A 51,707-nucleotide genomic window follows, 5' to 3' on the forward strand; every position below is an offset into this window, starting at 1 on the left:
CTGTCTGCCTGGGAGCAAGGTCGCAACTCGAGTCAAAAGGGAGTCGATTGGCAGTTTACTACCTCTGACGCCCGGATCAAATTAAAACGTCTTTATCCACAATTTAAAGACTGATGATGTACTAGTACTTCTAGGATGGTTCTTAGCAATTCAAGTTTCATAGTATAGGCAATCCATGAAATAGCCCAATATCCAAATAGCCAAAATACTATAGAAATAATTAAAAAGCGAATCAAATTCATTATGGATCACTCTCTTTGAAATATTGATTGTTACTGTTACATATCTCTAATCAGAAATAATAAATGACCTAAATTATAACAACCATATAGCACCAATTTGGTACATTATACCATCGAATTCAACGAAAAAACGCTTTAGTATCGAATTAAAATGAACTTGCCATCCCCTCCCATCAGTGTTAACATACACACACTCGAAGACAGGGAAGGGGAGAGGCGCTATGGAAGATTGGCCTGATTGGATTGTTAAGGGCTTGCGTCAGAGGTTTGATGATGTATCGCTCATCGTGGAGCAGCAGGAGGACATTGTTCCATTAATCGAAAAGTCATCGAAATTGCTAACGAATTTGAAAAGCCAAGTAGATGAATCTGCTTTAGTGATTGTACTGGAATGGGAGGAGGCTATTCTATATCAGCAATCGGCTGAAAAGGAATGGCTGTATGTGAGAGGGGTTAAGGACGGCATAGGGATTATGAAGGAAATAAATCTTTATCTGAGCAAGAATCGTTTGGAATTTTAACGAGCAAACAGCATGGAATCGACCCATGCCATCTGTCGCTGTTGGTTGCTTGAGACTTTAGGTTACTCGATGATTTCCTCAATCTCTAATCCACTTTTTAGGGTGAAAACAAAATGTGCTCACAAAAATCCTCCTAGTGTTATAAGGTTACACAGACTAAGAATTAAGCCCCATGTCGTATAGACTTATTCCACAAATCAACTGGTAATTCCTTTTTTTTACATGAATTTCCCGCTATTATACAATGCGAAAACTGATACAAATCCAATATTGTTTATTTGAGTGAAAAAGATGTAGCTATATCACGAAACCTTCTCACAGATACTGCGTCTAATAAACATACTGCTTTAAGGAGCGATTTATTTGAGAATTACTTGTGATTCAGCATCATCAATGGGGTATATCTCATTTAAACAAACGAGTAAGGAAAATACGAATATTACATCATTCAATGAGCTTTTTAAGTATGTTAGTGCTGATGAGGCTCAAATTCCTCGTAAGGTATATGATAACATTTCTTACAATTTAGTCCATATGGACTATCCCAAAATATGGAATTAATTGGTATGATATGAAAGTGATTTTATGGTTGTCGCTTTGGCAACTGTTGTAGGGTGTGCAATTAATGGCTTATCTTCCTTTGCAGCTAATTCAGATGCAAACCGCTAATATTCATCACAGTCTTTTGAGTCAGCACCAAACTATATTCAAAGTGAAAAAGTTCAAAGCGTGGATGAGGTTCTTTCTGATCCTAAATTCAGCGGTTTAACATTTGATAGTAATGCGGTAAGGTTATTCAAAAACGTGGAAAATTTCAAAAAAGAAAATCCTAACTTGAATACACAAGAACGTATCTCTCAATTTGACAAAAGATAGATACAGAGGGAAGATTCACTTTAACTAGTGATTCTTATAACTCCACATGGAAAAGCCTTAACCTCGCAGAAAAAGCGTTAGTAATTGCTTATCCTGCCAATGCTTTACTCGTGAATTATTGTAAAGATAAAGCCGTATCTTTTTCAGATAGCCATTATTTATACGGCACGTTGGATGGCAATGGAACAAAAAAAGATGCGTTTCGCCATGCCATTTGGAATGCATTGATGTGCAAATACATTAGCAAAACGGATGCAGTTACGTGGGCAACAGCTCACGAAGACCACGATGATGTGTGCTATCAAATTGTATTCGATGGTTTTACTGGAAGGCAACATACTGACATGGACTTGTTTAACAACAAGAAGTGGAGAGACTGCTGGAACATCTTGACTGATGGCATACTTTGGACATCGGATCAAACTTTGCAAGATCGAGTTACTGCAAAAATCCAAGCTGGCGAGATGGTCGTTTTAAGATAGAATATGGAAGAGGAAGGGAATTTCCTTTCCTCTTTTATGATTTAATATCAACGTAAGAGGGAGATTTATTGATGCGAATAAAACTACTAATCGCATTCATTGGATTGCTATTCACATTAAGCGCTTGTTCAAATGACAAGCCTATGCCTACTTCCACACCGTATGTTGAGGGGACAGATATTAAAATCCCAGTCGGGATACATGTTTCCACTTGGCAAAAAAAGCATGATTATGGGGAAGGTTCAGCGTATGAAATAAATGTCCATCCTGTCGTTATTCCACCTAATTCAAAAATCATACTTTCTTTTGATAGAGAACCCAATAAAATCGAAAAAATTTCTGAAGTATTAAGCCCGAACGATTCAACCCTGTTGGATAATTCCAAAAATGAAATAGTCGTACCTTACACCGAAGGAACACATACTTACGCTTATTTAGCTCGTTGGGATGAAGGGTACGTTCAATTTGTCACCAAAGTGGAGGTAAAAGGAAAATAAAAATCTTTAACTTTCACACTCGCTAAGTAATACACTCAGTTATCCTTAAAATGCACGAAGTTGAGTTTTTTTCTAACTTGACTTCGTGTTTATTCGTTTTCGTATTGAAAAATATAATTTCTTCGACGCCTAATGTTAACATTAGCATAAGGAGAAATCACGAGTGATGCTTAACTTCAAAAAAAGACACTATAAAATGTATGAACTGTGGTAAAACATACCGCCTTGTTTCATTGGTAATATAAACTAACGACAAATAGCCCTCTCACCAATCAAAAGGGCTAGACTCAATAGGATAGACTATGCTATTTTCACTTATCCCGATATATCCTTACCACGCACTCCACATGCGCCGTCTGCGGGAACATGTCGACGGGCTGCACCCACTCGAGGCGGTAGCCGCCCTCGAGGAGGGTCCTGCAATCCTTCGCCAGAGTCGAAGGATTGCAGGACACGTACACGAGCCGCGTCGGCTTCGCGGCTAGCAGCGCGCCGAGCAGCTGCGCATCGCAGCCGGTCCGGGGCGGGTCCACCACGACGACGTCGGGGTGGAGGCCTTCCCGGACCCACTGCGGCAGCAGCTGCTCGGCGCGCCCGGCGTAGAAGCGGGCGTTGCCGAGCCCGCTGGTTTGCGCGTTGCGGCGCGCGTCCCGGACGGCATCTTCGACGAGCTCGATGCCGCGCACTTCCGCCGCCTGCGGCGCCAGCCACAAGCCTATGGTGCCGGTGCCGCAATAGGCGTCTACGACCAGCTCGCGGCCGGTCAGGGCCGCAGCTTCCTTCACCGCGTCGTACAGCTTCACCGTCTGCGACGGGTTCAGCTGGAAAAACGCGCGCGGTGAGAGCGCAAAGCTCAGCTCGCCGAGGCCCTCGCCGAGATGCTCGTCGCCCCACAAAATGAACGTCTCCGCTCCGAAAATATGCGAGCTCCGGCCGGTGTTCACATTTTGGGCGATTGTAGATACTTCAGAAAGCCGCTCCCGGACACGGCGCACCAGTTGCTCCCGCTGCGGCAGCTCTTTGACTGCCGTTATGAGCGTCACCTGCACCGTCTGCGATTGCAGCCCGACCCGGGCGACAATCGTGCGCAGCACACCGGTGCGCTTTCTTTCATCGTAGACGGGGATGTGCAGCTCGGCGGCAATCCGGCTGACCGTCTCTACGACGCGATTGATAACCGGGTGCTGAATCGGGCAGCCGGTTATGTCCACGAGACGGTGCGAGCCCGCCGCGTACAGTCCGGTAACGAGCCGGCCGTTCTGGCGGCCGACCTGCAGCTGCGCTTTGTTGCGGTACCCCCAGGGCTCGTCCATGCCGAGAATGGGGCGCAGCGGAAGCGAGCCGATGCCGGTGTACCGCTCGAAAGCTTCGCGGATCATCTCCTCTTTGGCGCGCAGCTGGCCTTCATAGCTCAAATGCTGGAGCTGGCAGCCGCCGCATTCCTCATAGACCGGGCAGGGCGGGGCGATGCGCTCGGGCGAGCATTTTTCCAGCTCTTGCAGGGAAGCTTGAATAAACCCGGGCTCGACTCTCACGACCTTCGCTTTGACGACCTCATCCGGCAGCGCCCCCGGTACGAAAACCGCTTTGCGCTTAAAGTAGCCGACCCCTTCGCCATTGATCCCGATCCGCTTGATCGTCACGACGAGCAAGTCGCCGATCTGCACATCCTGTGCCGAGGTACGGCTGCTCACATCCACAGCCGTACTTTTACCGCTCCTGAGCGTGACATTTCCGTTTTTTTTGCCGTTAACGCGGCTTGCGTCCGGGCCTGAGTTTGACCCGCGACCCGGTTCCGGCCTTGCTCCCGTACGGCTATCCGGCTTGCCGGACTTGGGCCCGCGCGGTTCGTTTCCTTTATATGTCTTCACGATCTGTTCTCGCCTCGCGTTACAGTAAGTTTTCATTCAATATATCACGTTCGGACCGGGAAAAAAACATCCCGCCCCCGCGGATACTTGTCAAGCCCAAGTCCCGCAGGAAAATTGTTTACAAGCAGGGAGGGGAATGTTGCGCGTTGCGGAACTGCAAGGCGGTCGGTCAGCCCTCACGGGTACGAACCGGAGTGGCGAACATGTCAAAAAAGTATCGCTTTTGATCAAAATACCGTCATTGCGGGCGCTTTTTTTTTCTTATAATGAGAGCAACTCCTTAACTAGACGAGGTGAAAGAATAATGGAACAACAAGCTGCAACACTGCCTGTACAGTCTTCTTCTCGCAAACGGAGGCGCTCGCTGGCGAAAGGGGAAACGCTCGCCGGATTTTTATTCGTAAGTCCGATGCTTTTGGGTGTGACGGTACTGGTGCTGCTGCCCATCATTGCGACGCTGATTCTGAGCTTTGCCGATTGGAACTTTGTGGCCGGCTGGAACGGCATCAAATGGACGGGATTTGCCAATTTTGATAAGCTGTTTCACGACTCGATGTTTCTCAGGTCCGTGCGGAACAACGTCTTATTTTTGCTGTCCGTTCCCGCTTACTTGATCATTTCATTAATACTTGCGATTGTGATCGATCGTCACGTCTACCTGAAAAGCTACTTTAAAATAGCGTATTTCATGCCTTACGTTTCCAGTATCGTAGCGGTGGCTACCGTCTGGCAGGTGCTTTTTCAGCCTTCTTACGGGCCGATCAACGAGTTTCTGAAGGCGATGGGAATCAGCGAACCGCCCAAATGGATTGCGGACCCGAACTTTGCGCTTATTTCGATCATGATGATTTACGTTTGGGTTTCAATCGGGTTTAATATGATTATTTACATTGCAGGCTTGCAGTCGATTCCGAAAGATTTGTACGAGGCCGCCGATATCGACGGAGCGAGCGGGTGGACCCAATTTGTCAAAATTACGCTGCCGATGCTGTCTCCGACATCGTTTTTCCTGCTGGTGACGGGTATTATTTCGACCTTCAAGGTGTTCGATATCATTGCGGTTATGACGCAGGGCGGGCCTATCGGCTCCACATCCCTCATCGTCTGGTATTTGTACGATACGGCGTTCGTTAATCTGAAAATCGGGTATGCCTCATCCATGGCGACGATGCTGCTCGCGTTCGTTTTGCTGATTACGGTAGCGCAGTGGATCGGACAAAAGAAATGGGTCAACTACTAATGGATTCGCATTCGCTCTGGAAGGAGAACCGCCATGAATCAACTTGTGCTTTACCGCTTCCGCAAATCGCTGATTACGCTGATTATGTTCGCGGGGAGCGTCCTGTTCCTGCTGCCGTTTTTTTGGATGATCGTCACGTCGTTTAAACTGGAATCGGAAGTGTTTACATACCCGATCCAGTGGATTCCCCACGAGTGGCGCGCTATCGAAAATTATAAGGAAGTATGGCTCGGCAAAATTCCTTTTTACTTATACTACTGGAATTCGATCAAAGTCAGCGTGATAACGACGTTCATCTCCTGCGCCGTATCCGCTCTGGCCGCCTACGGGTTTTCCAAAGTGCAATTTAAAGCGGGCAAGTGGCTGTTCCTGATCGTGCTGATGACGTATATGATTCCGACGCAAGCGGTGCTGGTGCCGCAGTTTATTTTGTACCGTGCGATCGGCCTCTTTGACAGCCATGCCGGTTTGATCGCGCTGGGCAGTTTCAGCGTACTCGGCACGTTCATGCTGCGGCAGTTTTTTATGGGCTTGCATAACGACTATATTGAATCGGCGAAAATAGACGGAGCCGGACACTTTACCATTTTTTATGCGATCGCTTTGCCGCTTGTCAAGCCTGCTGTCGCGACTTACGCCATTTTGCGGTTCATATGGACGTGGAACGATTACCAAAATCCGCTCATTTTTTTGCGCAGCGACAAGCTGTTCACGCTTCAACTCGCCATGGCCAAGTTTACTTCGCTGAGCGGGGAGTTTTATTCCCTGATTATGGCGGGGACCGTTTCCGCGATATTTCCGCTCATTCTTATATTTATCATCGGCCAAAAGAGCGTGATCGAAGGCATTGCCGTCGGCGGGGTAAAAGGCTAAAGAAGTCAAAATATTTTGGAAAAAGTAAATTTACGATCATGAGAACCGGGTTGCGACCTTATATAATTTGGATTGTAAAAAGAGCAATCAACTTCGAGGAGGGTTTCTATGAAAAAGAATTTGTGGACCGGGCTTGTCGCATCGGGTCTCGTGTTAAGCCTTGTGGCCGGGTGCAGCAGCTCGAACGGTGGCGGCGGCACGGCTTCGCCGGGGGCGGGAACGGCGCAATCGACTGCGAAAGCGGGAGATTCGGTCAATCTGCGGATGTTCGTGTTCGGCACGGAAGCCGCTTACAACTGGAAAAAGACGCTGGCCGCTTACGAAGAGAAAAACCCGGGCACGAAAATAGAGCTTGTACCGCTGAGCGAAAAAGGCGACACCCAGGAATCGATGAAAAAACTCGATCTGGCCGCAGCCTCCGGAGAAACGATGGATATTCTCATGTTCAGCGACCCGGCGGGATATGCGCAGCGCGTAGCACTCGGCATGGCGGCGCCGCTTGACGATTACATCGCCAAGGACGGCTTCAAGGAAGAAGAGGAGTACAAAGTGGATACGCATCTGAACGGCAAAGTGTATGCGCTTCCGGGTAAGTTCAATCCATGGTATGTGCTGCTGAACAAAAATCACCTCGATGAGGCCGGCCTGAAGGTTCCGACGGATTGGACCTGGGACGATTTTGCCGACTATGCGAAAAAGCTGACCAAGGGCGAAGGAGCCACAAAACGTTACGGCACTTACTTCCACGGCCCTCAAAACGGCGGCTGGCTGGAATATCTCAAGCTTTATATGGAAAATCAGCCTAAAGATTCGGATATTTTGAAAGCGGACGGCACATCGAACCTGGACAGCCCGAACTTCAAGAAGACGCTGGAACTTCGCGTGAAGATGGAGAAGGAGGACAAATCGGCCGTTCCTTATGCGGACATGATTTCGCAGAAGTTGGCTTACCGGACACAGCTGTTTAACCAGAACGTCAGCATGCTCGTCATCGGAAGCTGGATGAATACGGAAATCGGCGGCACCGAGCAAGTTCCGCTTAATTTCAACATCGCCGTCGCCCCGTTCCCGAAAAATAGCACAGGCGATCCGAACGGCTACACGCCGGTTACGACGGATTTCGTGTCCGTAGCCGCAAGCTCCAAGCATAAGGAAGAAGCGTACAAGTTCGTGCGCTGGTACACGACGGAAGGTCAAATCGTGCAGGGCAAAAACGTTCCGGCCTGGAGCAAAGTGAAGTCGGAAGATCTCAGCAAGCTGATCGATACGATCGTAAGCGGCACGAAAAACCCGGAAAAAGTCGATAAGGCGTCTCTTATCGCCACACTGTCGGCGTCCAAAGCGTCGCAGCTCGTACCGGCGGCGTCCTACCAGGCGGAAGTGTTCAAAGCGCTGAACGAAGAGTTCGAGAAGCTCATTTTCAACAAGCAGGATATCGATACGACGGTGAAAAACTCCCAGGACCGCACCAATCAGATTATTGCCGCAAACAAAAAATAGTTTGATATAATGATAGTTATACGGGGCGGCCTGAAACTGCCCCTTTTTCTATTTGGCGAGGGGAGGCCTGCTTAGGCATGTGGAACCGCATCCGAGAGCTGTTCACGTTCCGTTCCATGCGTTATAAGCTGATGTTGGCGTCTATATTGTGCATTTTGCTTCCGGCAGCCTGTTCGCTGTATATTTACAATTACTGGACGCAGGACGCCGTGAAGAAGCAGGCGGTATCCAACTCCCAGGAGTCTTTGCAGTTAGTCAACGGATTAGTGACGAATTTGATCAGAAATATGATTTATATCGCCAATTACGTGCAATTGAACACGGAGTTTAACACTTATTTTAAGCTTTTTCCAAATGAAGGCGTTTCTAATACGAGTGAAGATACGTACCTTAGGTTTCGGGAGGCGAACCGCATTCTGGAACAGGTGCAAAATTTGTCGAATTGGACCGACCGTTTTTACGTGACGATTTTGCTTGCCGACGGGACTTATTTTACAAGCTATTCGCTTACGGAGTACAATCCTTTGAATTTCCGCAAAGAAAGCTGGTTTCCCGAGGTCGAGCATTTGCAGGGAATCCAGTCGTACTGGACGGGGCCGACGCCGACCGTCTTTCAGACGGAACAGAAAACAAGCCCGTACCAAATTTCCATGATCCGCACGCTGCGCAAGGATAACCAGCAAGTATTAGGATATGTTATCGTCACAGTGATGGAAAGCCAGCTTCATGACATTTTTAACCGTCTCGCGGGGGGCGAGGAGCTGATGATCGTAGACGGTGCGAATCATATCGTCTCGCATCCGGATTCGGGCCAAATCGGCCAACCGTTCGCATATTCCGGACTCGGCGAGAACGAGAAGAGCTCGAACATCGTGCCGATCCGGGGGGAGAACTATATCGTCACGGAACAGAAGCTTTCGCCGATGAACTGGCATCTGGTGTCCTTGCAGCCTTACCGGAAGGCGATTGTCAACATAAGCTCGATTTTCACGAAAGTGATGATCTTTCAATCGATATTTTTCTTTATTATATTAATGCTGCTGCTTTATTTGCTGAGCACATTTACGAAGCCGCTGGTGCGGCTGGGGCGCGTGGCCGCCAAAGTGCAGCGGGGCAATCTGACGATCCGCACCGGCATTCGCGGGCAGGATGAAGTCGGCCGGCTCGGCTACTCCTTCGATCAGATGCTGGATAAAATAGGCGAGATGATTGACGAAGTGTCCGAAACGCATTCCCGCAAACGCAAAGCGGAGCTGGCTATGCTGCAGGCGCAAATCAACCCGCACTTTCTGTTCAATGTGCTCAATTCCATTCGCATGAAGGTGATGAGGCGGGGAGACGAGGAAAGCGCGCAAATGATCGGCTCGCTGTCCAAGCTTTTGCGGATGACGGTCAGCCCGGATAAGGATGTCATTGCTTTGCATGAAGAGATTGACCTTATCGGCAGCTATGTTAGTCTTATGAATATGCGCCAAAAAGAGGAGGCGCGGCTGGAGCTGCATTTTGACCTGACGCCGCAAGCTTTTTTGATCGAGGTGCCGCGATTTTTCCTGCAGCCGGTTATCGAGAATGCTCTCATTCACGGGCTGAACCGAAGTGCGGGCACGATTGCGATCGAAGCCCGCGAGGAGCAAGCGGGGCTGATACTGGCCGTAAGAGACGACGGAACCGGGATGAGCCCGGGACAGCTTGCGGCGTTGCGATTAAAAATCGTGTCGGCGGCAGCCGCTTCGTCCGAAGAGAGAGCGGGCGGCGGCTTTTCGGGAATCGGACTGCCCAACGTCTACGAGCGGATGAAGATGACCTTTGGCGACGAATTCCGCCTGGAAGTCATCAGCGAGCTGGGGAAAGGCACGTGCATTGAGATGTTTATTCCATACAGGGAGGCGGCAGGGGATGTACAACGTGATGCTGGTTGACGACGATTACCCTGTGATCGAGCTTCTCTCCGAAGCTATTCATTGGGAAGCGCTCGGCCTTCGTCTGATCGGCGCGCACGATAACGGGCTTCACGCCTGGGAACAGGCGCAGCGGGAGATGCCGGACATCGTCATTACCGATATCGGCATGCCGAAGATGGACGGTCTGGAGCTGATCGGGCTATTGAAGCAGCGCAAAGCGAACGTGCGGGTCGCGATTCTTTCGTGCCACAGCGAGTTTCAGTTCGCCCAGCAGGCGATGCGTATGAACGTTCAGGAATATTTGCTGAAAGACGCCCTGAATCCGGCCGATCTGGAGCGGCTGCTTGCGCAGTTCAAAGACAGCCTCGATCTGGAGAACCGGCTGAGCGGCCAGCAGTCGAGACTGAAACATATCGTTGACGAAACGAAAGAATTGCGCAAGGAACAGTGGCTCAAAAATTTTATTCATCAACCGCTGCTGTCTCCGGGCGAATGGAGAAAAGAAGCGAACGCTTACGGACTCTTCGAAGAAGGGACTGCCTGCATCGCCGCAATCGGCTTTATCGAAGGCTACCGGCAGGCGAAGCAGCGGTTCCTGTCGGTTCAGACGCTGCGCTTTGCGGTCGGCAATGTGCTGGAGGAAGTGCTGTCGGGCCTGGAACTGCACAGTGTGCATGCCGGCTACGGCGCCAAAGAATCCATTCTGTTGTTCGCCTACCGTCCCGATTTGAAAGTCAGCATGTACGAGCAAATCACAACCGGCCTTAGAACGGTGCAGGCCGCGCTCAAAAGAGCGCTCAAGCTGCAGATGAGCTTCGTGCTCGGCGAGAGCTGCCTGCATCCCGCGGAGCTGAAGCAGAGCCTCCGGCTGCTGCTGGAAAGCGATGCCCAGCGGTTTTATTTGGAACCCGGCGCCATTGTCCGCAAGGGTCCCGGTCCGGCCGCCGATCTCAAGCAGGATCTTTTTGCCCATTATGACCGGGCGAATACGGAACTGCGGGAGCTGCTGATCGGCAAAAAATCCGGAGACGTGCAGAGCGCGGTCGAGGGCTGGATCACCGTTATGCGCCAGGGGGGCTACGCGCCCGAAACGGTGAAGGACTGGATGCTGAAGCTGATCCTCGATCTCAAGCTGAAGCTGCAGTCGCTTCAATTTACGCGCTCCTCTTTCTCCGCGGATACGCTTCATAAGGAAATCGTCGACATCGATTCCTTGTCCGAGCTGAAGCAGTGGCTGGTCGACCACCTGCAAGCCGTCGTCGCCCTGGCCGGAAAGGGTGCAGGGGGCGGGCTCCGCGCGGAAGTGATGGAAGCGTGCAAATATGTGTCGCTGCATCTGGACAAGCGGATCGGCCTGGAAGAGGTTGCCGAGCATCTGTTCCTGAACCCCAGCTATTTCAGCCGGTTGTTCAAAAAGGAAACGGGCGAGAACTTCATCGAATACATTACCCGGATGAAAATGGAGAGAGCCAAGGAACTGCTCGATCAGACGGCTCATCCGGTGGGCAAAATTTGCGAAATGCTCGGCTACGATAACCAGAGCTATTTTATTAAAATTTTTAAAACTCACGCAGGCGTAACGCCGCTGGAATACAGAGGATAAATTGGCGGCGGCGGGCCAAGAGGAGGAAACGATGCTTTTGCAATCGCAGCATATTCAGGACGGTTTGCGGGATCTGGCTCCCGCAGATTCCCGGATTTTGTACCCGGAGGGCGCGGAGTTTTGGCGTAAGGCTAACGCTTCGCCTTACTATGAAGCCCAGGTGGCGGAGATCAGGGACGAAGGGGCAAGGCTGCTCCGAGAGCCGCTCCGCGAGCCGTCCTACGCCGTATTCGCGCAGTTTGAGCGGAGCGGGAAGCGGCTGGAGTTCGAGCAGATTTATTTTGAGAAAAGAAGAAGGTTGACCACATTCGCCCTGCTCTCGCTTCTGGAGCCCGGGAATGAGGCGTACCGCGAAGCGCTGCACGACGTAATCTGGTCGGTCTGTGGCGAGTATACGTGGTGCCTGCCGGCCCACCTGAAGGGGACGCTGGAGACGGACGGCGAGCTTGCCTTTTCGCTGGATGAGGAGGCGTGGGGGCGCAAGCAGACGCACACGCAGATCGATTTGTTTGCCGCCGAGACGGGCTTCGCTTTGAGCGAGATTTTGAGCTTGGCGGGCGAGACGCTGCCGGCGCTGCTGCGCAGCCGCATGCGGGAGGAAATCGTGCATCGCCTGTTCAAGCCTTATTTGGCGCACGGGCCATACCATTGGGAAACGGCGGAGCACAACTGGGCGGCTGTCTGTGCAGGCTCGATCGGCGCTGCGGCGCTGCTTTTGCTGGAACGATCAGGCGACGTGAGCGATATTGTGACCAAAGCGATAGGCAGCATGGAGTGTTACCTGCGGGGCTTCGGGGAAGACGGGGCTTGCCAGGAAGGTCTGGGCTATTGGAATTATGGGTTCGGTTATTTCGTTTATTTTGCAGATCTCCTGAAGAAGCGAACGCAGGGCAAGCTGGACTTGTTCGAGCACGAAAAGGTGCATCGGATCGCGCTTTTTCAGCAAAAATGTTATCTCACGGACGATTTGACCGCGAATTTCTCGGATTCCCTTGAGCATGCCCGGGTACATATCGGGCTTACCCATTATTTGGCGCGCATATATCCCGATATGGCTGCGGCTCCCACAGCGCTTCGGGCCTCATATACCGAGGATCATTGCGCCCGTTTTGCGCCGGCGCTGCGCAATCTTCTGTGGGCAGACCCGAACACTGACGCCGCTATGTGGGAGGCCGCCGATTATTATTTGGACAACGCACAGTGGCTCGTATCCAGGCACGTTGCCGCAGACGGCCGCTTCGGATTTGCCGCCAAGGGCGGGCATAACGACGAGCCTCATAATCATAACGATATCGGGCAGTTCATCGTGGCCTGCGACGGCGAGTCGTTCGTTTCCGACTTGGGAAGCGGCGAATATACGGCGGACTATTTCGGGGCGGAGCGGTACAGCTATGCATGCAACGGGTCGCAGGGGCATTCCGTTCCGATTATAAACGGCCGCTTTCAGGCGGCGGGGAAACAGTTCGCCGCGCAGGTCGTTCGCGTATCCGCTGGGGAACACATCAGCGAGCTGGAGCTCGACATCGCGCAAGCGTACCCTGTTCCGCAGCTGCAGGAGCTCAAGAGGCGCTTCGCCTGGCACAAAAACGGGCGGCTTCCGCACCTCGTTGTCGAGGACGCCTACGTGTTTACCGAAGCGCCGGAGAGCATCGTGGAGCGCGTCGTGACGCGGACGCGGCCTCAGCCGTCGGACGACGGCAGCATCGTCATAGCGGGCGGCGGGGAGAGCCGCCGCAAGCTTTTGATCCGCTATGATCGAGCAGCGGTTGCGCCGAACATTGAGAGCCATGTGTACAGCAATCATTTTGGAGTCGAGACCCCTTGGTATACGGTGGATTTTGCCGTCAAGGACCCGGGGCTTGTCAATAAAGTTGTTTTGCATTTCGAATTTATTTAAGCGTTTCAACCGGGGTGGGGGCGCTTCAGAAGCGTCTTGCTCTGCCGGATTTTTTTCGAAAAAGGAGCAGGTGATGAAGTATGGTAAATTGGTTGGATGAAGCATGGGAGCAGACGATGGCAAAAACGCTGCGCACGAGCCGGCGGATCGGCGCCGGGTTCCCGCATGCCAGCAACGGCGGAAGCTACACGCTGGAGCCTGCGCATTGGTGGACGGCCGGATTTTGGCCGGGGATGCTGTGGCTGCTTTACGATAATGGCGGCGACGAATCGCTGCGCGCTTTGGCGGAGCAGTGCGAAGCAAGCCTGGATCAGGTGTTCCACGACTTTTACCGGCTTGACCACGATCTCGGCTTCATGTGGACGTTGACGAGCGTAGCGAGCTGCAAGCTGACGCAGTCCGCGGAGTCCAGGCGCAGAGCGTTTATCGCGGCCAATTTTTTGGCTGCGCGCTTCAATATCCGGGGCCGCTATATCCGGGCGTGGAATCCGTGGAGCGAAGGCGAGGACAATGCGGGACTGGCCATTATCGACTGCTGCATGAACATGCCGCTGCTGTTTTGGGCTTCGCGCGAAAGCGGCGATCCCCGCTACCGCCATATTGCCGAGGCACATATGGAGACGGTGCTGGAGCATTTTATCCGGCCTGACGGCTCGGTCTATCACATCGTGCGGTTCGATCCTGCGACGGGAGAGCGCATCGAGGGGCTGGGAGGCCAGGGCTTTGCGCCGGAATCGGCGTGGTCGCGCGGTACGGCATGGGCGATTTACGGCTTGACGCTGTGCTATCACCATACCGGCAAGGAAGCTTTTCTCGCGGCCGCCAAACGGGTGGCCCACTTCTTCATCGCCCAGCTGCCCGAAGACCGTGTGCCTTACTGGGATTTCAGGCTGCCGCCGGAGATCACGAAGTACCGCGATTCCTCCGCAGGTGCGTGCGCGGCAAGCGGTTTGCTGCTGCTCGCGGATAAGGTAACGGCTGCGGAATCGCAGACGTACCGGGAAGCGGGGACGCGCATCCTCGAATCGCTGTATACAAATTACGGGGCTTGGAACGACCCGAATGAAGAGGGCTTGATCCTGCACGGTACGAGCCATTATCCGGAAGGGAAGAACATCGATGTGCCCCTGATCTATGGCGACTACTATTTCGTGGAAGGCCTGGCGAGGTTGAAGGGCGCGAAGCACATTTTCTGGGAATAAAAACGCGAAGCTGGAAGCGTTTATTCGACGGTCTCAAAATCATTGCTGCAGCAGGTCGACCGATCCTGGGGACGTAGAGTTTTTGCGGGTTTTGAGACTGCCGAAAAACTCGCCAGCCCCGGCAGGAGCCAGCGCGCCATTGGCAAGGTTCGCAATGGTGCGTTGACTGGGCTGGTAATGTAGGTAGTGCTAGTAAGGTTGGCAAGGCTAGTAAAGTTGGCAATGCAGGTAAGGTTGGTAATACTGGTAATACTGGTAATGCTGGTAATGCAGGTAATGCAGGTAATGCAGGTAATGCAGGTAATGCAAGTAATGCAAGTAATGCAAGTAATGCTGATAATGCTGGCAAGACTGGTAACTCTGGTAAGGTTGGGGACGCTGGCAATCAAGGCAAGGTGTTGGCAATGCAGGCAATGCTGAAAATGCTAGAAATGCTGGCAATTCTGGCAACGCTGACAAGGCAGTAAGTGCTGACAACGCTCAAAAGCCTGCAAAAGTGCATCTTTTTTCTCCGTAAAACGCTTGCCCCGAAGAATTCCTGCAAATCTGCAGTTTTTTTGACTTAAATTTAAGCTCAGACCCACTTTAATCAATAATTCCTGCACAATCGCAGGCTTTTCCTCCAAACGAACCTTTATCAGAGAAAAAGCCTGCACTTTTGCAGGCTTTTGTGCTGGGAGCTGCAGTTTTACGGGCTATCCGGCCCCCATCCACACCACGAGCGGCTGATTGGTCCGATGCGCACCACGAACGGTTGCCCGGCCCCCATCCACACTACGAGCGGCTGATTGGTCCGATGCGCACCACGAACGGTTGCCTGGCCCCCATCCACACCACGAGCGGCTGATTGGTCCGATGCGCACCACGAACGGTTGCCCGGCCCCCATCCACACCACGAGCGGCTGATTGGTCCGATCCGCATCACGAACGGTTGCCCGGCCCCCATCCATACCACGAGCGGCTGATTGGTCCGTTCCGCATCACGAGCGGCTGCCCAGCCAGCCCAGCCCCGTCCCTCCTATGAGCGTCTGCCCCGGCGGCAATGCGAGCTCCTTAATGATGGTCCATGAATATTTTTTCGAGGGAAGTTTGTTCTACTTCGAGGCCGTAAATTTTTACGCCGTGATGTACAGCTGTCTCCACCACATACGGAATATCTTCTTGATCTCCGGCTACCAGGTGTACGAACGACTCGTCGGCTTGCGTCACTTGCACTCTTGGCCCCAGGCTTTCCAACCACTGCCGCACCGAATCCGGCCTGCCGCTTCCGCAGCTTACCTTCAGCTTGATCTCGTCCGAATGCGCTTCGCGCAGTTCGCTCATCGTTCCCAATTTTTCAATTGTCCCTTGGTGCAAAATGGCGATGCGGTCACATATTTTCTCGACTTCATCCAGGTTGTGCGAGGTCATAAATATGGTAACTCCGCCCGCTGCCAGCTTGACAATCAAATCCCGTATGAGCAGCGACGATTCGATGTCGAGCGTCGAGGTCGGCTCATCCAAAAACACCAGTTCGGGGGAGCCGATCAAAGCCTGGGCGATGCCGAGCTTCTTTTTCATGCCCAATGAGAATTGGCTTGCTTTTTTGCCGATGTCCGCTCCCAAGCCGACGTTTTCCAGCAACTGAACCAGTTCCTTTTTGTCGGGCGAAGTCTTCTTCACTCTGGAAAAAAACACCATGTGCTGCAAAGCGGTCATATCGTTATAGTAATTGCTGTTGTCCGGAAGCACGCCGATGCGCGATTTGATCCGGTTCAGGCTGTTGTAAGGCGTACCAAGAATTTCGATAGTGCCGGAAGTCGGAGGCAGAATGCCTGTCAGCATGTTGATGGTCGTGCTTTTGCCTGCGCCGTTTCTTCCCAGAAATCCGAATATTTCGCCGGCCTTCAATTCAAAGGTGACGTTATCGACAACTTTTTTGCTTCTATACGCTTTCGACAAATCGGTTACTTTCAAAACATCCATTTTACAGTTCCTTTCGGTTAAAAAGAAGAATAGAAACGGCCAGCATGACCCCGATTTCAATGCCGCTCACGATCAGAAGCTCGGGTTTGCTCGTCATGGGATAATAGGGCAGAATGTAGCGGACGACTTGTGCGGAAGCGGATGCCGCGAACGCGCTCCAGACGCCCAGAATCGGCATGGCGATTCCCAGCAGGACGCCTAGAATGACCGTGTAGGTATGGTTGCGCAGACATGTTGAAATCATAACGGCAGCGCTGGCATGATAAGCAAGAAATACCCATAATTTGAGCAGATCGGCGATAACGAACGTTTTTGTAATCAATGAAATGCCGATAAAAGCGACGAGCGTGACGGTTGCCCAGAACAGCCAGACCGCGGCGAATTTGCCGATGATCACGTTTCGCCGCGACGTTTTGGTAATAAGCAATCTCATTCGCTGAAGCTCGATATCCCGGTTTACGATGTCATGTGACAAGGTATAAACGAATATGGCCCCGAGCAGCAGCAAAACAAGCGTAAGCCCGGCTAATGCGGCTTTGTCCGGGTTCGCGTCTTCGCTTAAAGGGATCGGACTGCTGGCGATAAAACGCGCCGACCACAGGGAAACGCCCAAAATAAACAAGACAATAATGATGGATTTAAAACCTTTTACAAGTGCCCAATACTCTCTGAAAACGATACCTTTCATTCAAAGCCTCCCATTTCGTAATACCGAAACGACGATCGGTCTTCTAATTCATACCATATTCATCTATAAAACTACAAGTTTATCCAAAAAAAGCAGTTTGTTCTTCCCCTTTTCGTATGTCATCCCCCGGTCTTGGGGCATACTAGCGGCTAACAGTCTATTTGTGAAAAGGTGGAACTTATGCTGCTGTATCAGTTGACTCAATGGTTTGAAGAACGGCTCTCGCTGCAAAAAGCGCTGCTGGGCGAGCCCCAGGATGCCGGCATGCTGCAGATGAAAATCAGGGAAGTGGAGGAACAGCTTTATTCGCAGGCGGAACGCTGGAAACAAGAGATCCAAGCGGCGTCGCCGCTGTACATCCCTTATGAAGCGCCTCACCTGGACGATGACATGGTGCTGTAGCCTTTGTATTTCCTCGTTTTTCGTGTAAAATAAGTAGGACTACTAACGAATAAAGAACGAGGTTTCCCAAGATGAAAGTCATTGTTTCCACGCTGAATGCGAAGTTCATCCACACCTCTCTGGCGCTGCGCTACCTGAAAGCGTTTTGCGAGAAAGATTTTGATGTGGACATAGTCGAATATACGATTAAAGACCCAGCGATGAACATCGTCTCCGACCTGTACCAAAAGGCGCCGGATGTGCTGGGCTTTTCCTGTTATATCTGGAATATCGAAGAGACGATTCAGGTCATCGGCATGATCAAAAAAATCAGACCCGATCTGATCATCGTTCTAGGCGGACCCGAAGTTTCTTACGACACCGAGTATTGGATGAAGCGCATCCCTGAAGTCGATTTTATTGTGATGGGAGAAGGGGAAGAGACGCTGCACCAGCTGCTTCAGGAAATATCGACAACGCGCAAATACCACTTTGTATACGGGCTCGCCTACCGCAAAGGGGAAGAAATCGTCCTGATGCCCGGCAGACCTAAGCTGAAGCTGGACGATATTCCGTCGCCGCACCGTTTTACCGAGGATATCCCGAATTTGCCGAATCGGGTCGTTTATTTTGAGACGAGCCGGGGCTGCCCGTTTTCGTGCCAATTTTGCCTCTCCAGCATCGAGGTGGGCGTGCGTTATTTCGATATAGAGCGGACGAAAAGGGACATTTTGTACTTGATCGACTCCGGCGCGAAGCTGATCAAGTTTGTCGACCGCACCTTTAACATCAAGCGCGATTATGCGATGGAAATTTTCGATTTCCTGATCGCCAACCACCGCGGAACAGTGTTCCAGTTTGAGATCACGGCGGACATTATGCGTCCCGAAGTGCTCGATTATTTGGCGGAGCATGCGCCGCCGGGCACATTCCGCTTCGAGATCGGCGTCCAGTCGACGAATGATGCGACCAACGAGCTTGTGCAGCGCAGGCAAAACTTTTCCAAACTGACGCGCACCGTAACGAAAATCAAGGAAAGCGGCAAAATCGACCAGCATCTCGACTTGATCGCCGGGCTTCCCGAGGAGGACTACCATTCGTTCCGCAAAACGTTCAATGACGTGTTCGCTCTGGGGCCGGAAGAGCTGCAGCTCGGATTTTTGAAAATGCTGCGCGGCACCGGCATGCGGGCCGACGCGGACAAGTACGGATACGTATACATGGATCACTCCCCTTATGAGATTCTGGGCAACGACATTTTGCCGTTCACCGATTTGATTCGCATCAAACGGGTGGAGGATGTGCTGGAAAAATACTGGAACGCACACCGGATGGATCATACCGTCAACTATTTAATTGCGAACGAATTCACATCGGCGTTCGATTTTTTTCAGGAGTTCGGCGATTACTGGGAAGGGCGCGGCTGGCAAAAGATCGGGCATCAGCTGGAAGATTTGTTTACCCGCTTGAGAGATTTTTTGCTGTTCCGGGGCACGGGGCAGATGGAGATCATCGAGGGATTCATGAAGCTCGATTATTTCCTGGGACATAAATATAGGCCGCGCAAAATTTGGTGGGATTTTACGCTCGACAAGCAGGAGCAGTCGGCGTACCTGAAGCTGCTCGCCGAGCAGCCGGAACTTGTGGCAGGCGGCTTCCGCAGCCTGAACATCAGTGAAAAAGACCTCCACAAGCATGTCATGCTGGAGGTGCTGCCGTTCGATTTGCAGCTGTACCTGCAAAACGGGACGATGGACAGGAGCAGCAAGCAGCTGCTCATCGTGCATTTTCCGCCGGATGCTCAGCAGCCGGCCGGCTTTTACACGCTGCCGCTCGACAGGGCGGCGGCGGTGTAGTGCGAAAGCTTTGCTATCCCTTTGGGGGAGCGAAGCTTTTTTGCTGCTGCGAAAGCGCGCAGCAGCGGGGCGAAGCGCATTTTCAGCCGGCCCGCTGCCAGGAAAATGCGCTTTCATTTTTTGTGCAAAATTAGTCATTGACCTCGGTAGAGGTTCAGTGATAAGATTGAAAAAATTTACCCGCGAAAAAACGTGAAATTTGAAGGAGGAATGAGTGAAGTGGCCACGTATTACCTGGAACCGTCCCGCACGTTCAGCGAGTTTTTGCTGATTCCCAATCTGACGACAAAAGAATGTACACCGGCAAATGTTCGTTTGAAAACACCGCTCGTGAAATTCAACAAAGGCGAGGAACCGGCGATTTCGCTGAACATTCCGTTCTCGTCCGCCGTCATGCAGGCCGTGTCGGACCATGGCATGGCGATTGCTTTGGCGCGGTGCGGAGGCATCTCTTTTGTTTTCGGCTCGCAGTCGATTGAGGAAGAGGCGGAAATGATCCGGAAAGTGAAAGGGTACAAGGCGGGCTTCGTCATCAGCCGCTCCAACTTGACCCCCGCACATACGCTCAAAGACGTGCTGGATTTGAAAGAGAAGACGGGACATTCCACGGTTGCGATTACGGAAGACGGAACGGCCAGAGGCAAGCTGCTCGGCATCGTTACAAGCCGCGATTACCGGATTAGCCGCGATTCGCTGGCGAAGCCGATCAGTGAATTTATGACGCCGTTTTCGTCTTTGATCTACGGCAAATCCGGGATCACGCTGCCGGAAGCGAACGATCTGATCTGGGAGCACAAGCTGAACTGCTTGCCGATCGTGGACGAGCGCCAGAATCTGGACTATCTCGTTTTCCGCAAAGATTACGACGCTCATAAAGAAAATCCGCTGGAGCTGCTGGACGATAACAAAAGCTATATTGTCGGCGCCGGCATCAATACAAAAGACTATATGGAACGTGTTCCGGCGCTCGTCGAAGCGGGAGTGGACATTCTCGTCATCGACTCCTCGGACGGTTACAGCGAATGGCAGCGCGAGACGGTTCAGTATGTGAAAGCGAACTTCGACGTGAAAATCGGGGCCGGCAACGTAGTTGACCGGGAAGGCTTCCTGTATCTGGTCGAGTCCGGGGCGGACTTCGTGAAAGTGGGGATCGGCGGCGGCTCCATCTGCATTACCCGGGAGCAAAAAGGCATCGGGCGCGGCCAAGCTTCGGCGCTGATGGAAGTGGTCGAGGCGAGGGATCAATACTTCAAAGATACCGGCGTTTACGTGCCGATCTGTTCGGATGGTGGTATTGTTCACGACTACCATATTACGCTCGCTTTGGCGATGGGCGCGGATTTTGTCATGATGGGCCGCTACTTCGCCCGATTCGATGAGAGCCCGACCCGCAAGTTGAGAGTCGGCAACAACTTCGTGAAAGAGTTCTGGGGCGAAGGCTCCAACCGGGCGCGCAACTGGCAGCGGTATGACACGGGCGGCAAGAACAATCTTTTGTTCGAGGAAGGCGTCGACTCGTACGTGCCTTATGCAGGCAGCCTGCAGGAAAATCTGGACAAGACGATCGGCAAAATCAAATCGACGATGTGCAACTGCGGCGCCACCAGCATTGAAGAACTGCAGCGCGTAGCGAGAATAACGCTCGTGTCATCCACAAGCCTCGTAGAAGGCGGCGCGCACGATGTGATTTTGAAAGAAAGCAGCTTGTCCGAGGAATCCTAGATTCCTCTAACGCTGCGCTGCGTCCCGGGTAGGCCTTTGAGCTCACCCGAGCGATGAGAGGGTGGCAAAGGCCGGTGGGAGCGGGCGGGAGAGCCCGCATCCGGGCCCGCGATGGCTCGCCCGAACGATGTGGAACATCGTTAGAGGGCGGGGCAGCGGCCTGGCGAGGCGTCGACGGAGGCCGCCGGGAACGGTCGGAGCTCGCATCCGGGCCCGCGACGGCTCGCCCGAACGATGTGGAACATCGTTAGAGGGCGGGGCAGCGTCCCGGTGAGGCGTCGGCGGAGGTCGCCGGGAACGGTCGGAGCCCGCATCCGGGCCCGCGACGGCTCGCCCGAACGATGTGGAACATCGTTAGAGGGCGGGGCAGCGTCCCGGTGAGGCGTCGGCGGAGGCAGCCGGGAACGGTCGGAGCCCGCATCCGGGCCCGCGATGGCTCGCCCGAACGATGTGGAACATCGTTAGAGGGCGGGCAGCGGCCCGGCGAGGCGTCGGCGGAGGCCGCCGAAAAACTCTCTCCTTCCTGCGGTTCCGATTAGTACGATTTATCTCTCCAAGCCATGCTTAATGGATGCCGAAAGGGCTTGATCAGTTTGCCGCACAGCAGGATGAGGCTTAAAATTAGCGCAGCTGTCGGTGAAGTGACTGGATAGCAGACAAAACAAGGCCTCCGGCATGTAAAAGGTAGGCTACCAGCACACAAACAAGGGCTCCGTCATGCAAAGCAGATCCTTCCAGAACGAAAAGCCTGCGAAAGTGCAGGCTTTTTCTCAGTTATCACCTCATTTTGAGGAAAAACCTGCAATTGTGCAGGAATTCCCGGGCAGAATGGCCGGAGCCCCCAATTTTAGCGGAAAAAACTGCAGATTTGCAGGAATTATCCGCAAGCCAGAGCATCAAGTGGCAAAAAACTGCACTTTTGCAGGTTTTCCGCCAATCGTTACTTGTGCTTTACGTCAGCGACGGTCCATGTCAGCGAGTGCTTCGACGCGCGACACCCATCGCCCCAAAAAAATGAAACCCGAGGCTCTGAGCCTGCGGGTTTAATCGGCTTTTACGGCAAGTAGCTGCGGATCACGGTCATGCTGCCTTCCAGCGCATAGCTGCCGAGGTTTGCCGGCAGGAGGAAGCAGTCACCGGGTTTCGTGATGATACGGCCGTCGGCCCACTCCAGAGAGCCGTCACCTTCCGCGATGACGAGGATGACGAAGCTTTCTGCGGTGGTTTGCAGCTCCCAACGGGGGCCGACGAGCCCTTTTTCCACGATGAAGAACGGGGATCGGGCGAGGGTCAGCCAGACGCCGGTCTCGTGCAGATCCGTCTTCATCCGGGTCGAGCCGGAGCCCTCGTAGGCAATGACGTTGAGCGAGTCTTCGATGTGCAGCTCCCGTGGCTTGCCGTCAAGTCCCGGGCGGTTGTAATCGTACAGCCGGTAAGTCGTATCGGAGTTCTGCTGAATCTCTGCGACCAGCACGCCGGCGCCCAGAGCGTGAACGGTGCCGGCCGGGATATAAAAGGAATCTCCCGCCTCAACCGGCACTTCCTGCAGGCAGTCCAGGATCCGGTTTTCTTCAATAGCCTGTGCCAGGCTTTCGCGGGTGACGCCGTCTTTCATGCCGTAAATAATTTTGGCGCCGGGTTTGGCGTCCAGTATGTACCACATTTCCGTTTTGCCGAGTTCGCCGGGAGACAGGTTCGAGTAATGATCGTTCGGATGCACTTGAACCGACAGGTCGTCTTCGCAATCGAGCAGCTTGATCAGCAGTGGAAAGCGCCCGTTCTTTTCCGAAAATCCTTTGGTGCCGAACAGGATGCTGCCATACTGCTCGCGGATTTCGTCCAAACCGAGTCCGGCCCATTCGCCGTTAATGACTTCCGTAGTGCCGTTGGGATGGTCGCCGATCATCCAGCCTTCGCCGATCGCTCCTTCAGGAAGCCGGAAGCCGAATTTCTCAAGCGCTCTGCCGCCCCAAACGCGTTCTTTCATTTCGGGTTGAAACTGAAGCGGATATGGTTTCACTACACTCTCTCCCTGCTATTATTTACTATAATTTATACTTTCTACTAGATTATAAGCATTAGGCTATCTTTTTTCTACGGCCAAGAGATAGGGGGCCTGAAGGCTTGCATTCGCCATCTGGTACCGCAGCGCCTGGGCGTCCGCAAGGGGAAGCCGGCTGACCCAGCTTTCGACTGCATTGGCTTCCTGTTGGCCTCCGGCATGTCCGCTGTAGAGCACGATCGTGGCGATCCCGCCTTTCCGCAAAAGGCGCAGGGCAGCCTCCAAAGCAGGAATCGTAGATTCCTGCTTTGTTATAGTTTCAGGATCGGCGCCCGGCAAGTAGCCGAGGTTGAACGTGACCGCAGCGACTTTGCCATGTTTGGCGGGCGGCACGACACTTTCCATCTGCTCATGGCTGCACAAGTGCAAATGGACAAAAGAACTAGCGTCCGGCAATTCACCTTGCAGACGCGTTGAGGTATTATCGATGGCCTGCTGCTGGACATCGAAGCCGTACACGCTGCCGCGGGGGCCGACCAGCTTGGCCAAATACAAAGTATCGACCCCGTTGCCAAGCGTGGCGTCGATGACCGTCTCACCCGGCTGAACCCGCTGGGCGATCAATTGGTGCGCAAAACTTAAAACCGAAACAAATCCCATACGTTGGCTCCTCGATAAAAAAACTTGGCGGGTTAGGCTCCCGCACAGCAAAACTTACCGGGTCCGGCTCCCGTTCCCGCAGGCGGATGTTCATCAGGCGGGGTCGTACCGAGCGCAGCTCTCATCGTGCGGTGTTGTACTGCATCCGGCTCCCGTCCCCGCAGGCGGGTCTTCATCAGGCGGGGTCGTACCGAGCGCAGCTCTCGTTGCGCTGTTGCACTGCATGCCGATGATCACAGTGTACCGGCTCCCGTCCCCGCAGGCGGATCTTCATCAGGCGGGGTCGTACCGAGCGCAGCTCTCATCGTGCGGTGTTGTACTGCATCCGGCTCCCGTTTCCACAGCCGGATCTTCATCAGGCGGAGTCGCACCGCTCGCAGCTCCCAGTGCGCGATGTTGCGCTGCATGACGGCGGTCCGTCGACCACCGCCCCTGTCCCAGTCCCGGCACTCACCTCCGCGAAGGGTCCCAATGTTTACCCTGCCAGGTGTTTCTTGTTTTCAGCTCGGCGTCAAAGGCGTTGAGCACTTCCCATTTTTTGAGGCTCCACATCGGTCCGATCAGCAGATCGCGCGGCGCGTCTCCCGTCAGCCGGTGCACGATCATTTCGGGCGGCAGTATTTCCAGCGTGTCAACAACGAGCTTCACATACTCGTCTTTTTCCAGGAAGCGAAGAAGTCCTGCTTCGTACTGCTTGACCATCGGCGTTTTGCGCATCAGGTGGAGCAGGTGAATTTTGATCCCCTGGACATCCATCCGGGATACGGCGCGGCCGGTTTCCAGCATCATCTCGTGCGTTTCTCCCGGCAGTCCGTATATGATGTGCGCACAAGTGCGGATATTGTGCTTTCTCAGCTTGGCGACCGCATCCAGGTAACATTGGGTGTCATGGGCGCGGTTGATCAGCGTTGACGTTGATTCGTGAACGGTTTGCAGCCCCATTTCGACCCACAAATAGGTGCGCTGGTTGAGTTCGGCCAAATACTCGATCACGTCGTCAGGCAGGCAGTCCGGTCTGGTGGCGATGGAAAGGCCGACGACGCCCGGCTGCTGCAAAATCACTTCATAATATTCCCGAAGCTCCTCCACAGGCGCGTAAGTGTTCGTATAAGCCTGAAAATAGCCGATATATTTGGCGTCAGGCCATTTTTGATGCTGCAAATCGCGAATTTTGGCGAATTGCGTAACGAGATCGTCGCGGCGGCTGCCGGCAAAATCTCCCGACCCGCGCGCGCTGCAAAAGGTGCAGCCTCCCGTGGCAATTTTGCCGTCCCGGTTCGGGCAGGTAAAGCCGGCATCCAGCATGACTTTGAAAACTTTCTCGCCGAAAGTTTCCCGCATTTCGTAATTCCATGTATGGAAACGTTTATCTCCCCACAGTAGAGGAGTATCCTGAGTGGTTGTATGCATCGCAAAATCGTGCTCCTTTCCTTCACTTATTGTAGCGAAAACGGCTGCCGAAAGCGACCCCCAGGCTTTCCAGCAAGTCCCCCGATAAAAAGATGCGCCAAGGAGCAACATAATCATGCAACACCACATCACTTGTTGAGAGGGGTTTGTACATGAAAAAGCTCCGTACCGTATCTCTGGCGGTAATGTTTACCGCAGCTATTGGTTTTGGCGCAGGAAGTGTCCACGCAGCTACGACAAGCACGACTCCCGGAACTACCGGCACCATGACCAGCGGCTACACGGGCACTGCCACAACGTCGCCTGCGCCTTACCTGGGCACAGACGGTAAGTATGGAACGAGCGCCGTTACCGGCACTGGAACTACGACTCCGTCGGCTTACTACACGGGCAGCAATTATGACGCAACGACGGGAACGGGTTACAGCGCTCCTACCGGCACAGGAAATTATTATAATTATTCGACTACAGGGGTCAAAGGCTACGGCAACAACATGATGGACCGTATGAGCACAACGGGTACGGGCATCAAAAACGCCGGAACCGGCTATTACGACAACACATCCTACCGGGCTTACGGCACGGCGACGACCAACCGCATGGATTGGGGCTGGCTCGGACTTGTCGGTCTGATCGGCCTGGCCGGACTTCGCGGCGGCAACCGCGATAAAACCCACTCTTAACAGCTTCAAGCGCCTTTCCTCGGTTAAAAGGAAGGGCGTTTTTTTCGCCTATCAACTGCCATTTATAAAGTTTGGGATTGGGAGCCACACTAAAGCCGGAAACATAATTTCCTTTGATTTTTTCCCGTGAATCGTCTATGATTTGTATTCGATATCGGTTTTGTCCGGAATACGGTCAGGAGGCAAACATAAGATGCGTTTACGGGGAAGAAAAGGAATTCGCGAAGATATTGAACGCCAAACGGAACTGGTCGTGTTGAACGCCAGGGATCACAAGGGGAAATGGTCGGAGCTGTTCGGTAATGACAAGCCCATTTATGCCGAATTGGGGATGGGCAAAGGCCGCTTCATCAGCGAGATGAGCCGGAAATATCCGGACGTTAATTTTCTCGGCATCGACATGTACGACGAGTTGATCCGCAAAGCCGGCGAGAAAGCCAGAGCCGCACATGAAATAAGCCCGGAGGAAGAAGAGCGGAGCATTCCGAACCTGAGGCTTGTGCTTTTTAATATCGAGCAGATTGAAGAAGCTTTTGGTGACGGCGAGCTTGAGCGGATTTTTTTGAATTTCAGCGATCCGTGGCCGAAAAAGAAGCATGCGCGCAGAAGGCTGACCCATCCCGGCTTCGTGGAAAAGTATATCCGCATTCTCAACGATAACGGCGAAATTCATTTAAAAACAGATTCTCAACTGCTGTTCGAGTTTTCTTTGAACTCTTTTGCCGATATGGGGCTCAGAATGCGCAACATCTCGTTAAATCTTCATGCGGACGGATTTCATCCGGATCATGTCATGACCGAGTACGAGACCAAATTTGCCGGACAGGGCATGAATATTCACCGCTGCGAAGTCGTAGTCGGAGAGCGGGCGCTTCAGGCGCATATCGATCAATTAAACAAGGAGCGGTCCAAATAGGACGGCTCTTTTTCGTATTTCCCGGCTGCGCCGGCACTATCGTCGCCTGAATCCAGCAGCTGCAAAATAACGTTGGTGCAGTCGGATGCGGTATGCTGCAGCTTTTTCCGGCTGATCAGCGCCCGCCTCGCTTTTACTTCGTCATAGCTTTCCGCCAGCATGCGCATCCAGCTCTCAATCGTATCGGACGACCGGATCGGCTCGCCGAAACCGTGCACCGTAAAATATTGCAAATTTTCCTCCTCCTGGCCTGGAATCGGATCGTAGAACAGCATCGGAATCGATTTGGCCAAACCTTCGGCGCACGTCATGCCTCCGGGCTTCGTGACGAGCAGATCGGAGACTTCCATCAGCTTGCCGATTTCGTTGGTAAAACCGAGCAGCCGGACGTTCGGATGCCGGTACCGGGCGTCCCGCGCAAGCTTGTTCAGCGCCTTCTCGTTATTTCCCAGGCAAAATATGAACTGAATCCGGTCTCTCCAGGCTTCCAGATAGCTGCCCAGTTGGCCCCCGCCGACCAATCCCCAGCCTCCGCCCATCACAAGAACCGTAGGCATATTCAGCAAACCGAATTGTTCGCGGATCTGCTCCTTGTCGTGCGTTTCGCGAAAGCTCGGATGCACTGGAATTCCCGTAATCTCGATCTGTCCGGGATCGACGCCCCGGTACAGCAGCTTGTTTTTTACTTCAACCGTCGATACCAAGTATTTGTTGACCTGCTTGCTGACCCAAGTGCCGTGGGCGTCGTAATCGGTAATTACGGTGCACAGCGGGGTTCGCAGGCCGTTTCTTTTTAATCTGGATATGACAACACTGGGAAAAGGATGCGTGCACACGATCGCGTGCGGCTCGCACTGCTTGATGAGCGCCGCGGTCTGCGCGTAGAAAATCCGGTGCAGCGCCAGTTGGGCGAGCGGATTCAGCGATTTTTTGTACTGCGACCGGTACAGCCTGCCATACAGCTTGGGCTGGGCGACGATCGTTTTTTTGTAAGCGTGGAAAATGAGGGGGGCAATGGTCGGATGCAGGCTGGGGCCAAGCTCCAGCACGCGTGTCCGGATGTCCGGACAGCGCTGGCTGAGCGTAAACGAAAGCGCATGGGCAGCTTGCGTGTGGCCGGCCCCGAAGCCTTCGGACAAAATAAGAACTCTCTTACCGTCGGAAGAGATATTCATCGCGTTTTTACCCCCACAGGCCTACCGCGGCCAGAGATGCGAGCGTGCCGATCAGACACCCTGCCAGGCAATCGGTTGGATAATGCAGGCCTAAATAAATGCGGGAAAGCCCGACCAGAAGAGCCAGTGGAATCAAAACGAAGCCGAGCACGGGCAATAAAGCTACGAACGGCACGATAATAGAAAAAATCGCAGTCGTATGGCCGGACGGGAAAGAATGATCCTGCAGCGGATTTTTTCCGATATTCGTTTCGGGCAGGACCAGATAAGGACGCAGCCGCGGATATTTCTTTTTAAAAACCGCAACGGGAATATGGCTTGCCGCTAGTGCCACCAAGGCTTGAATTCCCGCAGTACGAAGGGCTTCATGACCGAAAAGCGCAAAGCAAAGCGAAATGAAAATCGTCGCTGTTGCTCCCCCCAGGTGAGTGATTGTCGCCGAGAAACGGTCCAGGAATGAGTGCTGTATTTTTTGATTGACAAAACGAAAAACTCGAGTTTCATGATGCTGAAGCCAATGAACGACCCTGCTCATGAGCGCATGACCTCCTTGGGAGCTTTAAGCATAAGCTGATCTTTTCGCAAAAACTTCGGAACTTAATATATATTGTAGCAGGGAAGTATTAATACATTATTAACTCTGCAATAAATATGTTCGGTTTCCAATTTTACCTTGTTCTGATCTGGCGTTAACAGTCGCGTGTTAGCATGACGGATGTATGGCATCGAAAGCAGAAGGGGCTGATATGCGATGAAAGTTGCCTTGTTCACGGATACCTATTTGCCTGATGTAAACGGAGTGGCCAGGACATTGGGGCGATGGACTCAGTTCCTGGAATCCAAAGGAGCGGAGTGCAAAGTTTTTGCGCCTGCCAGTTTTACGGAAGGAGATCCCGATCCTTATCGGGTGGAAAGATTTCTGAGCATCCCCTTTGTGCTGTATCCGGAATGCCGGCTGGCGATCCCGAATCCCCTCCATATACGCAAATCCCTTCACGATTTTCAGCCTGACATCATTCACGCGGCAACGCCGTTTAATCTGGGCGTGTTCGGCATGCATTACGCCCGCAAGCGGCGGATCCCGTTTGTCGCTTCTTACCATACTCATTTCGATCAATATGTCAAATATTATAAAATTCCTTGGGTCGAGCCGGCGCTGTGGCGGTATATGCAGTGGTTTCATCAAAGCTGCCGCAAAATCTACGTGCCTTCCCGGTCCACTTTGGAGCATTTGCAGCAAAAGGGCTTGCAGCATTTGGAAATATGGGGCCGCGGGGTAGATACCGATACTTACCGGCCTGTCGTGAACCGCAGCGAGGTGCTGTCTTCCTATCAGGTTAGCGGCGCCAAATTTGTGTTTTTGTACGTAGGAAGGCTTGCCCCGGAAAAAAGTGTCGATGTCGCGATTGAAGCTTTTATGGGACTTCCGGAGCAAATCCGCAGCCGCTGCAGCCTCATTATCGCCGGTGACGGACCTTCGGCGGCTTCGCTTAACGAACTTTATGGAAAGGCGGACGGTATTACGTTCACCGGATTCATTCAAGGAAAACGGCTTGCTGAGCTGTACGCGGCGGCGGACGTTTTCCTTTTTCCGTCGGCGACCGAAACTTTCGGCAATGTGGTGCTTGAATCGATGGCCTCCGGGACGCCGGTAATCGGTGCGGCCGCAGGCGGCGTGCAGGACAACATCGAGCACGGAGTTACGGGCTTGCTGTGCCGGCCGGGGGATGTGCCCTCGTTTGTCGAGGCGATGAAGCGGCTGTACGTTTCGGCGGAAACTCGCCGTTCGCTTTCGATCGCGGGAATCGAATATGCCGGACAGCAGTCCTGGGACCGTATTTTTCACCGGTTGTATGCGAGCTACGAAGAAGTTGCCGATGCAAGAATCGCCAGCAACCTACAAATCGATTCCGTGCGGATGATCCGCTGATCCTGTTTTTACGGCAAAAGTTGTATTTGGCGGGCGAGGTGCATTATAATAATCCCCGTACACCTCGCGGGGTTCGTCTAAACGGTGAACTTTTGGTGCACAATAAAATGAAAAACGATGAAAACGAGACTGTAACGAACTGATTGCAAGTGACGGCGGCCTAAAATTTGACTTTCCCCATAAACGTTGAAGAACTGGCGCAATTTCGGTTTTCGCAGACTTTGACAAATCGCGGGAAAGAGAGGAAAATCAAGAACGTTATTCACCTGTACATACGTGCACACAGAATATACATAGAGAAAAGCTGCGGTGCATACACAAAAAGGGGGACTTTTGCTTCATGCTGGACAAAATCATGCTTTTCTTTCAAATCGGATTGGCTTGTGTAGGAGCATACCAGTTGTTTTTAACTTTCTTTGGATGGTACAGACCGCGCAACAAAAAGCAGTTTGCACCGCAAAAATCTTTCGCCGTTCTCGTCGCCGCTCATAACGAAGAGCAGGTGGTCGGCGCTTTGATCGAAAACCTGAAGGGCCTGGATTACCCAAAAGAGCTCTACGATATTTTCGTCATCTGCGATAACTGTACGGACAGTACAGCTGACATTGCCCGCAGCTACGGCGTATATGCGATGGAGCGGAACAATCCGAATTTGAGAGGCAAAGGCTATGCGATCGAATGGATGCTCAAGGAGCTTTGGAAACGCGAGCGCCAGTACGATGCAGTCGTGATGTTCGATGCCGACAATCTGTCCAGCCCGGATTATTTGACGCATATGAACAACGATCTATGTTCAGGCTCAAGGGTCATTCAAGCGTACCTGGATACTAAAAACCCCAATGACTCCTGGGTCACGGGTTCCTATGCGATTTCGTATTATTTCGCCAACCGTTTCTGGCAAATGCCGAGAACGAACCTGGGACTTGCCAATTATCTCGGCGGTACCGGCATGTGCTTTGAATCCAGCCTTTTAAAGCAGATCGGCTGGGGAGCTACGAGCCTTGTAGAGGATTTGGAATTCTCGATGCGCTGCATCAAGCTGGGTATTCGACCCACGTTCAATTACGAAACCAAAGTATATGACGAGAAGCCGCTTACCTTTAAAGCGTCGGCCAAACAGCGTTTGCGCTGGATGCAGGGGCATTTCGACGTAGCGAAGCGCTACTTCTTCCCGCTGCTGTGGCAGGGAATCAAAGAGGGCAGCTGGACCAAAATCGATGCGGCGATTTATTCCGCAAATGTGTACAACTTCTTTTTCGGCGCTATTATCAGCGTACTGCTGTGGATCAAACAGATTACTCCCGGCTGGTCCGACACGCCGATGCTTGTTGATGTCAATCCGGTGTTCTTCAACTCGATCAGCGTTGCGATCTACGTGCTTCTCCCGATTTCCATGTACATCGAGAGAGCGCCTTGGAAAACATACAAGTACCTGATCCTGTATCCGATTTTCATGATTTCCTGGTGGCCGATTACGTTCTACGCCTTCTTCACGCAAAACAACAAGCAATGGAGCCATACGGAACATACGCGCGTCATTCGTTTGGAAGAGATGAAGAGCAAGCAGGCAAGTTAGTGTTGACTTCACCGATCTGAAGTGATATAGTAGTTCAAGTAAAAGCAGAGGCGCCCGCTTCTCACCTGACCGACACCTTGGTTGGCTGGTTCTCGATAATCATCATGCACGTAGAATAGGTTTTGAAACCTGTTATTGATGAAAGATGTGGGCTTCTTGCGCCCGCATCTTTTTTTGTGTAGATATGACGGGCCCTTAAAAGGATACTGTCGTTACATACCTGTGGAGGTGAAACATTATTAGCAAAGACCATATGATTAATGACGAGATTCGCGTGAAGGAAGTACGCCTGATCGGGGCGGACGGAGAACAGCTCGGCATTAAGCCGATTCGCGAAGCTCTTCAGATTGCAGTGGACGCCAACCTGGATTTGGTGAACGTAGCTCCAACAGCCAAGCCGCCTGTATGCCGCATTATGGATTACGGGAAATACCGGTACGAGCTGCAAAAGAAAGAGAAGGAAGCCCGCAAAAATCAGAAAATCGTGGACATCAAGGAAATCCGCTTAAGCGCGACGATCGATGAGCACGACTTTCAGACCAAGCTTCGCAACGCAGTCAAGTTCCTTGGCGACGGCGACAAAGTGAAGGCGAGCGTACGCTTCCGCGGCCGCGAAATCGCGCATGCCGAGATCGGCAAAAAAGTGCTCGACCGCCTTGCTGCGGAAACGGCCGACATCTCTTCGATGGAGCGTGCTCCCAAGCTTGAGGGAAGAAGCATGATCATGATTTTAACGCCAAAAGCTACAACTTAGGCGATTTACTAAATTAGGAGGAACACCCCATGCCAAAAATGAAAACTCACAGCAGCTTGAAGGATCGTTTCAAAATTACCGGCACCGGTAAAGTGAAAAGATACAAATCCGGCAAAAACCATTTGCTGTCCGGTAAAACGGCGCGTCAAAAACGCGTTCTGTCCACAAATCCGGTTATGGCTCCGGGAGACGTACGTCGCCTGAAGCAACAACTTGCTAACATCAAGTAACGATAACGCAACATCACATATACATTCCGGGAGGTAGTTGACAATGGCAAGAGTCAAGGGCGGTTTTATTCGCGCTCATCGTCGCAAGAAAATTTTAAAACTGGCAAAAGGTTACTTCGGTTCCAAACATAGATTATTTAAAACAGCAAAAGAGCAAGTGATGAAATCCTTGCTGTACGCATACCGTGACCGCCGTCAACGGAAGCGTGATTTCCGCAAGCTGTGGATCGTGCGTATTAACGCGGCAGCTCGCCAAAACGGCCTGAGCTACAGCAAATTGATGCATGGCCTGAAACTGGCCGGTATCGACATCAACCGCAAAATCCTTGCAGACCTGGCTGTGAACGACTCCAAAGCGTTCAACGACCTGGCGGCTGCAGCCAAAGCAAAAGTAAACGCGTAAGCTTCGTGCTAGCGTTCGAGGAGACTTGCCCCATGAGGGCAGGTCTCTTTTTTTCGGCGCTGTCTTATGTCGCGCTGTCTGGGGCGGCTGTGCGTATAAAATCGCTCGCACTATGAAGCGGCTTCGCAGCCCGAACAGCCCGCCCCAAGAGCGCGCTGCTGAAAAACTCGCATGCTGGAGCGAGCGGCACTTCAGCCTAGCAACGCAGGGGGGGCTGCCCAAGAGCGGGCTGTTGAAAAACCCGCGTGCTGGAGCGAGCAGCATTTCAGCCTAGCAAAGCGGTGAATTCCTGCAAAAGTGCAGCTTTTTGCTCGTTAACACGCCTGCAGCGAAAAATTCCTGCAAATCTGCAGGTTTTATCGCTCAAATTCGCACTCAGGCCCAACATGCCCGGGAATTCCTGCACAATCGCAGGCTTTTCAGCCAAACGAGCCGTTTCCATCGAAAAAGCCTGCACTTTTGCAGGCTTTCTCTCCTTAGCCGGAGATGCCTTAGCGCTAACGCAAGTTCCAGTAGGCGAGTTTCTCAACAATTGCAGGCTTTTCAGCTTGCCAAACCGCTGCATGAACGGTTGCGCCCAAACGAGACGTGTCTGCTCCGCCCATGCCTGTGTCCTGCTCTGATCAACCTAACAGAGTGTCGCACTTGCTGCGGAATTTTTATTAGACAAACTATTGACTATAGTGGATGACACGCATATAATTGACTTTAAGTTATATTCTATATGTGAGGAATTGACATTGGATAATCGGCTATGAAGAGGAAGAAGTTGTGAGGGCAATTATGCTCAGAGAGCGTTGGATATGCTGAAACCATCGCCTTAATCCCTTACGTACGAGGTCACCTCGGAGCTGTTTTCCTGAAACTTGCGGGACCGCCGCAGCGTAGTAGGGAAAATCGGAGTAGCACACGTTACCGTGCTAGGGTATCGGTCATCATCGACCCGTACCTGCTAAGGTTATGCGCTGTGAGGCGCGTAGCAAATTTGGGTGGTACCACGGAAGCTCTAACCCCTTTCGTCCCGTTTAACACGTCATGTGCGTGTTCGGGATGGATGGGGTTTTTTTGATGGCCTGAAACGATGGCCAGCATAGCGAACTGACTTTTTGAGAGGAGGATCACAAATGAATGTCGAGACACAACAACCGAAAAGATCGAAAGAAGAATTGATGGAAAAACTGAAGCAGCCGGATTTGATTACGGGTTCGGAAATTTTGCTGCGCAGCCTGCTGCTGGAGGGTGTGGAGTGCGTCTTCGGGTATCCGGGCGGCGCCGTATTGTACATCTACGACGCGATGCACGGCTTCTCCGATTTTAACCATTTGCTTACCAGACACGAACAGGGAGCGATTCACGCTGCCGACGGTTATGCCCGTTCCACGGGTAAAGTAGGCGTTTGCATCGCAACTTCGGGACCGGGGGCTACCAACCTGGTCACAGGCATCGCCACCGCATATATGGATTCGGTTCCGCTGGTTGTCATTACCGGCAACGTCGCAACGAACTTTATCGGCACGGACGCGTTCCAGGAAGCCGACATTACGGGAATCACAATGCCGATTACGAAGCATAGTTACCTGGTTCGCGATGTAAATGATCTGCCCCGCATTATTCACGAGGCGTTCCACATTGCCAACTCCGGACGCAAAGGTCCGGTGCTGATCGACATTCCGAAAGATGTCTCCGCCAACAAGACCGTGTTCGAGCCTGTAACCGGAGTTAGCGTTCGCGGCTACAATCCGACCGTACAACCGAACAAACTGCAGGTAGATAAGCTGCTCAAAGCGATCGAAACGGCCGAGCGTCCGGTTATTATCGCCGGAGGCGGCGTCGTGTACGCGGACGCTTCCAAGGAACTGATCGAATTCGTCAACAAGACGCGCATCCCGATCACGACGACCCTTCTCGGGCTGGGCGGATTCCCGAGCGCCCATGAGCTCTGGATGGGCATGCCGGGCATGCACGGCACGTACACGGCCAACGAGGCGATTCAAAATGCCGACCTGCTGATCTCCATCGGCTCCCGTTTCGATGACCGCGTGACGATGAGACTCGACGGTTTCGCGCCAAAAGTGAAAGTGATCGCGCATATCGATGTCGATCCGGCGGAAATCGGAAAGAACGTCAAGACGGACATCCCTTGCGTAGGCGATGTAAAAGCGGTTCTGGAATACGCGAATACGAAGGCGAAGCCTGCCAAGAGCGAAGCGTGGATTGCGCAAATCCAGAAGAATAAAGCGGAATTCCCGCTGAAATACAACGACAGCGATAACGAATTGAAGCCGCAATTTGTTATTGAGATGATCAGCGAAACGACCAAAGGCGAAGCGATCATAACTACGGACGTAGGACAGCACCAAATGTGGGCGGCTCAGTACTACCGTTTCAAAAACCCCCGCTCTCTGGTAACTTCCGGCGGTCTTGGCACGATGGGCTTCGGGTTCCCTTCCGCCATCGGCGCGCAGCTCGGCAATCCGGATAAGCTCGTCGTATCGATCAATGGCGACGGCGGCGTGCAAATGTGTGCGCAAGAGCTGGCGATCTGCGCGATCAATAACATCCCCGTTAAGGTTGTTATTATCAACAACCAGGTGCTGGGAATGGTTCGCCAGTGGCAGGAAATCATCTACGAGAACCGCTACAGCCACATCGACCTCGCAGGCAGCCCTGACTTTGTAAAGCTGGCTGAAGCTTACGGAGTCAAAGGATTGCGGGCGACTACGAAGGAAGAGGCCAGAAGAGTTTGGCAGGAAGCGCTGGATACGCCGGGACCGGTCGTTATTGATTTCGTCGTGCCGAGGGGCGAGAATGTTTTCCCGATGGTTAAAGCAGGCGATACGATAAGTGACATGATAATGGGGGATTCGGAATGATGAGACATACGATATCCGTTCTGGTAAACAATCAGCCTGGAGTCCTTCAGCGCGTATCCGGCTTGTTCGGAAGAAGAGGCTTCAACATCGAAAGCATCACTGTCGGGGAGTCCGAAGAAATCGGACTTTCCCGAATGGTTATCGTCACGACGGGCGACGAGAATACGCTGGAGCAAATTTCCAAACAGTTGTACAAGCTGATCGACGTCATCAAAGTCGTGGATTTAAGCGCGAACCCGATGGTCGCCAGAGAATTGGCGCTTATCAAGGTTAACGCCGAGCCGGCGATGCGTCCGGAAATTCTCGGCATTGTCGAGACGTTCCGCGCAGCGGTCGTCGATATCGGACCGAGCTCGCTGATCGTGCAAGTTGTGGGAGATTCGGATAAAATAGATGCTATGGTCGAATTGCTTCGCCCTTATGGCATCCGCGAGCTTTCCCGCACGGGAGCGACTGCGATGATTCGCGGTTCCGTTCGGTAAGCGGAGGTCAACCGGAAAGGAAAAGCCTCCTTGAGTGGGGCTTTCAGCGGTGTACTCTTCCGCTTTTGAAAAGGCTGGGCCCGTTGGCAAGCGTCAACCGCCCGCCCGCGCATCCGGGGGTAAACTGTTGAAACACCCACTCAAGGGGTAGAAAATACGGATTTATCATATCAAAGGAGGATTTATTCCAAATGGCAGTTACTACTTATTATGAAAAAGATGCAGACTTGGCGGTATTGAAAGGCAAAACGATCGCAATCATCGGTTATGGTTCCCAAGGGCACGCACAAGCGCAAAACCTGCGCGACAGCGGATTGAACGTTATCATCGGTCTTCGCGAAGGCCGTTCCTGGAATACGGCAAAAAATGACGGTTTCGAAGTTGTATCCGTTGACGAGGCGGCAAGACGCGCTGACGTGATCCAAATCCTGATGCCGGACGAAACTCAAGCCCGCGTATACCGCGAGTCCATCCAGCCTAACATGAAAAAAGGCGCAGCATTGATGTTCTCCCACGGTTTCAACATTCACTTCGGACAAATCGTTGCTCCTGAAGGCACCGACGTGTTCCTCGTAGCTCCTAAATCTCCAGGACACATGGTGCGCCGCACGTATGTAGAAGGCTTCGGCGTTCCTGGCCTGATCGCAATCGAGAAAGACGCTACAGGCAACGCAAAAGCGATCGGACTTGCTTATGCAAAAGGTATCGGCTGTACACGCGCCGGCGTTATCGAAACGTCTTTCCGCGAAGAAACCGAAACGGATCTGTTCGGTGAGCAAGCCGTTCTTTGCGGCGGTGCGACTGCACTGGTTAAAGCCGGTTTCGAAACATTGGTTGAAGCAGGCTACGCTCCTGAAATGGCATACTTCGAGTGCTTGCACGAACTGAAGCTGATCGTCGACATGATGTACGAAGGCGGACTTGCTTCGATGCGCAGCTCCATCTCCAACACAGCCGAGTACGGTGACTATGTAACAGGACCTCGCGTGATCACAGCCGAAACGAAAAAAGCGATGAAAGAAGTTCTTTCCGACATCCAACAAGGCAAGTTCGCACGCGATTTCATCCTGGAAAACCAATCCAACAACGCGTTCATGAATGCAACGCGCCGCAACGAGTCCGAGCATCCGATCGAAGTCGTTGGCGCACAATTGCGCGAAATGATGCACTGGATCAAGAAATAATATAAGCTTTCACAATCGCAGGGAGTGATCGGAGCATGGTTTGCCCGTTCACTCCCTGTGAATACTATAAAGACGAGTAAGGCCTTTTAACAGCCATCAGGAGGTGACATACTGTGCGTAAAATTTACATCTTTGATACGACGCTGCGGGACGGCGAACAGTCGCCGGGAGTGAACCTGAACGTCCAGGAGAAGGTCGAGATCGCCCTTCAGCTGGAGAAGCTGGGGATCGACCGTATGGAAGCCGGATTCCCGGCAGCTTCACCGGGGGATCTGGCAGGCGTGAACGCCGTTGCCAGAGCGGTCAAGAATGCCTCTGTCATCGGGCTGTCCCGTTCCCGGGAGCAGGACATCGAAGCCGTCAGAGAAGCGCTGCAAGGGGCACAGGACCCGTGCATTCACTTGTTCCTCGCAACTTCGCCGATCCACCGCCAGCACAAGCTGCGGATGGAGAAGCATCAAGTGCTGGAAACCGCAGAGGCGGCAATCAAATACGCCAAAAAATATTTCAGCAAAATCGAATTTTCGCTGGAGGACGCAGGGCGCACCGAGCTGGATTTCATCGCCGAAGTAACGGCTATGGCGATCCGCGCAGGCGCAACGGTAGTCAATATCCCGGATACGGTCGGGTATATGACCCCTTACGACTACGGCAACATTTTTAAAATGCTGAAGGACACCGTGCCAGGCATTGAAAAAATTCAGCTGAGCGCGCATTGCCATGACGATCTCGGCATGGCTACGGCTAACGCGCTCGCGGCGGTATTGAACGGTGCCGATCAAATCGAAGGCACCATCAACGGCATCGGCGAGCGCGCAGGCAACACCTCGCTCGAGGAAGTGGCTCTGGCGCTTGAGACGCGCCAGGAATTTTTCCAAGCGAAGACATCGCTTGTTCTGAGCGAGATCTACCGCACCAGCCGTTTGGTCAGCAAGCTGACCGGCATGGTGGTGCCAGGCAACAAAGCGATCGTAGGCGCCAACGCGTTCGCGCACGAATCCGGCATCCATCAAGACGGGATGCTGAAGGAAAAAACGACGTACGAGATCATCTCCCCTGAAACCATCGGTGTCAAGGAGAGCAAGCTCGTACTGGGCAAACATTCCGGACGCCACGCGTTCCGGGAGAAGCTGGTCGACCTCGGCTACGACCTCGGAGACGAGCAGGTCAACGCCGCATTCGCCAAATTCAAGGATTTGGCGGACCGCAAGAAAAACGTGGCGGACGAAGACATCCGCGCCCTGATCGAGGAGAAGCTGATCGAGACGCCGGAAGTATTTTCGCTCGGCGCCCTGCAGGTAGCCTACGGCAACCAGATGACCCCGACGGCAACGGTGCACGTACGCCTGCAGGAAGGCGGCGAAATTGCGGAAAGCGCAGTCGGCAACGGCTCCGTAGACGCGATTTACAATGCCATCGATAAAGCGACGAAGGAAGAAGTCGAGCTTGACGATTACTCCATCAAGTCCGTTTCCCACGGGAAGGACGCGCTGGGCGAAGTGCATGTCGTCCTCAAGCAAAACGATATTTCCGTCCAAGGCCGCGGCATCAGCACGGACATTCTTGAAGCCAGCGCCAAAGCTTATCTGGATGCGGTGAACCGGCTTATCGACAAGCGCAAAACGCCGACGAGCAATCGCCGGAATGTCTCTTTGATTTAACGCACTTTGCTTTAGGCTCATCACGTTAAGCACCTCAACTGGCTGTAAGGGCTGTGGGGTGCTTTCTACAAATACGAAAGGATGCGTCCGTTATGAATTTTCGATTTTCCAAATCGCTGGATGGTTTTTCCTCATCGGCGGTGCGAGAAATTTTGAAGCTGACTCAGGGCAGCTCGATCATTTCTTTTGCCGGCGGACTGCCTGCAGAAGAGTTTTTTCCTCTGGATGCGGTGAGCGAGGCGTTTCAAAGAGTCATCGCCCAGGGCAAGGGGGCGCTTCAATACGGTCTGACCGAGGGCTTCAAGCCTTTGCGCGAGACGCTTTGCCGCCGTATGGCGACCAAGAACATGCACGTTACGCCGGACGAGATGCTGCTGACGACAGGCTCGCAGCAAGCTATCGATCTGCTGACCCGCGTGTATATCGACGAAGGCGATATTATTCTTGTCGAGAGACCGACTTATCTTGCGGCGCTGCAGGTGTTTCAGGCAAAAGGCGCACGCATTATTTCCGTAGACAGCGATAATGACGGGATGATTCTTGACGATCTGTCCGCGAAAATCGCCGCGCATAATCCTAAACTGGTTTATGTCATACCGACGTTCTCCAATCCGGCCGGCCGGGTATGGAGCCTGGAGCGCCGCAAGGGCTTGCTGAACATTTGCCGCGCGGCTGACGTGCTGATCCTCGAAGACGATCCGTACGGTGAGATCCAGTTTGACAGCAGCGCCACGTACCCGACGGTATTTTCACTGGGAGGCCGTGCCGAAGGAGGTTGCGTCGTGTACACGAGCACCTTCTCCAAAACGGTCGCTCCGGCTTTCCGCACAGGCTGGGTCATCGGCGATCAGACGCTTATCCGCCAAATGGCGCGGTTCAAGCAGTCCGCCGACCTGCATTCCAGCAGCATCGACCAGCAGACGCTGTATCATTTGCTGGAGCATTTTGATCTGGACGCGCACATCGCTTTGATCCGCGAACATTACGGACAGCGCATGAAGCTGATGGCAGGATTGCTGAACGAGCTGAGCTGGCCGGGAATGAAATGGGAGGAGCCGAAGGGAGGCATGTTCTTCTGGGTGGAGCTTCCAGAGCATATCCGCGCCGAGGAATTGCTCAAGCAGGCCGTTCAGGAAGGCGTCGCATTCGTGCCGGGGTCGACGTTTTTTGCCGAGAACCCGCAGTACAACACGATGCGCCTGAATTACACGCATACAGACCGCGACAACACGATCCTCGGGATGCAAAAACTCGCCAAAGCGATGGCATCTTATCTGCAAAATGTATAGCCGCTGAAAATGAAGCGGAAAAACGCCTCCAAACCTAATTGGGATGGAGGCGTTTTTTTTGCGGGCGGCGTGCCTGCGGGAAAAGCGGCAGCAGCGCTGTGGCGGATGCGCCGGAGCGCTTTGCCCGCTTATTGCAACGCTGGCTCCGCAGCGAGGCGGAGCGCTCCGCGCTGCCTCACAGGAGGAAGGCGCGGCATGAGCGCTATCGCCGCAGCCTCAAATGAGGAAGTGCCGCCTAAGTGCAATTGCGGCAGCCTCACAAGAGGAAGTGCCGCCCGAGCGCAATTGCGGCAGCCTCAAATGAGGAAGTGTCGCTTGAGCGCAATTGCGGCAGCCTCACAGGCGGAATCGCCACCCGAGTGCGCATCACCGCAGCCTCACAAGCGGAATCGCCGCCCGAGCGCTCATCGGCGCAGCTTCACAAGCGAAAGCGGCGGCGTTGCGACGGATGCACGGCGGCGTTTCGCGGAATGGAAAGGAAGGTCGCCACCAGCCGCACTACTGCAGCGTTATTTCACATCCGGCACGATGCTCGGTTTTTAGAGTCTGCAGGAGATTGGCACTCCCCCTGGCTTCACAGCACTATCGGAAAACCTGCAAAAGTACATCTTTTTGCTCCTTGAAGCTCCCGTTTCGGATAATTCCTGCAAATCTGCAGTTTTTTTCGCAGGTTTATGGGTCCAGCCCGCTCTTCGGCGGAAATTCCTGCACAATTGCAGGCTTTTCCCAAAAACGGGCCGATTCCAGCGACAAAGCCTGCACTTTTGCAGGTTTTCGGGTTACCAGCAGTTTCTAGCGAACGGATGTGCTGCGCAGCGAATCAAAAAACCTGCAAAAGTACATCTTTTTGCTCCTTGAAGCTCCCGTTTCGGATAATTCCTGCAAATCTGCAGTTTTTTTCGCAGGTTTATGGGTCCAGCCCGCTCTTCGGCGGAGATTCCTGCACAATTGCAGGCTTTTCCCAAAAACGGGCCGATTCCAACGACAAAGCCTGCACTTTTGCAGGCTTTCGGGTTACCAGCAGTTTCTAACGAACGGATGTGCTGCGCAGCGAATCAAAAACCTGCAAAAGTACATCTTTTTGCTCCTTGAAGCTCCCGTTTCGGATAATTCCTGCAAATCTGCAGTTTTTTTCGCAGGTTTATGGGTCCAGCCCGCTCATCGGCGGAAATTCCTGCACAATTGCAGGCTTTTCCCAAAAACGGGTCGATTCCATCGAAAAAGCCTGCACTTTTGCAGGCTTTTGAGTTATCAAGCCGTTCATGCGGTCGACCGACCGCGATCATAATCGCTGAAGCCGGCGGATGTTGGAAACTTTTCGCGATTGACAGTGTGCGTAAATAGGAAAGAGGCAGTTCCCCCTGTGGATATACACCGCTGCGGGACTGCCTCTTCGGGTTTAATTCATGGCGCTTACGCGGATGTCGGCCAGGGAGACCGGCTGACCATGCGGATGCCGGATGCGGATCACTTTGGTCTCGCCTGCGAGCAGGTCGAAGAAATTGTCGCTGAACCGGAGGTTGCCCTGCGGTATGTCGATTTTGACCATGCGCGCATGCGCTCCGTTTGCGGTGATAGCGACGGTCTGCTCCGCCGGATCGACTTCTACGCTGAGGCTCGCGGCAGGAAGCTGCAGATCCTTCTGGTCGCGCAAGTAGAACAGATTGTCCGGCGCCGCCCAATCCGCGGTGCTCAATTTCACGACGACTTGCGCAGGGTCCGCGCCGTTCAAGACCTCCGCTTCGTTCAGGCTGCCGAGGAAGCTTGCGGAATTGGCCTGCACGTTCGCGGTGAACGAGTGCGTGAACAGTTCTTTGCCGAAGTAGTCGAACACGCTGAGCTTGACTTGTCCTTGCAAAGCGTCGAGCGTATCGTTGACCGCCCAGACGCGCAGCGGCTGCCCTGGCTCATGGTCGAGCGAGAGTAGCAGCGGATGATAAAATTTGGCCGCATAGTAGAAAGACGCTTTCGGCAGCAGCTCATAGTCGATCAGCGACCAGCTTGTGCCGGGCCAACTGTCGTTGTGCTGCCAGACGAGCGATCCGCTCGTACGGTGCTTGTTGCGGCGGTAATGCTCGATGCCGTATTTGAGGCCTTCGGCCTGCGTCAGCATGGAGAAGTTCATATATTCCTCAATATCGCGGGGAATACCTGTGAATCCTTCCATCAGAAGAATGCCTTTTTGATGGTTCGTATCTTTGTTGCGGTAGGCCATCTCCACACTGTTCCAGTAAAATTGGCCCTGCGGAATATTTTTCTCCAGCGTATAGCGGTTTGCCGATGCGTGCATGCCGAATTCGCTGCTGAACAAAGTGAAGTCTTTTTTGTAGTTTTTAAAAGTGACGCCTTCAATGCTGTAATCGAGCAGCGGCGCTTCGCCGAATTTGCGGGGATACACGGAGCCGTGCCATACTTGCCAGTTGTGGCGGTCGCCGATATCCGGATCGTTCGCATCATTGCCGCCGAAAGGCGAGGAAGGCCAGTAAGCCCGGCTGTCGTCAAGCTCTTCCAAAGCTTCGGGAATCAGCTCGTGATAGATCGCCTCTCCATAGAAGGGACAATCGATGTCTCCGCCGGAAGATTTCATATCGTAGAGCCAGTCAATTTCGTTGTTGCCGCACCACAGGGCAAGCGAAGCATAGTTTCGCAGACGCTTGATGTTATACACAACTTCGTTGCGGACATTTTCCATGAAATCGCGGTTAAAATCAGGGAAAAGCGCGTTGGCAAACGCAAAATCCTGCCAAACGAGCACCCCTCGTCTGTCGCACTCCTCATAAAAGACGTCCTTTTCGTAAATGCCGCCGGCCCAGATGCGCAGCATGTTCATGTTGGAGAGGACCGACAGGTCGATCAGATCGCGGTAGCGCTCATCCGGAATGCTGCCGATAAAATGGTCGGCGGGAATCCAGTTGGCCCCTTTGGCGAACAGCTTGACTCCGTTGAGCACAAAAGCAAACGCAGGCCGGCCCTGCTCGTCTTCGAGCTGCAGCTCGATCATGCGGATGCCGAACGGCTTGCGGTACTGATCCGCGAGTTCCCCGTCCGCGTACAGCAAAACTTCCAGCTCGTACAAATACGGCTCGCCCAAATCGTGCGTCCACCACAGCTGCGGGCTCTTAACCTCAATCGCGAATGAATGCGAGCCGCCTGTTACGGGGCTTGCGGCGGAGGCAACGGCGCGGCCCTCCCGATCGAGCAAACGGATGCGGCATTCGCGCCGGCTTGCTTTGTCCTTGCTGCCATTGTCCCAACTGCCGTTGCCCTTGCTGCCTTTGCCCCGGCTCTCCCTGCCCGCGCGGTAAGTTTTCACTTCCACATCGACTTGCACATCGGCCTGCTCCTTGGAAACCGAGCGCGCTCTGGCAAAGACGCTTTCCAGCTTGGCAAGCCGCCTGCGCTCGATGCGGACGCCGCCCCAGATGCCGACGGTTACCATTCTCGGGCCCCAGTCCCAGCCGAAATTCATTGCGGCTTTACGCAGCCAGGGCCGTTCTTTGGTGTAGGACGACCATTGGAACTGCTCTTTTTCGCGGTTGTGCAAATAGAGCGGATCGAATTTTACGGCTATCGTGTTTTTGCCATTTTGCAGGATGCGGGTGACGTCAAACGTATGCGCCATCAGCATGTTGGCGGTCGTGCCGATCTCGTGCCCGTTCACGAAAATCGTGGCGAACGTATCGAGCCCTTCGAAAATCAGCTCGTGGCGCTCCCCGCTGCCCTCATTCAGCTCATATGAAAAGGAATAACGGTACCACCATTCCTTTTGCTCGATCCATCTGCTTTTTTGATCGTTGTGTCCAAAATAAGGGTTATCGATAATGCCTCTTTCGATCAATGCGGAGTGCACGTCGCCCGGCACTTTGGCCGTAATCCAGAAGCGGTCGTCCAATCCGGCCGACGCGATGTCAAGCGCTCTGGTTTGTCCTGCTTCAAACTGCTGAATTCGCCATAAACCTGATAATTCCATGAAAGTTCTCTCCCTTAACTCCATTTGGCATCCGTTCCGCCTGGCATCAAATTTTGGGTGATGATCCTGCTTGCTGATTCGCTTCTTCCCGGAACTCGCTGGGCGTTTTTCCAGTGAATTTTTTGAACACCTGGCTGAAATATTTCATATCCTCGAATCCTACGGCCGCGGCCACTTCGGCGATTTTGACGGGGGATACGGTTAAAATTTCCATGGCCCGGTTCATTTTTTGCTTCGTTACGTAATCGCTGAACGTAATTCCGGTTTCTTTTTTGAACACTTCGCTCAAATGATTCGGGTGCAGATGAACGAACCTCGCCACCTGCTGCAGTCCGACATCGCCGCTGAGGTTTTCCTGAATATAAGCCATCGCTTTCTGGGCGTGGGTGGCTTGCCCTTCCGCGAGCTTGTGGTGGTACAGCTCCATCAGGGAGAGCAGATGCTGGAACAAGGCATCCCTGGGGGCGGAGCCGCGCTTTATCGCAAAGCCTGTTACATGCTCATCGATGTTTGCCGAACGCCCGGTTGCCGCCAAAACCCGTTCCAGCCAGCGGTGGGCAGACAGGGCGGCCGAGCGGATCAACGATTCCAGGGACTCGATAGTCATCTGGGAATTGTTCAATTCCTGCTGGATATACCGCTGAACCCAGCCTTTCAAAGCAACGGAGTCGCCTTCCAGCATAATGGAGGAAAGCTCGATCTCCTCCTCGTGCGAGCAGACCGTTTTGCCGCCTTTGCGTTTGGAAATGTGCGCATAATCCAGCACCGGCTCTTCGATCAGGTGTTTATAGCTGAACGCGTAGTCCGCCGCGGCATACGAATGGTACAACTCGTCCGGTTGGCCGACGGGCTCGCCAATGGCCGTATAAACCTTGCATTTCAAAAGCCGCTCGATCTTTTGAAATGCCGCGGGACGCGCCGCGAAGCGCTCGTTCGGGCTGCCAAGCCGCATCGCCATCACGATTCGCTTGCGGTGAATCAAAGTCTCGCACGGCAGCAGCTCGTGGAGCATGTTGGCGGCGGCAAACAGCAGCAGCGATTCTGCCGAGGCCGTCTCGCCCCAGCCTTCCGCCGCGATGATATAGACGAGCAGCTTGCCGCTTGCCGTCTCGCCTTCGTTGAACAGGAGAGGCAAATAGTCGGGGAGCAGCGCGGCATCCACCGATTCGGTCTCTCCTTCAATAATCCAGCGCTCGAACAGCCTGCCGCGCATTTCCTTGTTTTTGTACAAATCCTGGTTATGGTGTTTCCATTTGTCCTCAATGCTCTGCTTGACTTTCAGCACCGTTTTAATGATTTCTTCCGGTCTGCTCGTTTTCAGCAAATAGTCGCTGACCCCTTGCCGGATCGCTTGCTGCATGTAGGCAAAATCGTCATACCCGGAGAGGATGATCGCTTCGATCTCAGGCAAAATTTGCTTGGCTTCCTCAGCGAGCTGCAGGCCGTCCTTGCCCTTCATCCGGATGTCGGTCAGCAAAATGTTCGGCTTCTCCAGCGGGATTCGCTGCAGCGCTTCCTCGGCGGAAACGGCCGGCTCCAGCAGCTCCAGCCCGATTTCGCTCCATTTGATGACTTTAGCCAAGCCGGTGCGGATAATAACCTCGTCATCAACGATCATGATTTTCATGAGTGCCCTCCAAAATAGGAATGGAAAAAGAAACGCGCGTGCCCACATGCAGCCTGCTTTCGATCTCGATCCCGGATTCGATGCCGTAATGCAGTTGAAGACGTTCGTGCACGTTCCGCAGCCCGTAGCTGGCGTCAGGCGGATACGAGCCTTCCTGCGGGCGCAGGCTGTCTTTGACGAGCTGCAGCTGCTCTTCGGACATGCCGATTCCGTCATCAAGCACCATGAAGTTCATGCTGTTCCCTTTCTTCTCCGCGTAGATGGAAATCAGGCCCTTCTGATCGTTCTTTTGGATGCCGTGAATCATCGCGTTTTCCACGATTGGCTGCAGCAGAAGCTTCAGCATGTATGCGTCGTTCAGGTCCGGGTCGATCGTAAAATCAACTTCAAACTGATCCGGGAAGCGTATCGCCTGCACCTGAATGTAATTCCGGATATGCGCGAGCTCCTGCGACACCGTGCAGTATTCTTTGCCTTTGTTCAAGCTGAAACGAAGAAAATCGCTGAGCGCGCCGACCATTTCGGCGATCCGCTCTTCCTCCTTCAGCAGGGCGATCCAATGGATCGAAGACAGCGTGTTGTACAAAAAATGCGGATTGATTTGCGCCTGCAGCGCGCGCATATCGGCTTCTTTTTTGCGGGCTTCGTTTTGAATGAGCTGCTTTTTCAACGTTTCGATATGTTTGCCGAGCATATTGTAGCTTTGCGCCAGCCGCCCGATTTCGTCATCCGTTTCCGCCGGATAGAGCGGCAGCGGCTCGGACGGATTCACTTTGGACAGCAGACGGGTCAATGCGCGAAGCGGGTTCGTAATTTTTTGAATGAAAAAAATCAATAGTATGGCGGTCGTCAAAACCGATATGACGACGGCAATGCCCGTCAACTGCAGGATGTAGCGGTTTTGGGCGCTGTAAAGCTCGAAGGGAATGACGCCGATAAGCGTCCATCCGGTGCGGACATCCCGATAAAACAGCACGTTTTGCTTGGCGTTCCCGCTGCCGCTTGCCCATTCGCCGGATACCTTGCCTGCAGCAAGCCCCGCTATTTCCGGAAACATCGCCCCGGCAGGGCGGGCCAGCCAGCTTTTATCCGTAGATGAAATGACGTCATAGCTGCCGTTCAGCAGCGCCACTTGACCATGGCCTTCGGCAAGCTGCGTCTCCGACCAGATGCGGGACACCGTCTGCTCGTCCAGGCTGATCGACAGCCAGCCCAGCGTCTGATAATTGTTCACACTGCGCAAAGGGCGGATGAAGGAAAAAACATGGCGGTCCCCTGCATAGTTTCGTATCGTGTACAGTCCGGTCCACAGCTTGTCCTGCACCTGTCTGACATCCATCTGCTTGCCCAGGTCGCTGCTATAGATCGTCGTCGTGGACAGGGGATCGCCCCCGTTTGCCGGATAAATCGTGATGTTGGACAAATAGTCTTTGGAATGCATAAGGTTGGTCATCAGGCCGAGGATGCGGGTTTGCGCGGCCACATCATTGTCGGGCTTGTTCATATACTCCTGAATGTCCCGCAGGCCGATCAGGAAAATTGAAATATTTTCGACATCGCCGATAATAAAACGGAACTTGGCATCCATTTGCGCGAGAGTGTCAAGTCCGGCCTGCTGCGCTTTCTCCTGCGTAATGTTCGAAGAAATGACGAAGGCGAACGAACCGAGAAACAGCAGCGGAATTAGCGCCGTTACAAGCAGCATGAAGGATAGCTTACGCCGCAGGGAGTATCCCATCCATCGCCACATTCATGTATCCTCCTTAGCTTTTGCCTGTACGATCAACCCTTCACGGCTCCGGCCGTCATTCCTTTCATAACCTGTTCCTGGAACATCAAATACACGGCAATGGTCGGAAGCACCGAAATCGTCATCGCAGCCAGCGTCAGGCCGTAATCGGTCTGATAGCCGTCGGCGAACGTAGCGATGCTCAGCGGCAGCGTTTTTAGGCTGCTTTTGCTAATGAAAACAAGGGCAAAGGAAAAATCGTTCCAAAAGTGCAAAAAGCTCAAAATGATGACCGTTGATAAAGCAGGCAGCGAAATCGGCAGCATAATCCGCCAAAAAACGCCCCACAGCTTGGTTCCGTCAATATAAGCCGCTTCCTCGATTTCTTTGGGCACCGAAGCCAGATAAGCGGTTAGCACAAATATGGCGGTCGGAAGGGCGAAGGCGGTATAAGGAAGAATAAGCGCCCAGTACGAATTCAGCATCGAAAGCTGCTTCATCAAAATAAACAGCGGCACCAGCGTACTGTGAATCGGAATCAGCATGCCGATGACGAAAAAAGTTAAAATGATTCCCTTGAATCGGAACTTGAATCTGGCCAGAACGTATGCCGCAAGCGAAGTAATAAACAATGTCAAAACCAGCGAGACGGCGGATACGATGACCGAGTTGACGAACGCGAGGCCCATCTTGGAGGTGTTCCAGGCCGTCACGAAATTGGTGAAATGCCAGCTTTCCGGCAGGCTGAAAGGCTTGTTGAAAAACTCCGCATTCGATTTAAACGAACTGATCACCAGCCAGAAAAGCGGGTATAACGTTAAAATAGCATATAAAGTCAAAAACGTCCAAAATATGCCTTGTCTCCATTTTTTCATGGAAGAACCCGTTTTATTCGCACTCGCTTGCGGCCGGGCTGCTGCCAAATAGCTCATCTTATGTTGCTCCTTTCTTTACGCTTTCGCGCTTCTGTTCGTTAACCACTGGCTGATGCCGATAAAGACAAGACTGATGAGGACAATCGACGTGGATATGGCGCTGCCGAATCCGTAGCGGTACGAAGAGAAGGTTGAGTTGTACATATAAGTTGCGAGCAATTCGGTCGCATGCGCCGGACCGCCCTTGGTCATTACGTAAACGAGGTCGAACGATTTCAGACTTCCGGAAATACAGAGGACGATGGCGATTTGCACGGTGCTCCAGATCATGGGCAGCGTCACGGAAACGAGCTTGCGCGCTCCTTCCGCGCCGTCAATTTGCGCGGCATCGTGGATTTCTCCGGGAATGTTCTGAAACGCGGAAATAAAGATGATCAAATAAAGGCCGACGAAGCTCCAGACGAGCGGGGGAGCAAGGGCGAAAATCGCGATTTTCGCGTCGGACAGCCATTGCAGCTTCCAGCTTGACAAACCGAGCTTGTCCAGCAAAAAGTTCAAAATGCCGATCTGCGGGTGATAAATATATTGCCAGATCATCCCGATGACGACGGAGGAAAGCACCATCGGCATAAAGACGGCGGAGCGGATGAAACGCTGCAGGGCATTGCTTTTATGCAGCATGATGGCAAGCACCAGAGCGATGGGAAGCTGGCCGAAGACCGCTACGGCGACAAAAATGATGTTGTTCTTGAACGCTCTCCAGAATACCTCATCGTGAATGATTTCAACATAGTTTTTGAGGCCGATAAACTTGGCGGCGCCGATGCCTTTCCAGTCGAAAAAACTGTAGTAGCTGGACCAGATGACCGGAACAAATACAAATAGAGCATAGATCAAGACGGCGGGGAGGAGGCTTAACACAACGAACCTGCGGACATACGCTGTATTCATCTTTTCACATCCTTCGGGAAAGTAGCCAGCCCTGCCACAAACGTGGAGGGCTGGGGGTGTTGCAGCAGTTCCTTTATTTGCCCAGCGCGCCTGCTTGCGCGTCCTGGATTTTTTTGGCGATTGCTTCCGGGTTGCCGCCCATGAGCAGCTCTTGCAGATTGTTGTTGATGACATCAACGGCAGCGGAACTCAGCTTGGAATCGTAGACGGGAGTAATTTTCACAGTTTTCATCAGCTCGTTCAGCTCCACGAACAGCGGTTGAGCTTTGCTTTTGTCCAGATCGATTTTGTAGCTGACGAGCGTGCTGCTGTTCAAAGTCGCCTGCTGGCCGTCCGGACCGGAAAGCGCGTAGAACAGCTTCATCGCCGCGTCTTTTTTGGCGCCGGTCAGCTTTTTGCTTACGCCCATGCCCGTGCCTACGACGCCGGAAGTGGATTTGGCCTCGCCTTTGCCGCCGTTAACAGGAGGCAAAATCGTAACGTGCGTTTGGTCCAGCACTTCTTTCGGCGCATTCGTTACAACGTCGGCCATCGCCCAGCCTCCGTCGATAAACATAGCCGCTTTGCCTTGGAAGAAAAGCTGTCTCATCTGGTTTTGATCGATGCTGTTAAAGCCGTCCTGGAAAGCTTTCGCGTTGCTGAGATCCTGCAGCGTTTTCAAAGCTTCGACGAACTGCGGATCTGTAAATTTGGCGCCATCTTGTTTCGCCGCTTTCAGGAACCAGTCCGTTCCGGTCACGCGGTCGGCGATCGCGCTGAAAATGGTGGATTGGACGGCCCAGTTCGCTTTATTGCCGAGGGCGATCGGGATTAATTTATTTTTGTTGAACGTGTCGATTGCCGCTTTAAGCTCGTCCCATGTTTGGGGAACCTGTACATTGTATTTGTCGAACAAAGCTTTGTTATAGTAAATGAAAGAGGTAGGTGACAGGTTCATCGGAACGGAATAAATGTTGCCGTCCACGGTATAGCCGTCCAGCGCGTTCGGAATGAAATTGTTTTTCCACTCCTGCTTGCTGTCGAGGAAATCGTTGATCGGCTGCACGAGATTGCCGCTCACAAACTCCTTCGTCATGGCGTCGGGCCACATCACGAACAAATCCGGCATTTCATTCGCCGCGGCTACGGTTCTGAGGCGCGTTTTCAAGCCGTCTGTCGGGAGACCCTCGACCTCAAGCTCGATATCGGGGTTTTGCGTTTTGAAATCGTCCAAAATTTTTCTCATGGCGATGGCCTTTGCATCCTGGCCTGTCCAGTTATGCCACACGGAGAGCTTGACTTTGTCCGTGGACGTTCCTGCCGCCGCTCCCGCCCCCTGCGGATCCGCAGGTTTTTCGCCGCTGGCGCATCCGGCAAGCAGCGTAGTAGCGGCAAGCAGCGTTGCAGCGATTTTTATCATTTTTTTCATGATATTACTGACCTCCTGTATTTGCGATCTATCTTTATTCTACGGATTCCGGTTGTTTACGTAAGATGAAATGGATAAGGAACAGGGTAGAAAATGATCGGATTCGCCGGTGCCGCTCGGGTCGAATCATATCGGCACCGGCGAATCTGCGCGCAGCTCCCGGCGCGCGGTGCTGCACGGCATGACGGCGGTCGGTCGGCCACAATATCCCGGAGTGTACGAGATACATTATTACTAGGGTATCCAGAAGGGCTGAACCCTAATGGATGTCAAAGCCAGCGTGTGGTTGCGGTGCGATGCGGTGGGGCAGGGTGACTTACGGCGATTCGTGCAGCGAACGGAGGGAGGGATAGCCTGCCGACCGTGGGGAAAACCTGCAAAAGGCGCACACCCGCTTGGCAAAGCAGGGAAAACCTGCAAAAGTGCAGTTTTTTCCTCGCTGGTACGCCGGAAACGAAAAATTCCTGCAAAAATGCCACTGGCTTTGCAAACAAAACCCTAACTGTGGGATGAAATCCATATAAAGGTATTCGTGATGAGATGGCACGCATGTAGTTGAGTGTCGTTTGGTTGCAATTTACTATAATTCGATATATATATAA

Annotated in this window: 41 protein-coding genes; 26 read left to right on the forward strand and 15 right to left on the reverse strand. The window is 53.0% G+C overall.

Annotated features, from left to right (window positions below; genetic code table 11):
- The first annotated feature begins 463 nt into the window (after positions 1-463).
- The 3 genes from AC3G2T_RS35160 (at position 464) to AC3G2T_RS35170 (ending at position 2,618) form a co-directional block, all read left to right on the forward strand.
- Positions 464-763 (forward strand): hypothetical protein, encoded by a 300-nt coding sequence (locus AC3G2T_RS35160; protein ID WP_488438392.1) that lies wholly within the window; start codon positions 464-466, stop codon positions 761-763.
- A 959-nt stretch (positions 764-1,722) separates the two neighbouring features.
- Positions 1,723-2,121: a DUF6973 domain-containing protein gene (locus AC3G2T_RS35165; protein ID WP_488438412.1), complete on the forward strand. Its 399-nt coding sequence runs from the start codon at positions 1,723-1,725 to the stop codon at positions 2,119-2,121.
- 71 nt (positions 2,122-2,192) lie between these two features.
- The gene (locus AC3G2T_RS35170; protein WP_488438393.1) at positions 2,193-2,618 is read left to right on the forward strand and encodes a hypothetical protein; all 426 of its coding nucleotides are present in this window, start codon (positions 2,193-2,195) and stop codon (positions 2,616-2,618) included.
- Between the two features lie 311 nt (positions 2,619-2,929).
- Here AC3G2T_RS35170 and rlmD read toward each other — a convergent pair whose 3' ends face one another.
- Positions 2,930-4,489, reverse strand: a complete 1,560-nt coding sequence (gene rlmD, locus AC3G2T_RS35175) for a 23S rRNA (uracil(1939)-C(5))-methyltransferase RlmD (RefSeq protein ID WP_488438394.1) — start codon at positions 4,487-4,489, stop codon at positions 2,930-2,932.
- Between the two features lie 304 nt (positions 4,490-4,793).
- Here rlmD and AC3G2T_RS35180 point away from each other — a divergent pair, with 304 nt between their 5' ends.
- The 7 genes from AC3G2T_RS35180 (at position 4,794) to AC3G2T_RS35210 (ending at position 14,705) form a co-directional block, all read left to right on the forward strand.
- Entirely contained in the window at positions 4,794-5,729 is a 936-nt protein-coding gene (locus AC3G2T_RS35180; protein ID WP_488438395.1) for a carbohydrate ABC transporter permease, read from the forward strand.
- A gap of 33 nt (positions 5,730-5,762) precedes the next feature.
- Positions 5,763-6,602, forward strand: a complete 840-nt coding sequence (locus tag AC3G2T_RS35185) for a carbohydrate ABC transporter permease (protein ID WP_474686007.1) — start codon at positions 5,763-5,765, stop codon at positions 6,600-6,602.
- A gap of 108 nt (positions 6,603-6,710) precedes the next feature.
- Complete coding sequence (locus tag AC3G2T_RS35190; protein ID WP_488438396.1) at positions 6,711-8,102, forward strand: ABC transporter substrate-binding protein; 1,392 nt, start codon at positions 6,711-6,713, stop codon at positions 8,100-8,102.
- Between the two features lie 77 nt (positions 8,103-8,179).
- Positions 8,180-10,021 (forward strand): cache domain-containing sensor histidine kinase, encoded by a 1,842-nt coding sequence (locus AC3G2T_RS35195; protein ID WP_474686003.1) that lies wholly within the window; start codon positions 8,180-8,182, stop codon positions 10,019-10,021.
- Positions 9,999-11,606: a response regulator transcription factor gene (locus tag AC3G2T_RS35200; RefSeq protein WP_474686001.1), complete on the forward strand. Its 1,608-nt coding sequence runs from the start codon at positions 9,999-10,001 to the stop codon at positions 11,604-11,606. Before AC3G2T_RS35195 ends, AC3G2T_RS35200 begins: the two co-directional genes overlap by 23 nt.
- Positions 11,607-11,637: 31 nt before the next feature.
- Positions 11,638-13,503 (forward strand): heparinase II/III domain-containing protein, encoded by a 1,866-nt coding sequence (locus AC3G2T_RS35205; RefSeq protein WP_488438397.1) that lies wholly within the window; start codon positions 11,638-11,640, stop codon positions 13,501-13,503.
- Positions 13,504-13,583: 80 nt separating this feature from the next.
- Positions 13,584-14,705, forward strand: a complete 1,122-nt coding sequence (locus AC3G2T_RS35210; protein ID WP_488438398.1) for a glycoside hydrolase family 88 protein — start codon at positions 13,584-13,586, stop codon at positions 14,703-14,705.
- A 1,053-nt stretch (positions 14,706-15,758) separates the two neighbouring features.
- On the opposite strand, the gene AC3G2T_RS35215 is transcribed toward AC3G2T_RS35210, so the two are convergent.
- Positions 15,759-16,670 (reverse strand): ABC transporter ATP-binding protein, encoded by a 912-nt coding sequence (locus AC3G2T_RS35215; protein ID WP_474685995.1) that lies wholly within the window; start codon positions 16,668-16,670, stop codon positions 15,759-15,761.
- A 1-nt stretch (position 16,671) separates the two neighbouring features.
- Positions 16,672-17,358 carry a hypothetical protein gene (locus tag AC3G2T_RS35220; protein ID WP_488438399.1) on the reverse strand — a complete coding sequence of 229 codons (687 nt, stop codon included), beginning with the start codon at positions 17,356-17,358 and terminating at the stop codon, positions 16,672-16,674.
- Positions 17,359-17,538: 180 nt separating this feature from the next.
- Here AC3G2T_RS35220 and AC3G2T_RS35225 point away from each other — a divergent pair, with 180 nt between their 5' ends.
- The 4 genes from AC3G2T_RS35225 (at position 17,539) to AC3G2T_RS35240 (ending at position 22,364) form a co-directional block, all read left to right on the forward strand.
- Positions 17,539-17,760 carry a hypothetical protein gene (locus tag AC3G2T_RS35225; RefSeq protein ID WP_474685991.1) on the forward strand — a complete coding sequence of 74 codons (222 nt, stop codon included), beginning with the start codon at positions 17,539-17,541 and terminating at the stop codon, positions 17,758-17,760.
- A 71-nt stretch (positions 17,761-17,831) separates the two neighbouring features.
- Positions 17,832-19,595, forward strand: a complete 1,764-nt coding sequence (locus tag AC3G2T_RS35230; protein WP_488438400.1) for a B12-binding domain-containing radical SAM protein — start codon at positions 17,832-17,834, stop codon at positions 19,593-19,595.
- 219 nt (positions 19,596-19,814) lie between these two features.
- On the forward strand, positions 19,815-21,317 hold the full coding sequence (locus tag AC3G2T_RS35235; protein ID WP_474685987.1) for an IMP dehydrogenase: 1,503 nt from the start codon (positions 19,815-19,817) through the stop codon (positions 21,315-21,317).
- Positions 21,318-22,034: 717 nt separating this feature from the next.
- Positions 22,035-22,364, forward strand: coding sequence for a hypothetical protein (locus tag AC3G2T_RS35240; RefSeq protein ID WP_488438401.1), 330 nt, complete (start codon positions 22,035-22,037; stop codon positions 22,362-22,364).
- A 7-nt stretch (positions 22,365-22,371) separates the two neighbouring features.
- Here AC3G2T_RS35240 and AC3G2T_RS35245 read toward each other — a convergent pair whose 3' ends face one another.
- From AC3G2T_RS35245 to mnmL, 4 genes are all read right to left on the reverse strand, one after another.
- Positions 22,372-23,337, reverse strand: a complete 966-nt coding sequence (locus AC3G2T_RS35245) for a type I phosphomannose isomerase catalytic subunit (protein ID WP_488438402.1) — start codon at positions 23,335-23,337, stop codon at positions 22,372-22,374.
- 63 nt (positions 23,338-23,400) lie between these two features.
- Positions 23,401-23,979, reverse strand: coding sequence for a tRNA 5-(aminomethyl)-2-thiouridylate-methyltransferase MnmM (mnmM, locus tag AC3G2T_RS35250; protein ID WP_488438403.1), 579 nt, complete (start codon positions 23,977-23,979; stop codon positions 23,401-23,403).
- Positions 23,980-24,212: 233 nt separating this feature from the next.
- Positions 24,213-24,350: a hypothetical protein gene (locus tag AC3G2T_RS35255; protein WP_474685981.1), complete on the reverse strand. Its 138-nt coding sequence runs from the start codon at positions 24,348-24,350 to the stop codon at positions 24,213-24,215.
- Positions 24,351-24,429: 79 nt separating this feature from the next.
- Positions 24,430-25,389: a tRNA modification radical SAM protein MnmL/YtqA gene (gene mnmL / locus AC3G2T_RS35260; RefSeq protein ID WP_488438404.1), complete on the reverse strand. Its 960-nt coding sequence runs from the start codon at positions 25,387-25,389 to the stop codon at positions 24,430-24,432.
- A gap of 152 nt (positions 25,390-25,541) precedes the next feature.
- Between mnmL and AC3G2T_RS35265 the strand changes: the two genes are divergently transcribed.
- Together AC3G2T_RS35265 and trmB are read left to right on the forward strand one after the other, a co-directional pair.
- Positions 25,542-26,072: a WGxxGxxG-CTERM domain-containing protein gene (locus AC3G2T_RS35265; RefSeq protein ID WP_474685977.1), complete on the forward strand. Its 531-nt coding sequence runs from the start codon at positions 25,542-25,544 to the stop codon at positions 26,070-26,072.
- A gap of 193 nt (positions 26,073-26,265) precedes the next feature.
- The gene (gene trmB, locus AC3G2T_RS35270) at positions 26,266-26,988 is read left to right on the forward strand and encodes a tRNA (guanosine(46)-N7)-methyltransferase TrmB (RefSeq protein ID WP_488438405.1); all 723 of its coding nucleotides are present in this window, start codon (positions 26,266-26,268) and stop codon (positions 26,986-26,988) included.
- Here the strand turns inward: trmB and AC3G2T_RS35275 are convergent.
- Together AC3G2T_RS35275 and AC3G2T_RS35280 are read right to left on the reverse strand one after the other, a co-directional pair.
- Positions 26,961-28,163 (reverse strand): MGDG synthase family glycosyltransferase, encoded by a 1,203-nt coding sequence (locus AC3G2T_RS35275; protein WP_488438406.1) that lies wholly within the window; start codon positions 28,161-28,163, stop codon positions 26,961-26,963. The two genes, trmB and AC3G2T_RS35275, sit on opposite strands and share 28 nt — an antisense overlap.
- A gap of 7 nt (positions 28,164-28,170) precedes the next feature.
- Entirely contained in the window at positions 28,171-28,698 is a 528-nt protein-coding gene (locus AC3G2T_RS35280; RefSeq protein ID WP_474685972.1) for a phosphatase PAP2 family protein, read from the reverse strand.
- Positions 28,699-28,914: 216 nt separating this feature from the next.
- Between AC3G2T_RS35280 and AC3G2T_RS35285 the strand changes: the two genes are divergently transcribed.
- The 10 genes from AC3G2T_RS35285 to AC3G2T_RS35330 all read left to right on the forward strand — a co-directional run bounded on the left by AC3G2T_RS35285 (position 28,915) and on the right by AC3G2T_RS35330 (position 40,545).
- Positions 28,915-30,093, forward strand: a complete 1,179-nt coding sequence (locus AC3G2T_RS35285; protein ID WP_488438407.1) for a glycosyltransferase family 4 protein — start codon at positions 28,915-28,917, stop codon at positions 30,091-30,093.
- Between the two features lie 340 nt (positions 30,094-30,433).
- Entirely contained in the window at positions 30,434-31,669 is a 1,236-nt protein-coding gene (locus tag AC3G2T_RS35290; protein ID WP_474685968.1) for a glycosyltransferase family 2 protein, read from the forward strand.
- Between the two features lie 253 nt (positions 31,670-31,922).
- Positions 31,923-32,423 carry a translation initiation factor IF-3 gene (infC, locus tag AC3G2T_RS35295; RefSeq protein ID WP_474685966.1) on the forward strand — a complete coding sequence of 167 codons (501 nt, stop codon included), beginning with the start codon at positions 31,923-31,925 and terminating at the stop codon, positions 32,421-32,423.
- 29 nt (positions 32,424-32,452) lie between these two features.
- Positions 32,453-32,653, forward strand: a complete 201-nt coding sequence (rpmI, locus tag AC3G2T_RS35300) for a 50S ribosomal protein L35 (RefSeq protein WP_474685964.1) — start codon at positions 32,453-32,455, stop codon at positions 32,651-32,653.
- Between the two features lie 43 nt (positions 32,654-32,696).
- Entirely contained in the window at positions 32,697-33,056 is a 360-nt protein-coding gene (rplT, locus tag AC3G2T_RS35305) for a 50S ribosomal protein L20 (RefSeq protein WP_474685962.1), read from the forward strand.
- A gap of 1,124 nt (positions 33,057-34,180) precedes the next feature.
- Positions 34,181-35,929, forward strand: coding sequence for a biosynthetic-type acetolactate synthase large subunit (ilvB, locus tag AC3G2T_RS35310; protein WP_488438408.1), 1,749 nt, complete (start codon positions 34,181-34,183; stop codon positions 35,927-35,929).
- Positions 35,926-36,411 carry an acetolactate synthase small subunit gene (gene ilvN, locus AC3G2T_RS35315; RefSeq protein WP_474685958.1) on the forward strand — a complete coding sequence of 162 codons (486 nt, stop codon included), beginning with the start codon at positions 35,926-35,928 and terminating at the stop codon, positions 36,409-36,411. The genes ilvB and ilvN overlap by 4 nt, the downstream gene beginning before the upstream one ends.
- 191 nt (positions 36,412-36,602) lie before the next feature.
- On the forward strand, positions 36,603-37,595 hold the full coding sequence (gene ilvC / locus AC3G2T_RS35320) for a ketol-acid reductoisomerase (protein WP_474685956.1): 993 nt from the start codon (positions 36,603-36,605) through the stop codon (positions 37,593-37,595).
- Between the two features lie 113 nt (positions 37,596-37,708).
- A complete protein-coding gene (locus AC3G2T_RS35325) occupies positions 37,709-39,256 on the forward strand; it encodes a 2-isopropylmalate synthase (protein ID WP_474685954.1) in 1,548 nt (515 codons plus the stop codon).
- 92 nt (positions 39,257-39,348) lie between these two features.
- On the forward strand, positions 39,349-40,545 hold the full coding sequence (locus AC3G2T_RS35330; RefSeq protein WP_488438409.1) for an aminotransferase-like domain-containing protein: 1,197 nt from the start codon (positions 39,349-39,351) through the stop codon (positions 40,543-40,545).
- A gap of 1,399 nt (positions 40,546-41,944) precedes the next feature.
- On the opposite strand, the gene AC3G2T_RS35335 is transcribed toward AC3G2T_RS35330, so the two are convergent.
- The 6 genes from AC3G2T_RS35335 to AC3G2T_RS35360 all read right to left on the reverse strand — a co-directional run bounded on the left by AC3G2T_RS35335 (position 41,945) and on the right by AC3G2T_RS35360 (position 51,105).
- Positions 41,945-44,515, reverse strand: coding sequence for a beta-mannosidase (locus AC3G2T_RS35335; protein ID WP_488438410.1), 2,571 nt, complete (start codon positions 44,513-44,515; stop codon positions 41,945-41,947).
- A gap of 46 nt (positions 44,516-44,561) precedes the next feature.
- Entirely contained in the window at positions 44,562-46,142 is a 1,581-nt protein-coding gene (locus AC3G2T_RS35340; protein ID WP_474685948.1) for a response regulator transcription factor, read from the reverse strand.
- Entirely contained in the window at positions 46,123-47,892 is a 1,770-nt protein-coding gene (locus tag AC3G2T_RS35345) for a sensor histidine kinase (protein WP_474685946.1), read from the reverse strand. Before AC3G2T_RS35345 ends, AC3G2T_RS35340 begins: the two co-directional genes overlap by 20 nt.
- Before the next feature lie 32 nt (positions 47,893-47,924).
- A complete protein-coding gene (locus AC3G2T_RS35350) occupies positions 47,925-48,803 on the reverse strand; it encodes a carbohydrate ABC transporter permease (protein WP_488438411.1) in 879 nt (292 codons plus the stop codon).
- 18 nt (positions 48,804-48,821) lie between these two features.
- Positions 48,822-49,697, reverse strand: coding sequence for a carbohydrate ABC transporter permease (locus tag AC3G2T_RS35355; RefSeq protein ID WP_474685941.1), 876 nt, complete (start codon positions 49,695-49,697; stop codon positions 48,822-48,824).
- 73 nt (positions 49,698-49,770) lie between these two features.
- Positions 49,771-51,105 (reverse strand): extracellular solute-binding protein, encoded by a 1,335-nt coding sequence (locus tag AC3G2T_RS35360; RefSeq protein ID WP_474685939.1) that lies wholly within the window; start codon positions 51,103-51,105, stop codon positions 49,771-49,773.
- Positions 51,106-51,707 lie beyond the last annotated feature (602 nt).

The sequence above is a fragment of the Paenibacillus sp. sgz302191 genome, assembly GCF_057749925.1.

Coding starts and splice junctions, on each gene's coding strand:
- AC3G2T_RS35205 (WP_488438397.1), top strand. CDS start 11,638: ATGCTTTTGCAATCGCAGCATATTCAGGACGGTTTGCGGGATCTGGCT.
- mnmM (WP_488438403.1), bottom strand. CDS start 23,979: ATGGGATTTGTTTCGGTTTTAAGTTTTGCGCACCAATTGATCGCCCAG.
- AC3G2T_RS35350 (WP_488438411.1), bottom strand. CDS start 48,803: ATGAGCTATTTGGCAGCAGCCCGGCCGCAAGCGAGTGCGAATAAAACG.
- AC3G2T_RS35355 (WP_474685941.1), bottom strand. CDS start 49,697: ATGAATACAGCGTATGTCCGCAGGTTCGTTGTGTTAAGCCTCCTCCCC.
- AC3G2T_RS35275 (WP_488438406.1), bottom strand. CDS start 28,163: ATGAATATCTCTTCCGACGGTAAGAGAGTTCTTATTTTGTCCGAAGGC.
- AC3G2T_RS35230 (WP_488438400.1), top strand. CDS start 17,832: ATGAAAGTCATTGTTTCCACGCTGAATGCGAAGTTCATCCACACCTCT.
- AC3G2T_RS35195 (WP_474686003.1), top strand. CDS start 8,180: ATGTGGAACCGCATCCGAGAGCTGTTCACGTTCCGTTCCATGCGTTAT.
- AC3G2T_RS35200 (WP_474686001.1), top strand. CDS start 9,999: ATGTACAACGTGATGCTGGTTGACGACGATTACCCTGTGATCGAGCTT.
- AC3G2T_RS35290 (WP_474685968.1), top strand. CDS start 30,434: ATGCTGGACAAAATCATGCTTTTCTTTCAAATCGGATTGGCTTGTGTA.
- AC3G2T_RS35330 (WP_488438409.1), top strand. CDS start 39,349: ATGAATTTTCGATTTTCCAAATCGCTGGATGGTTTTTCCTCATCGGCG.
- ilvB (WP_488438408.1), top strand. CDS start 34,181: ATGAATGTCGAGACACAACAACCGAAAAGATCGAAAGAAGAATTGATG.
- mnmL (WP_488438404.1), bottom strand. CDS start 25,389: ATGCATACAACCACTCAGGATACTCCTCTACTGTGGGGAGATAAACGT.
- AC3G2T_RS35160 (WP_488438392.1), top strand. CDS start 464: ATGGAAGATTGGCCTGATTGGATTGTTAAGGGCTTGCGTCAGAGGTTT.
- AC3G2T_RS35345 (WP_474685946.1), bottom strand. CDS start 47,892: ATGTGGCGATGGATGGGATACTCCCTGCGGCGTAAGCTATCCTTCATG.
- AC3G2T_RS35360 (WP_474685939.1), bottom strand. CDS start 51,105: ATGAAAAAAATGATAAAAATCGCTGCAACGCTGCTTGCCGCTACTACG.
- AC3G2T_RS35225 (WP_474685991.1), top strand. CDS start 17,539: ATGCTGCTGTATCAGTTGACTCAATGGTTTGAAGAACGGCTCTCGCTG.
- AC3G2T_RS35215 (WP_474685995.1), bottom strand. CDS start 16,670: ATGGATGTTTTGAAAGTAACCGATTTGTCGAAAGCGTATAGAAGCAAA.
- AC3G2T_RS35340 (WP_474685948.1), bottom strand. CDS start 46,142: ATGAAAATCATGATCGTTGATGACGAGGTTATTATCCGCACCGGCTTG.
- AC3G2T_RS35220 (WP_488438399.1), bottom strand. CDS start 17,358: ATGAAAGGTATCGTTTTCAGAGAGTATTGGGCACTTGTAAAAGGTTTT.
- ilvN (WP_474685958.1), top strand. CDS start 35,926: ATGATGAGACATACGATATCCGTTCTGGTAAACAATCAGCCTGGAGTC.
- ilvC (WP_474685956.1), top strand. CDS start 36,603: ATGGCAGTTACTACTTATTATGAAAAAGATGCAGACTTGGCGGTATTG.
- infC (WP_474685966.1), top strand. CDS start 31,923: ATGATTAATGACGAGATTCGCGTGAAGGAAGTACGCCTGATCGGGGCG.
- AC3G2T_RS35285 (WP_488438407.1), top strand. CDS start 28,915: ATGAAAGTTGCCTTGTTCACGGATACCTATTTGCCTGATGTAAACGGA.
- AC3G2T_RS35185 (WP_474686007.1), top strand. CDS start 5,763: ATGAATCAACTTGTGCTTTACCGCTTCCGCAAATCGCTGATTACGCTG.
- rpmI (WP_474685964.1), top strand. CDS start 32,453: ATGCCAAAAATGAAAACTCACAGCAGCTTGAAGGATCGTTTCAAAATT.
- AC3G2T_RS35190 (WP_488438396.1), top strand. CDS start 6,711: ATGAAAAAGAATTTGTGGACCGGGCTTGTCGCATCGGGTCTCGTGTTA.
- AC3G2T_RS35210 (WP_488438398.1), top strand. CDS start 13,584: ATGGTAAATTGGTTGGATGAAGCATGGGAGCAGACGATGGCAAAAACG.
- rplT (WP_474685962.1), top strand. CDS start 32,697: ATGGCAAGAGTCAAGGGCGGTTTTATTCGCGCTCATCGTCGCAAGAAA.
- trmB (WP_488438405.1), top strand. CDS start 26,266: ATGCGTTTACGGGGAAGAAAAGGAATTCGCGAAGATATTGAACGCCAA.
- AC3G2T_RS35280 (WP_474685972.1), bottom strand. CDS start 28,698: ATGAGCAGGGTCGTTCATTGGCTTCAGCATCATGAAACTCGAGTTTTT.
- AC3G2T_RS35240 (WP_488438401.1), top strand. CDS start 22,035: ATGCAAAGCAGATCCTTCCAGAACGAAAAGCCTGCGAAAGTGCAGGCT.
- AC3G2T_RS35265 (WP_474685977.1), top strand. CDS start 25,542: ATGAAAAAGCTCCGTACCGTATCTCTGGCGGTAATGTTTACCGCAGCT.
- AC3G2T_RS35170 (WP_488438393.1), top strand. CDS start 2,193: ATGCGAATAAAACTACTAATCGCATTCATTGGATTGCTATTCACATTA.
- AC3G2T_RS35335 (WP_488438410.1), bottom strand. CDS start 44,515: ATGGAATTATCAGGTTTATGGCGAATTCAGCAGTTTGAAGCAGGACAA.
- AC3G2T_RS35180 (WP_488438395.1), top strand. CDS start 4,794: ATGGAACAACAAGCTGCAACACTGCCTGTACAGTCTTCTTCTCGCAAA.